The organism is Amycolatopsis sp. NPDC003676 (genome assembly GCF_053587275.1).
In genome coordinates, this window is the sequence record NZ_JBSFNS010000014.1 from 108,727 (window position 1) to 151,325 (window position 42,599).

27 protein-coding genes (1 of these 27 running past the window's edge) are annotated in these 42,599 nt (G+C 68.5%); 9 read left to right on the forward strand and 18 right to left on the reverse strand.

Annotated elements, in window-relative coordinates:
* On the forward strand, nucleotides 1-350 hold the final stretch of the coding sequence (locus ACWDNU_RS12260; RefSeq protein WP_370937780.1) for a twin-arginine translocation signal domain-containing protein. Its footprint begins 382 nt before the window's first position; only the last 350 of its 732 coding nucleotides appear in the window; the start codon falls outside the window, past its left edge; it ends in the stop codon at nucleotides 348-350.
* A 553-nt stretch (nucleotides 351-903) separates the two neighbouring features.
* Here the strand turns inward: ACWDNU_RS12260 and ACWDNU_RS12265 are convergent.
* The 14 genes from ACWDNU_RS12265 to ACWDNU_RS12330 all read right to left on the reverse strand — a co-directional run bounded on the left by ACWDNU_RS12265 (nucleotide 904) and on the right by ACWDNU_RS12330 (nucleotide 25,395).
* Nucleotides 904-1,584 carry a winged helix-turn-helix transcriptional regulator gene (locus ACWDNU_RS12265; RefSeq protein ID WP_370937781.1) on the reverse strand — a complete coding sequence of 227 codons (681 nt, stop codon included), beginning with the start codon at nucleotides 1,582-1,584 and terminating at the stop codon, nucleotides 904-906.
* Between the two features lie 12 nt (nucleotides 1,585-1,596).
* On the reverse strand, nucleotides 1,597-2,028 hold the full coding sequence (locus ACWDNU_RS12270) for an acyl-CoA thioesterase (RefSeq protein ID WP_449668851.1): 432 nt from the start codon (nucleotides 2,026-2,028) through the stop codon (nucleotides 1,597-1,599).
* Nucleotides 2,025-7,232, reverse strand: coding sequence for an SDR family NAD(P)-dependent oxidoreductase (locus tag ACWDNU_RS12275; RefSeq protein ID WP_449668852.1), 5,208 nt, complete (start codon nucleotides 7,230-7,232; stop codon nucleotides 2,025-2,027). The genes ACWDNU_RS12270 and ACWDNU_RS12275 overlap by 4 nt, the downstream gene beginning before the upstream one ends.
* On the reverse strand, nucleotides 7,229-8,161 hold the full coding sequence (locus tag ACWDNU_RS12280) for an enediyne biosynthesis protein UnbU (protein ID WP_449668853.1): 933 nt from the start codon (nucleotides 8,159-8,161) through the stop codon (nucleotides 7,229-7,231). Before ACWDNU_RS12280 ends, ACWDNU_RS12275 begins: the two co-directional genes overlap by 4 nt.
* The gene (locus ACWDNU_RS12285) at nucleotides 8,158-10,077 is read right to left on the reverse strand and encodes a CRTAC1 family protein (protein ID WP_449668854.1); all 1,920 of its coding nucleotides are present in this window, start codon (nucleotides 10,075-10,077) and stop codon (nucleotides 8,158-8,160) included. The genes ACWDNU_RS12280 and ACWDNU_RS12285 overlap by 4 nt, the downstream gene beginning before the upstream one ends.
* Entirely contained in the window at nucleotides 10,074-11,012 is a 939-nt protein-coding gene (locus ACWDNU_RS12290; RefSeq protein ID WP_449668855.1) for a DUF1702 family protein, read from the reverse strand. The genes ACWDNU_RS12285 and ACWDNU_RS12290 overlap by 4 nt, the downstream gene beginning before the upstream one ends.
* Nucleotides 11,009-12,271: an ABC1 kinase family protein gene (locus ACWDNU_RS12295; protein ID WP_449668856.1), complete on the reverse strand. Its 1,263-nt coding sequence runs from the start codon at nucleotides 12,269-12,271 to the stop codon at nucleotides 11,009-11,011. Before ACWDNU_RS12295 ends, ACWDNU_RS12290 begins: the two co-directional genes overlap by 4 nt.
* 293 nt (nucleotides 12,272-12,564) lie before the next feature.
* The gene (locus tag ACWDNU_RS12300; RefSeq protein ID WP_449668857.1) at nucleotides 12,565-13,683 is read right to left on the reverse strand and encodes a cobalamin-independent methionine synthase II family protein; all 1,119 of its coding nucleotides are present in this window, start codon (nucleotides 13,681-13,683) and stop codon (nucleotides 12,565-12,567) included.
* A 234-nt stretch (nucleotides 13,684-13,917) separates the two neighbouring features.
* Nucleotides 13,918-16,026 (reverse strand): acyltransferase family protein, encoded by a 2,109-nt coding sequence (locus ACWDNU_RS12305; protein ID WP_449668858.1) that lies wholly within the window; start codon nucleotides 16,024-16,026, stop codon nucleotides 13,918-13,920.
* 145 nt (nucleotides 16,027-16,171) lie between these two features.
* On the reverse strand, nucleotides 16,172-17,194 hold the full coding sequence (locus tag ACWDNU_RS12310) for an LLM class flavin-dependent oxidoreductase (protein ID WP_370937790.1): 1,023 nt from the start codon (nucleotides 17,192-17,194) through the stop codon (nucleotides 16,172-16,174).
* 44 nt (nucleotides 17,195-17,238) lie between these two features.
* Nucleotides 17,239-17,517, reverse strand: a complete 279-nt coding sequence (locus ACWDNU_RS12315) for a DUF1905 domain-containing protein (protein ID WP_370937791.1) — start codon at nucleotides 17,515-17,517, stop codon at nucleotides 17,239-17,241.
* A gap of 212 nt (nucleotides 17,518-17,729) precedes the next feature.
* Complete coding sequence (locus ACWDNU_RS12320) at nucleotides 17,730-21,392, reverse strand: CARDB domain-containing protein (RefSeq protein ID WP_449668859.1); 3,663 nt, start codon at nucleotides 21,390-21,392, stop codon at nucleotides 17,730-17,732.
* A 78-nt stretch (nucleotides 21,393-21,470) separates the two neighbouring features.
* Nucleotides 21,471-25,046, reverse strand: coding sequence for a CARDB domain-containing protein (locus ACWDNU_RS12325; protein ID WP_449668860.1), 3,576 nt, complete (start codon nucleotides 25,044-25,046; stop codon nucleotides 21,471-21,473).
* A 184-nt stretch (nucleotides 25,047-25,230) separates the two neighbouring features.
* Nucleotides 25,231-25,395: a hypothetical protein gene (locus tag ACWDNU_RS12330; RefSeq protein ID WP_449668861.1), complete on the reverse strand. Its 165-nt coding sequence runs from the start codon at nucleotides 25,393-25,395 to the stop codon at nucleotides 25,231-25,233.
* Here ACWDNU_RS12330 and ACWDNU_RS12335 point away from each other — a divergent pair.
* The 5 genes from ACWDNU_RS12335 to ACWDNU_RS12355 all read left to right on the forward strand — a co-directional run bounded on the left by ACWDNU_RS12335 (nucleotide 25,394) and on the right by ACWDNU_RS12355 (nucleotide 31,344).
* Nucleotides 25,394-26,401 carry a LacI family DNA-binding transcriptional regulator gene (locus tag ACWDNU_RS12335; RefSeq protein WP_449668862.1) on the forward strand — a complete coding sequence of 336 codons (1,008 nt, stop codon included), beginning with the start codon at nucleotides 25,394-25,396 and terminating at the stop codon, nucleotides 26,399-26,401. The genes ACWDNU_RS12330 and ACWDNU_RS12335 overlap by 2 nt on opposite strands.
* A gap of 118 nt (nucleotides 26,402-26,519) precedes the next feature.
* The gene (locus tag ACWDNU_RS12340) at nucleotides 26,520-27,899 is read left to right on the forward strand and encodes an ABC transporter substrate-binding protein (protein ID WP_449668863.1); all 1,380 of its coding nucleotides are present in this window, start codon (nucleotides 26,520-26,522) and stop codon (nucleotides 27,897-27,899) included.
* Nucleotides 27,877-28,851 carry a carbohydrate ABC transporter permease gene (locus tag ACWDNU_RS12345; RefSeq protein ID WP_449668864.1) on the forward strand — a complete coding sequence of 325 codons (975 nt, stop codon included), beginning with the start codon at nucleotides 27,877-27,879 and terminating at the stop codon, nucleotides 28,849-28,851. The genes ACWDNU_RS12340 and ACWDNU_RS12345 overlap by 23 nt, the downstream gene beginning before the upstream one ends.
* The gene (locus ACWDNU_RS12350) at nucleotides 28,848-29,717 is read left to right on the forward strand and encodes a carbohydrate ABC transporter permease (protein WP_449668865.1); all 870 of its coding nucleotides are present in this window, start codon (nucleotides 28,848-28,850) and stop codon (nucleotides 29,715-29,717) included. Before ACWDNU_RS12345 ends, ACWDNU_RS12350 begins: the two co-directional genes overlap by 4 nt.
* Before the next feature lie 46 nt (nucleotides 29,718-29,763).
* On the forward strand, nucleotides 29,764-31,344 hold the full coding sequence (locus tag ACWDNU_RS12355; protein ID WP_449668867.1) for a glycoside hydrolase family 13 protein: 1,581 nt from the start codon (nucleotides 29,764-29,766) through the stop codon (nucleotides 31,342-31,344).
* Between the two features lie 382 nt (nucleotides 31,345-31,726).
* Here the strand turns inward: ACWDNU_RS12355 and ACWDNU_RS12360 are convergent, their stop codons facing one another.
* A complete protein-coding gene (locus ACWDNU_RS12360) occupies nucleotides 31,727-33,475 on the reverse strand; it encodes a hypothetical protein (RefSeq protein ID WP_449668868.1) in 1,749 nt (582 codons plus the stop codon).
* Nucleotides 33,476-33,552: 77 nt separating this feature from the next.
* On the opposite strand from ACWDNU_RS12360, the gene ACWDNU_RS12365 reads away from it, so the two are divergent.
* Both ACWDNU_RS12365 and ACWDNU_RS12370 read left to right on the forward strand, forming a co-directional pair.
* Nucleotides 33,553-35,904, forward strand: coding sequence for an SEL1-like repeat protein (locus tag ACWDNU_RS12365; protein WP_449668869.1), 2,352 nt, complete (start codon nucleotides 33,553-33,555; stop codon nucleotides 35,902-35,904).
* Between the two features lie 276 nt (nucleotides 35,905-36,180).
* Nucleotides 36,181-38,532, forward strand: a complete 2,352-nt coding sequence (locus ACWDNU_RS12370; RefSeq protein WP_449668870.1) for an alpha-L-fucosidase — start codon at nucleotides 36,181-36,183, stop codon at nucleotides 38,530-38,532.
* Here the strand turns inward: ACWDNU_RS12370 and ACWDNU_RS12375 are convergent.
* Genes ACWDNU_RS12375 through ACWDNU_RS12385 form a run of 3 tightly spaced genes read right to left on the reverse strand, consistent with a single transcriptional unit; the run spans nucleotide 38,513 to nucleotide 40,379 of the window.
* A complete protein-coding gene (locus tag ACWDNU_RS12375) occupies nucleotides 38,513-38,995 on the reverse strand; it encodes a CBS domain-containing protein (protein ID WP_449668871.1) in 483 nt (160 codons plus the stop codon). The two genes, ACWDNU_RS12370 and ACWDNU_RS12375, sit on opposite strands and share 20 nt — an antisense overlap.
* Entirely contained in the window at nucleotides 38,977-39,159 is a 183-nt protein-coding gene (locus ACWDNU_RS12380; protein WP_449668872.1) for a hypothetical protein, read from the reverse strand. The genes ACWDNU_RS12375 and ACWDNU_RS12380 overlap by 19 nt, the downstream gene beginning before the upstream one ends.
* Nucleotides 39,160-39,161: 2 nt before the next feature.
* Nucleotides 39,162-40,379: a PucR family transcriptional regulator gene (locus tag ACWDNU_RS12385; protein WP_449668873.1), complete on the reverse strand. Its 1,218-nt coding sequence runs from the start codon at nucleotides 40,377-40,379 to the stop codon at nucleotides 39,162-39,164.
* A 214-nt stretch (nucleotides 40,380-40,593) separates the two neighbouring features.
* Here ACWDNU_RS12385 and ACWDNU_RS12390 point away from each other — a divergent pair.
* Nucleotides 40,594-42,599, forward strand: a 2,006-nt coding sequence (locus ACWDNU_RS12390) for an FdhF/YdeP family oxidoreductase (RefSeq protein ID WP_449668874.1), incomplete at its 3' end; no start/stop codon positions are given.

Sequence of the window (42,599 nt, forward strand, 5' to 3'; positions counted from 1 at the left end):
GCACGATCACGATCGAGCAGAACGACGTCGACGTCGATGCCAAGAGCCTGCTCAAGCTGACCCAGCGGTTCCCGCCGCGCTACGAGCAGATCATGGTGCTGAGCTTCACCATGACGATCGACCAGCCCGAAGACCTGCTGCGCCGGGCGGGCATCCAGTCCAGGAAGGCCTACGAGCCGCTGGTGCTGACCACGAAGGACCCGGCGATGCTGGTCGGGAAGCTGACCCAGTTCCCGCCCCGGGGCGACCTCTACCAATTGCAGAACCCGGTGGACTTGGTGCTGCCCGACGACCCGGACACGACGATCGCGACGATCCAGAAATTCCCGGTGAAGGTGGGCGGACTCTGAGCTCCGGCCTCGCTGAGCGGCCCGGTCCCACTCGTGCGCGGGGGGCCGGGTCACTTCTTCGGCGTGGTGCCGTCGGCGAGCTTCCCGGCCTCGAGAGCACAGAGTCGCCCGCGCGCAGACGAGGATGGCCGCGGCTTCGGACCAGCGCCGCCGAGCACCACGCCACGCGCCTCGAATGATCGGCGGGACTGAACTCCTGGCTTCCACGTTCGCAGAGCGGTCCGCCTCGGCCCCGCCCGCATCCGGACCGGACCGCTTCATCAGGCCCTAGCACCGCCGAACTCCACACCACGAAACTCAAGCCGAACTCACCGCCACCACGTTCGCAGAGCAGCCCGCCTGCCACCCGACCCGCCGCTTCATCAGGCCCTAGCACCGCCGAACTCCACACCACGAAACTCAAGCCGAACTCACCGCCACCACGTTCGCAGAACGGCCCGCCTGCCACCCGACCGCCCGCTTCATCAGGGGCCAGCCGTCGGGCCCCCGCGCCACAAGGCTCGGATGACCGGCGAGACCGAAACCCCCGTTGGCGAGTCCCGCCCAGCCACCCTCACTCGCCTGCCGCAGGACCGGGCCGTTCCATCAATCCCAGCACCGTCGAGCATCGGACCACTGCTTCCGCGTCTCCGGAAAACGTCAGCTTCCCCGTGGCCAGCGCCTCGAACGGGCCGAGCGCACCGGCGCCGATACGGACGAATGTCGTCGCGTCGGTGCGGATGCTCAGCACCGGCGAATCGGCGGGTCCGCGGGCCGTGGTCAGTGTGCCGTGGTCGATCCTCAGATGGAAGGTCTCCTCGTCCACCCGGAATTCGTACGTCTCCGCCGCCTCGGGCAACCGGCTCGCGTCTGCCATTGACTGGACGGCCAGCAGCGCCCAGTGCGGCCGCGTGACCATGTCGGCACCGGGTTCGCCCAGCAGTCCGATGCCCCACTTCGACAGCGCCAGCACCGGTTCCCGCAGCTGTTCGCCCAGCGGGCCGAGCCGGTACGCGTGTCCCGCACCGGTTTCGGAGCGCTCGACGACTCCGGCGGCGCTCAGCTTCTTGAGGCGATCCGCCAGGAGGTTGGTGCCGATGCCGGGCAGGTCCGCGAGCAACTCGGTGTAGCGGCGCGGGCCGAGCAGCAGCTCGCGCACGATGAGCAGCGTCCAGCGTTCGCCGACGGTGTCGAGAGCGGCGGCGAGCCCGCAGTACTGGCGGTACTGCCGCTCCCCTCTTGCGGTGGTCGTCACCACCCCAGCGTACTACTGGATTTTCAAGTACGGCGTGAGGGCCGTCCGGAGTTGCTCGGGGACCGGCACCGGCTCGAGTCCGGCGGGGCCGCGGGTCATGCAGGCGACCGACTGATGTCCGCGGGCGACGAGTTGCGGCACCGCGACCTCGGTCCGGTAGTAGTCGAACGCCATCGCGACGCGGTGACCGTCGAGCTCAGTCAGGGTCATGCGCAGTTCGACGATATCCCCGGCGGTCAGTTCGCCGAAGTATTCGCAGCCGCAGCCGGTGGTGACCACGGCGAACCCGTCGGTGAGCGAGGCGAGAACGTCCGGAGCGTGCTCGGCGAGGAAACGTTCCCGGCAATGTCCTTGCCAGCGAACGTAATGCGCGAAGTAGACGTTGCCGACCAGGTTGGTCTCCTCCAGGGTCACGGGATGGCGGTACCGGTAAGCAGGGGTCATGCGGCACCGCCGACCGTGAGCAGGGCGATCGCGACGGGCAACCGGTATCCGTCCACAGTGAACACGGCGGAGGCGATGCGCGCGCTCCCGGCGGTGAGGACTAGCCATCCACCGTCGTATGCTCCGGAAAGCCTTGCCTCCGAGGGGTTTGCGCTCACCTGGGTCAGGCATCGGGCGACCGTCGAGGCTCGTGCGGCGAGAAGTTCGGACGACTCGTCGCAGGGGCCCGAAATGATCCGGAGCAGTCCGGGGTCTGGCGGCTCGTGCGGTTCGACGAATTCCCAGGCGCAAGCGACCGGGCAGGAGCTGTCGGCCTCCACAGCGAACGGTTCGCCGATCGACACTCGCACGGACGGATCGAGTCCGAGTGCGACGGCCGTTCGGGTGAGCGCCACGGACAGCAAAGCCGGCGGCCAGTCGGCGGGCAGGGGTCCGGTGTCGGCCAGGCGCAGGCCGGTCCATCGGACGGCGGGCCGGCCTTCCGCGTCGGTGGCCAGGACGTTCCAGGTGTAGCGGCCGTCGGCGGCGTGTTGTTCGGTGCCGCGGAGTTCCCATCGACCACTCGCGCGCGGGTTGAAGTCGACGCGGTCGCAGGCGACGGGCAGGAGCCGACGTGTGGGCACGCAGGACTGCAGGACGTGCACGGTGGCGTCGTGGGCGGCTGGGTCGCCGAGCACCGAGGTGTACCAAGGGGCATCGTTCGGGGTGATCGTGGCCCGGCAGGACCACGGGTCTGGGACCGCGACCGCGGCGACCCGGCGGAACTGTCCAGTGTGGAACAGCAGCGGGTCGTAGATGTCGGTCGGTTCGATCCGGCCGCGATCGGGAACTTCCGGCGGCGCAGCTGCGTTTTCCGAGGGGGACAAAGGGAAAGTGGCGCTGAAGTGGTCGGTTAAGAAGCCTGATTCGGCGCAGCGCAGCACGGCGGTGACGGCGTCGCCCTCCCGCAACGCGCACACCCGGACAACGTGCTCGCCGGTGTCCGGGATGACGACCGGCCGGTCGAACCTGACGTCGCAGGCGGTTGTCAGGGCCCGGCCCGCGACTGTCGAAGCGGCCTGCGCCATGGCTTCCAGCCCGACGACGGCGGGCAGCAGGGTCGCCCCGTCGACGCGATGGCCGTCGAGCCACGGGTCTGTGCGCAGGGAAAGCGTCGAGTCGGCGACGAGTTCGACCCCGGGATGGCCTGCCCGGATCCGCTGCAGGAACCGGCTCGTTCCCGCCGGGAGTTCCTCGCCGAAGCGTCCGTGCACCGACACGTCGGCGGACGTCGACGGCGTGCGCAACAAGCGCAAGAACAGCTCCGTACCCTCTTCGACCGCGATCGGTGTAGCTCCGGAGCGGGCGAGAGCCTGCGCCGCGCCCATGCGTTCGGCCATACCGGCGCCTGACCACGCGGACCAGGCGATGTCGAGCACCCGGCAGTCCGGCAGTTCTCGCGCGAGCCGCCGGGCTTCGGCGCGCAGGAGGCCGTTGGCCAGCGCGTAGTGGCACTCCCCCGCCATCCCGGCCGACCCGATCACTGACCCGAACGTGACCAGCAGTTTCAGCGATTCAGGCGGGACGGCCGCGAGCAACGCGCGCAGCCCGGTGACCTTCGGGCGCAGGTGCGCGCGGATCCGGTCGGGTGTCAGGTCGGCGAACCGGGCCGGTTCGTTGATGCCGCTCGCGTGCAGCAGTGCGGTCACCGGCCCGGTCTCGGCAGTGAGCTTTTCGACGGCGAGCGCGACAGCATCGGGGTCGCCGACGTCTGCGGCCTCGTAGGCGACGCGGATGCCGTCCGCCCGGAGCCGGTCCAGATTGGACTGCAGGAGTTCGTCGGTCTCCGGATGGGAGCGGCCGAGGACGGCGAGGGCAAGGCCGGTCGCGCTGGCCAGTGCGTGCGCGCATTCGTAGCCGATGCCTTTGCCGCCGCCGCTGACCAGGAGCACGTCTTGATCGCCGAGTGGGGTTTCAGCTGGCACCGCGGCTACAAGCTGCTCGCGGGGTTCGTACCAGGCGCCGTCCTCGCCCAGGACCAGTTCGCGGAATCGGCCGGGTTCGGCATGGAGCGCGGAGAAGTCTGTGGCGTGCGCGGGGATCTGGGCGAGGGTGATGCCGAGGTCGGGATGTTCGCGGTGCAGCGAGCGGAAGAAGCCGGTGATCGCGCAGCCGTGCGTCACCACTACGAGTGCTTTGTGGTGCAACGCTTTCTGCCCGGCTTCGAGCAGTGCCTCGACGTCTTCGGGATCGGCCAGGTGCACGGTTTCCGTCGGCCGCCAAGGATCCGGCTGAGCCGGGACCAGTGTCTCGGTGAAACAGGCGAGCCACGGCCGCACGCCCGGTGCCTCCAGGCCGGGTTCCGCGGTCTCCGGGAGGCGTTCGATTTCCGCGATCACCTCGCCGACCGAACTGTCGGCGAACGCCATCGACACCGACGGCAGCGTCCGGCCGAGCGCCGAGGCCGCCTCGACGACGAGCTGGGTCGCCCGCAGCGAACTCAGGTTGAGATCGGCGAGCAGGCGGGCGTCGGAGCCGATCAGTGCCGCGTCGAGTTCGGTGGCCTCGGCGAGCAGGCCGGTGACCGTCGCGGCGGTGTCGCGGGCCGGAGCGGCGTCCATGGCCTCCCGCGGGGCGGGGATCTCCGACGGTGCCACCGAACACGGGTTCGTCAGGAACTCCGGTTCGCGGTCGAGGTCGATGGCGCGCGCGGCCCGTCCGGCGAACCAGGGGACGAGGTTCGCCGCGGCACCGGCGGCGAACAGCGCGGCGGCGGAATCGGCGGCTGCGCGGTCGCCGGATTCGCCGATGTCCAGGCTGACTGTCGGGATCGGCTGACCGGCCAGGGTGCTCAGAGCACGGCCGGAACCCGCTTCGCAGAACAAGTCCGCGTCGACGGCCTGCACCGCGGTCCGGAACTGCACTGGCGCGCAGAGCTGGGCGACGAGCAGTTCGACGAGGTCGTCGTCCTCGGTGAGGTGCCGACCGTACACAGTGGACATCACAGCGCGCCGAACTGGAGAAAGATCGATGCTGCCGAGGAATTCGCGCCACGGAGCGGCGCAGGCGGCCATGGCGGGGCTGTGGAAACCGTGTGACACCGGAAGCCAGGTGACGCGGAAGCCGCGCCGCTCGGCCTCGCGCGCCACCACCCGGAGTTCGGTCACCGGGCCGGAAAGCACCTGCGACTCGACGGAGTTATCAGCGGCGAGCACGACGTCCGTACCTGCGCAGAGCGCTTCGGCCTCGCTTGTCGCGACAGCGAGCATCCCGGTGCCGGACGTGCCGTATGCGCCCATGATCCGCCCGCGTTCGACGGCCAGTCGTTCGCCGTCCTCCGCGGACAGACAGCCCGCCCACACGAGCGCGGCAAGTTCGCCGAGGCTGTGCCCGATCGCGACGGTGGCGGTCACGCCCAGTTCCTCGAGCCGCGACAGCGCTGTCCGGGACGCGCGGTAGACCGCGGGCTGGGCCAGAGCGGTGTCGGCCGGTTCCGCGCCGCTCGCGCCCTGCCCGGGGAACAGCAGCGCGACCCGGCCCGGGACGGCGTTTCCGAGCCAGAAGCCCGGTGAGGTCGAGAGCTGTCCGCTTGTCAACGAAGGCATCTCAGCCGCTGCGCGGGTGGCGAGGGAAGCGAGTTCGGCCGGGGTTCGGGCGACAAGCGCGGCCCGGACCGGCCCGGATGGGGTCCGGCGTCCGTACTCGCAGGCGAGGTCATGCAGCTCAGCTCGCGACAGACGTGGCGCTGCCTCGGCGATCCGGGCCAGTTCAGCGGCGACGCGAGCAAGGTCCGGCCCGCTGACGGCGATGACGTCGTACTCCGGCGTCGACCGGGCTGTCACCGGCGACCGGACCGATCGGGGCCGCACTGGGGCGCCCAGCACGACGTGGGTGTTGATGCCGCCGAAGCCCATCGCGCTCACCCCGGCGAACCGGCGACCGTCCGGCCAGGGTTCCGGAGCACGCAGCACCCGCAGGGTCTCCCCGAGAGCCGGATGCGGCGACGCGCAGCCGGTGGTCGGCGGCAGAAGCCCGGACGACACGCTCAGCGCGGCCTTGACCACCCCGGCGACTCCGGCCGCCGCCTTCGTGTGCCCGATGTTCGCCTTGACCGAGCCGAGCGCGGCGGCCGAAGCGGCCTCGGAGCGCGCTCGGTTCAACGCGGTCAGCTCCACGACATCGCCGACCGCTGTCCCGGTGCCGTGTCCCTCGTACAGGCCGATCTCCGCGTGCTCGATCCCGGCCATCTCGCCTGCCCGGCGCAGCGCGAGCAGCTGGCCGTCCGCCTCGGGCCGGGTGATGCCGCCGCGGCCGTCCGAGGAGACGCCCCAGCCGAGGATTTCCGCGTACACCGGCAACCCCGCCGCGCGGGCGTCTTCGGCGCGGGCGAGCGCGAGCATCCCGCAGCCCTCGCCTGGCCAGAATCCCGCCGAACGCTCGTCGTAGATCCGCATCTCCTCGGCGGCGAGCGCGCCGGTCTTGGCGAATCCGACCAGTTCGAACGGGTCGAGCGACAGGTCCACTCCCCCGGCCAGCGCGAAGTCGGCTCCACCGTCTCGCAGGGCGCGGCAGGCGGTGATCACGGCGAGCATCGACGAAGCACACGCGCCGTCCACTGTGTACCCGCCGCCGTGGAAGCCGAAGTGATTGCAGATGCGGCCCGCGATCGTGTTGGCGAGACTCCCGGCCAGCGTCTCGTCCCCGACCTCGGGAAACGCTGCCAGGTAACGCTTTTCGACCGCCGCGAGGTCCACGTCGTTGAGCGTCGCGCGCAGGACGTCGCGGACGTAGGGCCAGCGCAGCCGCAGCGCCCGGGCGCGGGTCACTTCGCCGGTCAAGCTGTTGCCGACGACGACGGCTACCCGGTCGGCCTCCAGACCGATGCCGGCAGGATGGCCTGCGTCGGCCAGCGCGCGGTCCGCGGTTTCCAGCGCCAGCCAGTGCGCGGGGTCGGCGGCGCGGAAGGTCGAGCCGGGGATCCGGAACGCTTCCCGGTCGAACTCCCAGTCGGCCAGCACCGCGGCCTGGGTGCTGTACGTCCGGTCCGGGACGCTCGCGTCGGCACTCCAGTAGTCCGCGAGGTCCAGCCGCCCTGGCGGCAGCTGCCGGAACGCACGGCGTTGGTGGACCACGGTTTCCCACAGCTGCGCGGGGTCGTCCGCGTCCGGGTAACGGCAGGCCATCCCGACGATCGCGATCGGCTCGCCGGATTCGCGGCGGGTCATGCGGGCTCCCGGGCCGGCACCGGCTCGGCGGCGGTGCGCTGCGCCGGGACCAGGACGGTCCACTGAGGACTCTTCCGGGGGGCGACCGCGAGCACCACGGCCCGCAGCGCGCAGGTGATGGTCAGCGCGAAGAACAGGCCGAACACGACGTGGAATTGCACGAGCACGCCGTAGACCGCGGCCGTGGCGAGCCCGAAGCAGACCTGGTTCCGCCGGGAGGACGGCGTCGTGCCGGGGTCGGTGATCATGTAGTTGGTGAACAGGACGAACGCCGTCCCGGTGATCGGCAGCACCGCGCTGACCAGCGAGATGTCGGTGAACAGCGCGCGCAGCACGGCTTGGGCGAGGAAGCCGCCGACCCAGCCGAGGATCAGCGGCGCCTTGCCGGTGAGCTTCGCGTTCAGCATGGTCCCGGCGATCAGCAGCAGCGCGGGCACGACCGCGCCCCACCAGCCGGTGACCCATTCGGTGAACTCGTACGGCGGCGCGATGCCGACCCAGCCGAACAGCAGCAGGACCGCCACGATCCCGACGTTGCTCGGGTTGAGCACGTGCCTGCTCTTGCCGCCGATCCGCACCCGGACGAGGTACTTCGAAGCGACGCCGACGACGGACGCCAGCACCGTCGGCATGAACCGGTCGTTGGCGTACAGGAGCATCGCGCACGCCATACCGGTGATGTAGGCGGGAAGCAGGAAGTCGACCACCGCACCCGGCTTGCCGAGGTACCTCGGACGGCGTCCGGCGGTCGCGGCCTCCACCGACTCCAGCACGATCTCCGCGGTCAGCGCGGCGAACACGGCGACCACCGGGGTGAGATACGCCTGTTCGAAGCCGAGCACCGTGTGGCCGAGCACGGTCAGCACGGTGATCGACGCGCCGAACCGGCGCAGGGCAGCGGAACGGCGTTCGCTCGGAGACTTGGTCACCGGTCCTCCTCGATGGTGCCGTCGGGGTTGAGCCGCAGCTGGTGCCAGCCGGGGGCGAGCGAAACCGAACCGTCGTGACGATGTCCGCAGCCGTCCCGCCATGCCAGGCGGACCGGTACGGCGGACGGCGGTTCGCTGCCCAGGCCGAAGTGCAGGTCGGGGGCGTTGACGCCGTTGTGCCCGTTGGCCGGGTAGACCTGCTGCAGCCGCTTCCCACCGCCCGGCGCGGCGACCTCCGCTTCGGCGCCGATCGCGGGTGACGTCGGCCCCGGTGCGCCTGCGCGGCACGCGTTTTCACCGACAGGTTTTCGCAGGCGCAAGCCCAGGAAAGCACCGGCCGGCGAGGTGTTCCGGTACAAAGTGGACGGTGCCCACTGGTTGGCCACGACGAAATCGAGCCGTCCGTCTCCGTCGACGTCGCCGACCGCGAACGAGCGGCTGACCGCGTCGGTGCCGACGCCGACCCGGTCCGCGACGTTCACGTAGCGGCCGTCCGCGTTGCGGGCGAAGAACGTGTTGCGGTCGTGTCCGGACAGGTCGGTTCCCTCGGTGAACCGCGGCCACAGCGCGGGATGGCTCAGCACGAGGTCGTTCGACATCGCGGTCTCCTGCAGTTGCGCCCACCGGTTCACCTCGCCGGCGACGAAACCGGTCGCGTGCATGACTTCCTCGGAACCGGAGTTGCCGAAGTCGGCGGCTTTGACGTCCCACGACCATCCTGTGCGGGACAGGCCGAGGTCCTCGCTGTGGTCGTCGTAAGGTGCCACGCCGTCGCGCAATCGGGCAGCTGTTTCGGCGCGGCCCACAGTGGACTGGTAGGCGAAGTTGCTCTCCTGCAACGCGTACGGCTCGGTGATGTTGCTGACCAGGATGTCCGGGACGCCCTTCGCGTCGAGGTCGGCGAAGGCCACGCCCATGCCCTTGAACGAGTCGTTGCCGAGCACCTTCGACTTGGGCGTCGTCGCGTGCCGCGTCCCGGTCGCCGTCCGGAACGCTATCCGGCCTGGAGCGGACTCGTTGACCAGCAGATGATCGGGGCCGAAATCGTTGGCGACGTAGAGATCCGGCAGGCCCCGGCCGCCGATGTCCTGGGAGGCGAGCGCGAGCGCCCATCCGGCCCGGGTCTCCGGCGGGAAAGCGTCGGGTGCCTCGGCGAACCGGCCAGCGCCAGCGGAGCGGAACAGCCGGAGGGTGCCCCCGTTCGCGGCGTGGGACAGCGAATCGTTCATCGTCAGTTCGGGCTGGTGCGCGGTCGGGTCGAGCACGCGCGCGCCGTCCGGGAAGTAGTTGCCGAACACGAGATCGGTGTGCCCGTCGCCGTCGAAGTCGCCGATCGTGGCGGCGTTGGTGTTCCAGACCTGCCACGGGCTGACCAGCTCGCGCGGCCGAAACGCCGCCGCCGACGGCGTATTCCCCGGCAGGCGCTCGAAAATGACCGGGGAACGGCCCCAGTAGTAGACCACGACGTCCTGGCGGCCGTTCTCGTCCACGTCGGCGGGCAGGCAGCCCATCGGTGCCGCGTAAGACGGCATCTCCAGCCCGGACGGGGCCAGCGTGAACGGCTGGTATCGCGCGCCGGTGCCGGGCGCGGGTTCGACGGTGACCGTGTCCGTGCGGGGATCCACCAGGCAGACGTCGTGCGCGACCGGACCGCCGTCCGCGGCGAACAGCGCCGTCGCCGCGCCCACCGACGAGATCCACGACCGGATCCGGTCGTAGGCCGGAGCGACGGTCCGCAGGTGCCGTCCGCCGGGCGCGTTGTCCGGGCTGACCTGGGCGGCGGCGAACGAAAACTGGTTCGCCAGCTCGGTTTCCTCAGCCGAGGACGACTGCGGAACGACCGTGAACGCGAAGACCGCCGCGCAGCCGAACAACGCGACTACACGGGCCAGATGCCGGCGTAGAAAGGGTCTCATCGGCTCTTCCTCTCCCACAGATACCGGATTTCCGCGCGCCAGCGCTGGTAGTGCGCGAGCGTGGACGGATGGGGCGCGAGCTGTCCGAGCGCCCGGTCGGTCCAGTCCGCGGCGACGTCGGTACTGGCTCCGGCCAGCACTTCGGCCGCTTTGTCGGTGTGCGCGGGCACGATTCCGCTGACCCGCCGAGCGGCGCAGGCGAACGCGCAACCCTGTGCGAGGTGCGCGCGCAATGGCCCGGACAGGTCGGCGAGCCGGGCGAGTTCGGCGGCGTCGGCACCGCCCGCGTAGGTCGCGGCGAGGCCGATCCCGCTCCACAGATCTGCTCGCCGCTCGGCCGGGAACTCCGCGATCCGCAGGGCGACGCCGTCGGGGTCGGCGCACTCGCAGAACCACAGCGCCCGGCCCAGCCCCTGGTCGCGGATCTGGCGCGGCCCGCGGCCGAGCCCGGGTTCGACACGATGGCGTCCGATGACCCGGTCGGCGTGGAAAAAGCCTTGGTGGAAGCCGTATCCGTCCCAGGCCAGCCAGCGCAGCAGCGGGTCCGTCGCCGTGCTTCGGAAGGGGCGCAGCCGCAGCCGGGCGTAGGCCCAGCCGACGCCGACGTGCACGAGGTGCGGGTGGTCCGCGGCCGGTCCATGCAGCAGCGCCGCGACCCGGGCGCGCCGGAGCGGGAGGAGCACGTCCAGCAGGGCGCAGCCCATTCCCGCGCCCTCGAACGCGAACCCGCGCAACTCCGGTTCGAGCGCGGAGACCTGCTGGCCGAGCACCTCACCGGCTGGCTCGATGGAGGCGTTCAATCCGGTCAGGAACGCGCGGGCAGCCGATTCCAGGACGCCGCGAGCCGGACCGGATCGCAGCCGGAACCGGCGCAGTCCGAAGTCGACCTGGCTCATGTCCTGGCGCAGCGCCTTGGCCAGGATCCCGGGGCTCACCGCGCTTCCCCCGGCGCGGCCACGACGTGTTCCATCAGGGCGGTGACCAGCAGCGGCCGGGCCTCCCGCTGGAAGTCGACGCCGGGATGGAACTCCCGCACGGTGCCCTCCAGCACCAGCAGGGACAGGATCGGAAACACGAACTGCGGATCGGCGTGCAGGCCGCGGCGGCGCTGGATGTCGAAGAGCTTGGCGGCGAAGGAAACCAAGTCGAAGTCGGCCGCGTTGCGTCCGGTGTGCTCTTCCACCAGCGCGGCCAGCTCCGCGCGGAATCCCGCAGTGTCAGAGCCTGGGTGCGTCTCCGCGGTCGACAACACGATGTCGGCGCAGGCCTCGCCGTCGCCCTGGCTCATGCAGTAGAAGAAGGCGGCGAACTTCTCCCGCGCGGACTCCGAGAGCCGGACGGTGAAACCCGCGTCCACTATGACGATCGAGCCGTCCTCGCGGAAGTAGAGGTTGCCGGGGTGGAGGTCGCAGTGCACCACTCCGTCCAGGAAAAGCATCCGGTACACCGCGCGCAACGCCCGCACGACCGCGTTCTCGCGTTCCTCATCGCCGAGGTCCTCCGGACGGCGGCGCACCAGCCCGTCCAGGAAGTCCATCACCAGAATGTCCTCAGTGGACAGTTCATGGCGGACCCCGGGAACGGTCACTCCGTCCGCGACGCTGAGCGCCTCCCGGAATCCGTCGAGCAGCTCCGCTTCCCTCGCGAAATCCAGTTGCGCGCGAATGCTTTCGACGAGCTGCGCGGCGACGGCGTCGACCGGCACGCCGCGCAGAATCGGCAGCCTCGCCGCCAACCCGGCAGCCCGTCGCAGCATCGCGAGATCAGCCGTGAGCGACCGTTCGATGCCTGGCCTGCGCACCTTCGCCGCGACCGTCCGGCCGTCCGGGAGCACCACCCGGTACACGCAGGCGATGCTGCCCGCTCCGACCAATTGCGGCTCGCCTGCCGCGATCCTCAGCGCGGGCGGCATCGTGCGCAGCGGTACCGGCCGAACTTGGTCGTGCAGCCGGGAAAGCGCGCGACACACGCGCGGGGGCAGGATGTCCGCCCGCGTGCTCAACAGCTGGGCGGCCTTCACGAATGCCGGGCCCAGTGCCACGACCGTGTCCGCCAGCCAGACGTCGCGCTCGAACCGTTCGCCGCGCAGCCACGCCGCCGCCGTCGCCGGTCCCAGCAGCAGCGACCGTCCGGCGAGAACCGCGAACGCGCGTGCGGTCCGCAGCGCCACCGTGCCACCCCTCGAAAACGTCATCTCTCCCCTTCGCCGCCCGGGCTGGATGCCCGACGACCGACGTTACAACCAGTAGCGCACGATGTGCTCCGCGTGACCGCAAGACCATCCGGTTCAGCGAAACCGGAGCGGAAGCACTCGGCCGGGCAAGGTGTTTCCCTATCGGGGCAAGGAAATCGGCCGAGCTGACTACCGCCCCTAGGCCGCGGGTCACGACCGCCGCCTCGGTCGTGCCCGCGACTGGCACGATCCAGGCACGGTGCACCACCCTGCGTAGCCGTCGCCCAGCCGCTTTCCCTTACGCCGCGCAATACTCAGTCGACAGCGGCGGTCTGGTGCGCTTCCTGGCTGTTACGGGCCGCGGGAAAACCGACCCCGAGCTGCTCCGCCGCGAGCGCAGTGCCTTCCAGCCGCGCGCGGATCTTGGCGAACGCGGTCTGGCGCGACGTCGACTGGTCGTCGGCGAACGGGGAAAACCCGCAGTCGTCACAGGTTCCCAGCTGCTCCACCGGGATGTACTGTGCCGCGCGCAGAACGCGGTCACGCACCTCCTCGGCGGTCTCCACCCGGGGATCGATCGGGTCGATCACCCCGACGAACACGCGGATTCCCGGCCTGAGCTGATCCGCGACGACGCGCAGCACCCGGTCCGGATCGGACTCGCTGGCCAGCTGAAGGTAGAAGTTGCCGGAGTTGTGCTGGAACAGCACGGGAAGCAGTTCCGCGTAGTCGACGTCGAGGCTGTGCGTGGAGTCGAGGTCGCCGCCGGGGCAGGTGTGGACGCCGATGCGCGCGCGTTCGGATGCGCTGAACCTCTCCAGGACCCGGTTGTTCAGCTCGACGAAATCGCGCAGGATCTGGCCGCTGGGGTCGAGCTTCAGCGACAAGCGTCCTTCGGTGAAATCGAGCTGGACAACGTGTGCTCCCGCGTCCAGGCACCCGCGGATATCGGCCTCCGCCCCGTCGACCAGATCGTCGAGGAAATTCTCGCGCGAATAGCCGTCGATCCCGGATGCCGGATACAACAGAGACAGCGCGGAAGGCGCGATCACCGCCTGTTTCACCGGAAGGTTCGTGCACTCCCGCGCGGCGCGCAAATAGCGTTCGGCGTGCTCCTGGTAGCGGAACGGCCCGGAAGTCAGGCAGGGCAGTTGCCGCTGGTGCCCGTCGGCGAACGGGATGACGACGCCGTCCGCGGAAAGGTTCGCCGAGCCCGCGATCGGGTAGGTGACGAAACTGGGTTTGCGCTGCTCGCCGTCGGTGACCACGGTCGCGCCCATCGCCGCTTGCGCCTCGATGGTCTCGCGAACGGCCCGGTCGAGAACGGAGGCGAAAGCCGCGTCGCCGAGCTGCCCGCTTCGCCGCGCGGCGAGAGCGCCGAGCAATTCGGGCGAACGGGGGATGCTGCCGATGGGCTCGGAAGGAATGGTCATGCGGCGAGCCTAGAAGCGGCGGCGCGGGAAAGAACACGGGCGAACGCTATTCTCCTTCTTTCGTGCCATTACCGGCTTGAGGGTGTTGACACGATGTCGCGGTGGTCCGAGTTCGCTTTATTGGCGAAGTGCAAAGAAGGCGTTTTTTACCCGGTGGCGTCGCCCTTCCCCAGTATCGCGCGGACAAGAATGCCGAGCCGGTCCGCGAGAATTATTCGATTTCCTTGCCGTCCCCTAAGCCGGGATGCCCGCGGCCGCGGCGATGCCCTGGTCGAGGCTCAGGCTGTAGTCCAGATTCAAATGGTCGGCGTCGTAGTACACGCTGACCTTCCCGATCACCGCGTAGCAGCGTTGCCGGTCGCAGAAGTAGTCGGTCAGGTCGAGCAGCCGGACCTTCGGATCGGTGCTCGCCTTGGCCGCGGTCGTCAGCGGGTCCGCCGGTTGCGCGACCGACCGGGCGACCGCGCACTGCTGCGGGTCGTCCGGATTCAGCACTACGCAGTCGGTGGCGCGGACGAGTCCGTTGAGCGGCGGGTCGGCCATCACGAACACCGTCGCACCGACGCCGGTCCACTGTGCCCAGTACGAATTCAGCCCGTCCTGGTACTGCTCGGCTTGCGACCGTCCACTGTGGTCGTCGGCTCGCTCGTGCCTGCTGTAGAACGACGTGAACACGTACGTGGGCCGCGTTTTCGCGATTTCGCCGGCCATCTGCTTGGTCCAGGCCATGCACCGCCGGTCGAGGGCGGTGCCGTGGTAGTTCAGGGCTTGGATCCCGGCGAACGGGCAGCCGCCGAGGTAGCTCGTGTACATCAGCCAGTGGTTCTTGCGGGCGAGGCTCAGCAGCGGGCCCTGCCATTGCTGGGCGTGCGAGTCGCCGACCAGCCACACCACCGCGGGGTTGGCCGCGCCCTGGCTGAAATCGCATTTGGTGGTCGTCTTCGTGCCGTCGCTCGCCGAGTACTGCGACAGCGGCGGCGGGCAGTCCGCGGGCGGCGTGTAGTACCGGTTGGCCGGGCCCATCTCGACGCTCCTGGCCGGGCCGAACGGGTCAGCGCACGCGTTGCCCGCCATCAGCGCCCTGGCGCCGTGGCAGGGGCCGGTCATCTCGGCGGTCAGATCACGGGCCGCTTGGTCGACGTGCCGTTCGTATGTCCAGGTCAGACCGCCGGCCGCGGCGCACACCACGAGCATTCCGGCCGCCATGGCGGCGAAGGTCACCCCGGAGGTGCGGCTCAACGGCCGCCAGGTCCGGAGCGGGTCCTCGACGAGCCGCTTCGACGCGTACGCCGCGGCCAGGGACGCGGCCACGATGCCGGCCTTGACCTGCCAGGTCAGCGTGCCGGCGACCAGCGCGCCCGGGAAGGCGAACGGGGCCAGCATGATCAGCGGCCAATGCCACAGGTACAGCGAATAGCTGACATTCCCGAGCCACTGCACCGGAGGCGACGAGGACAGCGGGGTGTGCCATTGCCGTCCCTCGCGGCTGCCGCCGAAGATGACCAGCGCGGTGCCGACCGCAGGCAGCAACGCGGTCGCGCCAGGGAATGCGGTTTGGTCGTCGAAGAGGATCGCGGCGACGGCGATCGCGGCGAAACCGGCCAGTGAGGCCACGTTCGCGGCGATCTTCGGCAGAACGTACTTCGCGCCGCCGAAAGCCAGCAACGCGCCGAGGGCGAACTCCCACACTCGCACCGGAGTCACGAAGTACGCCTGGTTCTTGGACGCGTCGGTGAACCAGATGCTGAACCCCAGCGAGACGGCCCCGACGACCGCGACACCAGCGATGCGCGCCCACGGCCCCCGGATCTTGAACAGCAGCAGGAGAAGCAGCGGCCAGAACAGGTAGAACTGCTCCTCGACCGAGAGCGACCAGTAGTGCTGGGACAGGCTCGCCGACTCGGTGAAGTGCGAGTAGTCGACGGAATGCGCGGCGAGCAGCCAGTTTTCCCAGTAGAGCGCGCTCGCGATGACTTCCTGTGCGTTGGACTCCCAGCGGGGATAGGGCATCAGGAAGTACGCGGCGACAACGATGAAGGCCAGGACGAGAAACGCCGCGGGCAGCAGGCGGCGCACGCGGCGGGCGTAGAACTTCGCGAGCCGGATCCGCCCGGTGCTCGCGACCTCGCGGACCAGATGCGAGGTGATCAGGAAGCCGGAAATGACGAAGAAGACGTCGACGCCGACGTAACCGCCGGTCAATCGCAGGGGCCAGAGATGGTTCAGCACGACCAGTCCGACAGCCACGGCGCGCAACGCCTGGATGTCCGGCCGGAACGCCGGTCTTCGCTCCCCCGACGATTGCGAGGGCCGCACCGGCCCGCTCAATGTCCCCGTGCCCATTTTCCGCCCCTTTGTCCCGCCCCGCTGAAAACTCAGTGATGCTAGCGGGAGCGGCCGACAGGCTCGGCACGGGCTGGCCGAAACGCCGACGCGACGTGCGGAAAGAGGGGACGGCAGCCGCGCCGTCCCCTCTTTCGGTCCGCGGTCAGCGCCAGCCCAGTTCCGGGGCGACGTGGGTCAGGATGCTTTCCAGCACATGGGCGTTGTAGTCCACACCCAACTGGTTCGGCACAGTCAGCAGCAAAGTGTCCGCGGCCTGCACCGCCTCGTCTTCCTTCAGCTCCCGGACCAGTTCGTCCGGCTCGGCCGCGTACGAACGGCCGAAGATGGCGCGGGTGTTTTCGTCGATCATGCCGATCTGGTCGCGCGAGTTGCGGTCGCGGCCGAAGTACGCGCGGTCCAGGTCGTTGGTCAGCGCGAAGATGCTGCGGCTCACCGAAACCCTCGGCTCGCGCTCGTGGCCCGCTTCCTTCCACGCTTCGCGGTAGGCCTCGATCTGCTTACGCTGCTGAACGTGCAGCGGTTCGCCCGTTTCGTCGTCTTTCAGCGTGGAGCTTTGCAGGTTCATGCCCAGTTTCGCCGCCCACACGGCCGTCGCGTTCGAGCCCGAGCCCCACCAGATGCGGTCGCGCAGGCCTTCGGAGTGCGGTTCAAGGCGGAGCAGCCCGGGCGGGTTGGCGAACATCGGGCGCGGATTCGGCTGGGCGAAGCCTTCGCCTTCGAGCAGCTTCAGGAAGACTTCGACGCGGTCGCGGGCCATGTCGGCCTCGGTCTCGCCCTCCGCGGGGGCGTAGCCGAAGTACCGCCAGCCGTCGATGACCTGCTCGGGGGATCCCCGGCTCACGCCGAGCTGGAGCCTGCCCCGCGAGATGAGGTCGGCGGCGCCCGCGTCCTCGACCATGTACAGCGGGTTCTCGTAGCGCATGTCGATCACGCCGGTGCCGATTTCGATCTTCGACGTCCGCGCGCCGATCGCCGCGAGCAGCGGGAACGGGCTGCCCGCCTGGCGCGCGAAGTGGTGCACGCGGAAGTACGCGCCGTCGACGCCCAGCTCCTCCGCCGCGACCGCGAGGTCGATCGACTGGTGCAGGAAGTCGGAGGCCGACCGGGTCTCGGAGTGCGCGCTCGCCGACCAGTGGCCGAACGAAAGGAAGCCAATCTTCTTCACAGATGCTCAAACGTTCAACTACCCGGCGGCATTCCCGGGAGGCTTCATCGGGCGAGGCGTTCCAGCAGGACGACGGTCACCGTGTCCCCGGCCTCCTTGCCGATCACTTTCCGGAGTCCGGCGTTGACCGGGAGTTTGTGGGTGCCGTCGCCCAGCGCCATGAACGAGCTGCGGAACGGTTCGCCGTCGACGGTCCCGCGGACTTTCACCAGGCCGCGGGTGCCGAAGAACTCCGCCGAGCCGGGCCAGACCAGGTAGGTGTGGCCGCCCTTGGCCGGGCTCTTGCGCAGGGTCGCGGTGAATTCCTCGTTGAGTTCGGTCATGATCGGGCACTCCTTCGCCTCGGATGGCTGGTCACCCCGAGGTACGAACCTGGTCTCCGGATTTCGACACCCGTCCGGGGTTCGGATCGTAGAACTTCAGCCGCGGGTGCGATGGCCTGCGAGGGACCGGCACCCGAAAGGGGGAATACTCACTGCCGGTACCGGTCCGGTGCCGGACAGACAGCCCTCTCCCGGCACCGGACCGATTCCCCCTAGTTCGTCCCGCGGCGGCCCCGCGCGGCCGTTGCCGGGACTGGTCCGCCGGTGATCGTGAACTGCGATCCCGGCTCGCGGACCACGTCACCGGTCGCCGAATTCGTGATCGTCACGTTCGTCAGCGTCGCGCTGCCGCGAGCGCCGCTCATCGCGAGGATGCCCGCGCCGTTGTTCGACCGGTCGATCTTCACGTTGCTGATCGTCACGTCCGGCATCGCGCCGCCGCCGGTTTTGAACTGGATTCCGTCGTAGGTCGAATCGTGGATTTCGGTGTCCCGGAGCGTGATTCCCGGGATGTCCTTGCCCTGGGCGAAGAACGTGATCGCGCCGAATTTCTGCTGTTCGCCCCAGAAGACGCCGCCGCAGCGGTACAGCGCGTTGTCCGCGATCAGGGTCTGCCCGGAGAACGGCAGCGGGTCGTGGTCGGTCGCCAGCATGATCCCGGGGTAGTTCATCGTGTCGGAGACCAGGTTGTTCTCGATCTTGTTCCCGTACCCGCCGTAGACCGCGATTCCGTTGGCGCGCCACGGCAGCTGGACCGTGTTGTTGCGGAAAACGTTGTCGTGCGCGACGTCCACTGCCGGATCCTTCACGTACTGGTTCGCCCACACCGCCAGCGAATCGTCGCCGGTCGTCCGGAACGACGAGTTGACCACTCGCGAGTCGCGGGTGCCGTTGGTGAAATTGATGCCGTCGGCGTAGGTGTCGCGGATCCGCATGCCGCTGAACTCCAGGCCGTCGGCCGGGCCCCACAGCGCCGGGATGTTGCTGTAGTCCCGGCCGACCCACACGCCGACGTTCGCGTGCTCGATCCACACGTTCGAGATCTTCGTTCCGGTGCCGAACCGGCCGTTGAGACCGACGCCGCCTTCCGCGCCGCCGTCGCCGCCGCGGATCCGGCCGGAGCCGAAGATCGCGAGGTCGGAGATCTGCACGTTCTTGTCGATGTCGAAGCCGAAGTTGCCCTCGTGCGGATGGTTGATGCCGCCCGCGTCCTGCGGCTGGATCAGCGAGTACAGCTGCGAGTACCACATCCCGGCGCCGCGGATCGCGGCGTTCGAGATGCCGATCTGGTTGTACTGCCCGCCGCCGTTGGGCACGTTCGGGTCGTCGGTGAGGATCTTGCGTTCCTGCCGCCACTGGCCCGGCGGGATCCAGACGCAGCTGATCACGCCGTTCTGGTCGTCGGTGACCGCGCGCTGGATCGCCGCGGAGTCGTCGATGCCGTCGTCGGGCACGGCGCCGTAGTCGGTGATCGACGTGCATTCCGGCGGCTTCGGCAGGGCCGGCGCGACTTGTTCGAGGTCGATCAGGTCGATGACGTAGAACGCCGCGTTGTCGCCGTTGTCGCGCTGCAGCTTGAACTTCGTGCCCGGCGGGTACGACTGCGCCAGCAGCGCGTGCGATTCGTCGAACAGCCGCCGCGCGTCGGCGCCTGGCTTGTTCGTGAGTCCTTCGGGGTCGTCCGTGTTGCCGTAGAGCCAGCTGTGCGTAGACGACAGGTTCAGCTTCTGCGCGAAGGTTCCGTTGACGTACAGGCTGATCGTCGCGTCCTGTCCCCCGCCGCCGGGTGCGTCCGGGATCGAATTGCGGACCACGATCGAGTTCGCCTGGTTCGTGGACGTGAATTCCACGTACTGGCCCTGGTTCGCCAGCCGCACGGACTTCCGGCCGGAGGATTCGGTGGCGAAGTTCGTGTGCCCGAACGTGCGCAGCGGGTCGGTTTCCAGCAGTTGGCCTTGGTACTGCGCGGCTTCCGCCTCGTACTCGACGTAAGGCACCGCTGCGCCGCGGCCGACCACCATTGCCCGCGACAGGGTGTTGTTGGCTTCGTTGGTTTCCTCAATACTGCCGGTCGCGTCGGCCGTCGCGGTGAGGGTCGCGTTCGCGGCGGTCCAGGTGCCCCGCACCGCGACGTTTGCCGTGGCTCCGGCGGCGATCGCGGGTGTGTCGGCGTCGAAAGTACTGCTGCCAGCGGACAGTCGGGTCACCGAGGCTCCCGCACCGCTGGTGCCGCGGTTGTGCACCGCGACGGTGAACGACACCGGCGCGCCGACGGCCGGGTTCGGCGGGTTCGACGTGATGCCGGTGACCTCGAGGTCCGGTCCCGGCGCCTGCGCGATCACCAGCGGCGTCGGCGAGGTGAAGGTGTTGTTGGTGTCGTCCTGTTCGACGACGGTGTTGTCCGGGTCGACGGTGGCGGTCACGGGGTAGCTGCCCTGCGGCCGTTTGCCCGCCTGCACAGTCACCGTGGTGGACGCTCCGGCGGCGAGTGCGCCGATCGGTGCGGATCCGACGACGGTGCCGCCGAGGCTGACGTTGACTTTCGTCGCTCCGGCAGCGGCGGTGCCCGCGTTCCGCACAGTTGCCGATACCGCGAGGTCGCTGGTCTCGGTCGGGTTCGACGGGGTCCACGCGGTGCCGGTGACGACCAGGTCCGGGTTCGGCGCGGGTGTGCCGAAGACCTGGAACTCCGCAGTTTGCCCGCCGGGCGCACCCGAGTTGGCGAAGAACCGCAGCTGGACGTCCGCGGCGCGGCCGGTGAGCGGGATCGTCACGGTGTTCTGGTTCGTAGCCGGGTCAAAGCGGTAATCGGCCCGCGCGGCGAGCGTCGTGAATTCGCTGGCGCCCTGCGCGCGGCCGAGGATCTCGAAGTTCTGTGTCCGCGCGCCCCAGATCGGATCGGGGTTGAGTTTCACCACGGCCGAGGCGAGGTCGGCGTCGGCACCGAGCTTTGCTGTCAGGGTGTTCGGGTAGCCTGCGGAAGACTCCCAATAAGTACCAGTGTTGTTGTCGTTCGCGTTGGCCGCCGCGAACGCGCCGACCGTCGAGGACGCTTCGATCGGCTTGCCCGCGGCGAGGTTCTTGCCGGTCTGCGTCCCGGCCCGGACGACGTGGTTGCTGTCGGCGGACTCGTTCCCGGCCGCGTCCTTGGCGCGCACGAAGTACTCGATCCGCGTGCCCGCGGGCCGGTTCTCGGTGAACGTCGTGCCGGTGACCGTGGTGACGGGCGTGCCGTCGCGGTAGACGGTGTAGCCGGTCACGCCGACGTCGTCGGTCGACGGCGACCACGTCAGCCGGATTTGCCCGGACGCGGGTTCGGTCAGCGCGACGTTCGCGGGCGCGGTCGGCGCCTGCGTGTCCCCGGTGTCCGGGCCGTACAGCTCGAATTCCGAGAGTTGCGCGGCGGGCCACTGCGTGTTCGCGGTCACGTCGAGCCGCACGTAGCGCGCGGACGCGGTCACCGGGATGGTCACCGTGCCGGAGGCGAACGGGTACCCGGTCGACGCGACCAGATCGGTGAACGACGTGCCGTCGGCGCTGCCGCGCACGGTGAGCGTCTGGGTGCGGGATTCCCAGGTGGCAGGCAGTTTCAGCACGATCCGCGAAAGCGGCTTCGTGGAGCCGAGGTCGGCTTGGATCCATTGCGGGAAGGCGTTGTTGGCCGACTCCCAGTAGGTGTCCTGATTGCCGTCGAATGCGTTGGCGACGGGGTAGCCGGGCTGCACGCTGCTCGCCGACACCGTGCGCGTCAACGGCACATCAGCGGCGTTCGGAGCCGGACCCGGCGAAGGACCGCCGGCCGCGGCGGCGTGGGTGAGGCCTGCCGCGAACAGCCCTGCGGCGAGGAAACCGGCGAAGAGACGGGACAACCGCATCCGTATCATGGCATCTTCCGTTCTTGGGCAGGAGAAGGACGGGTGCCCGCCGGAGACACCGGGCGGGCACCCGCGCGCTCAATTGCGGGTGATCGTGAACGTGCTCGTCGTGTTCCGGATGTCCTGGTCGTTGTCGCTCAACGCGAGCCCGGTGAACGTCGCCGACCCGACCGCCGGTCCCTGACCGGGTTCCGGCAGCTCGTTGGCCCAGATCCCGATCCCGGACTTGGCGTCGAACTCGTCGCCGCTGCGATGCGCCCCGGAGATCGACACGTTCGTCAGCACCGTGTCCTGGACCGTGTTCTCCGGCTGGCCGCCGGTGTACTTGGTCTGGAACATGATGCCGCTGTACGTCGGGCTCTGGATGTCCACATCGGACACCCGGATGCCGCGGAACTCCTTGGAAGCGGAGAACATCCAGATCGCCGGGAACGTCTGCTTGCCCCAGAAATGGCCGCCGGTGCGGACCAGCGAGACATTCTGCACCGTCGTCGGCTGCGGCCCGAACCCGAGGAACGGATAGCCGAAGTCGAGCGAGCTGAGCGTGATCCCGGAATACGTCAGCGTGTCCGCGACGTAGAGGTTCCGGAAGGTGTTGTCGTACCCGCCGTACACCGCGATGCCCGCCGCGCGCCACGGGAGCAGCACGGTCAGGTTCTCGAACACGTTGTCGTACTGGTTGCCCTGGTTGATGTCCGTCGCGGCGAACAGCGCGAAGCTGTCGTCGCCGGTGGACCGGGCCTCGTTGTTCGTGACGTGGTTGCCGGTGCTGCCGTTGGTGAAGTTGACGCCGTCGGCGAACGTGTCGCGGATGCGAGAGTTCTTCACCGCGGAGTTGTCCACATTGGTCGCCCAGAGCAGGCACACCTGGTGCTCCACCCAGATGTTGTCGATGGTCATGTTCGTGACGCCGGTGAAGTTGAAGACCTTGCCCGGGCCGTCGATGCGGGACGTGTAGTTCCCGAACACGGCGAACCCGCTGAAGGTCGACCCGCTCGCGCTGGCCTGCGCGTCGAACCCGATGTCGGTGTTCTCCTGCCCGGCCGGCGCGGTGAACTTCGTGAACCACGGCCCGGCGCCGAGCACCGTCACCGGTTTGCCGTACACGGTGACCTTGCTGGTCATCGGGTACTGTCCGGCGGGGAGGTAGACGCCGGTGAGGTTCGGGTCCTGGCGGACCTTGTCCAGCGCGGCCTGCACGTCCTGCTGGCTGAACCCGGCCGGGACCGCGTAGTGCGCCGGGTCCGGATTCGCCGCCGCGGTGGCCAGTTCGAAGTTCACGAAGTCGATCGCGTAGTTCGAACTGTTCGCCGCGTCCTTCTGCAGCTTGATCTTGTGCCCGGCGGGCACGGTCGTGCCGAGCAGCATGCTGGCCTCGTCGTAGATGTGCCGCGCCGGTCCGGCTCCCGGCGAGTTGCCCGGCGAGGCTTCGGCACCGTAGAGCCACGCGTAGTGCGAGGTCAGGTCGATGGCTTTGAGGAAAGTGCCGTCGACGTACACGTTCAGCGTCGAGTTCTGCCCGCCGCCGCCCGCGGCGTCCGGCATTGAGAACCGTGTGACGAGCGTATTCGTCGCCGCGCGGGTGGTGAACTCCACCGAGGCACCGGTCGAGTTCAGCGTCACGGCTTTCCGGCCCGACGCCTCGCCCGCGAGATCGCCGATCGTCCGGTTAGGACCGATCACGGCCGCGCCGCCCGCGACGACGCCGTCCTCGGCCTCGTACATGTCGTACGGCATGTTGGCACCGCGCCCGACGAACAGTGATTGGGTGCTGGTGTTGTTGCCCTGCTTGGCAGGCAGCTCGTTGGCGTCGTTCGCGACGACCGTCTTCACCGTGTATCGGCCATTCGCTGCTGTCCAACTGCCAACCGTCACTGGTGTGGTCGCTCCAGGCGCGAGAATACCGGTGAAGGAACCGCTCAGTGTCTTGACGACCGTGCCGTTCTGATCAGCGATCGTGACCGTGACGCCGTGGGCGCCGTCCGCCGAAGCGACCGTGCCCTGGTTGCGCAGGGTCGCGGTGAAGGTCACTGGGTTGCCTGCCGACGGGTTGTTCGGCGACCACGCCGTAGCCGAGACGAGGTCGGAGCTCTGCACCGGGCTGACGATCAGCGGCGTCGAGCTGGTGTAGGAGTTGTTGTCCTCGTTCTGTTCGATGACGGTGTTCGCCTCGTCGACTTTGGCGGTCACGTCGTAGCTGCCCGCGTCCCGGGTGCCGATGTTCGCCGACACCGTCGTGGACGCTCCGGCCGCGAGCGGGCCGACTGCCGCCGTGCCGACCTTGGTCTTGCCCAGATAGAGGTTCACGTCGGTCGCGCCCGAGGCCGCCGTCCCGATGTTGCGGATCGTCGCCGACGCGGTGATCGCGTCCGTTTCCACCGGTTTCTGCGGCGACCAGGACACGTCGGAGACCGTCAGATCCGGATTCGGCGCGGGGACGCCGAAGACCTGGAACTCCGCGGCCTGACCGCCGCCCGCGCCGGAGTTGGCGGTGAAGCGCAGGCGGACGTCGGCGGCCCGGCCGCTGACCGGGATGGTCACGGTGTTGCCGCTGGCCGGGTCGAAGCTGTAGGTCTGCGCGGGGGCCAGCGTGGTGAACTCCGTCGCGCCCTGGTCGCGGCCCTCGACGGCGATCGTCTGCGTCCGTGTGCTCCACGCCGGGTCCGGGTTGAGCTTCACGACGACCCGGTCGAGGTCTGCGTGCGAACCCAGAGCCACGGTCAGCAGGTTCGGGTATGCCCCGCTGCCCTCCCAGTACGTGGTCACAGAGTCGTCGTTGGCGTTCGCCGCGACGTAGGTCTGCTGGGTCGACGACGCCGTGATCGGCTTGTGCAGCGCGAGATTCGCGCCGCTTTGGGTGCCGTTGCGAGTCACGGTGTTGCTGTTCGCCGACTGGTTGCCCGCCGCGTCCCGAGCACGCACGAAGTAAGCGACGCTCGCGCTGGCTGGCTGATTGTCGGTGTAGGACAGCACATCCCCGGCGACACTGCCACGGAGCTGGCCGTTCGCGTAAACGTCGTAACCGGTGACGCCGGTGTTGTCCGTGGACGCCGACCAGGTCAGCCGGATCTGGCCGCTCGCGGGTTCGGTATAGGCGAGGTTGCCGGGCGCGGACGGCGGCTGCGTGTCGCCGCCCGCCGGGCCGTGCACCTCGAACTCCGACAGCTGCGCGGCGGGCCAGCCGGTGTTGGCGGTGATGTTCAGCCGGACGTAGCGGGTGCTGCCGGTGAGGTTCACGGTGACGGTATTGCCGGTCGCCGGGTCGAACCGGTAGCCCGCTGACGGCACGAGGTCGCTGAAGCTCGCGCCGTTCGCACTGCCCTGCACCGAGAAGGTTTCGGTGCGGGCCTCCCAGTTCGTGGGCAGCTTCAGCACTAGCTGCGCGACGTTGGTCGTGGTGCCGAGATCGGCCTGAATCCATTGGGGGAACTGGTTGTTCGTGCTCTCCCAGTAGGTGGCCTGGTTGCCGTCTCCGACGTTGGCGACCGGATAGCCGGGGAGCTGGCTGCTGGCGGTGTAGGTCGCGGTGGCGGCTTGGGCGGCGGGCTGAACAGCTGGCGGAGCCGACGCACCGGCTGCCCAGGCGGGTGGGGCGACCAGCAGGGACAGGGCGGCGCAGAGCGCGGCGCGCAGGAAATGTCGCTTCGTTCTCATGGGTTTCCTCTGATCCAAGGAGGAGGGAGACGAGAGCGCCCCGCGTGGCGCGGGACGGCGGGGACCAGGGAGCGGACAGGCGGGAATCCCGTCCGGGGGCGCACGAGAACAGCACGGAGCAGTCGACATAGCACCTCTTCGTTGAGGCTGGGCAGGACGCTTACCGCGGTTGCCCGGGATCTAGTCAGATATTTTCACTGATTCGTTCAAGAATTACAGCCTCCCCGGAGCGGGAAGTCAACAGTGCGGTCCGCAGATCATGGCTTCCCACCAGCACTTTCACCGCGAGAGCAAGCGAGGCGCGCATCCAGTCGGAAACTTGCAGCGGTTTGCGGTAACTTTCACTCATGACACGACGTCTCGCCGAAGTCGCCCGCCAGGTCGGGGTCAGCGAAGCCACCGTCAGCCGGGTGCTCAACGGCAAGGCCGGGGTGTCCGCGAGCACCCGGGCCGCCGTGCTCACCGCGCTGGACGTGATGGGCTACGAGCGGCCGACGCAGTTGCGCGGCGAACGGGCCCGGCTCGTCGGGCTGGTGCTGCCGGAGCTGCAGAACCCGATTTTCCCGGCGTTGGCCGAGGTCATGGGCAACGCACTGGCCCAGCAGGGCTTCACGCCGGTGCTGTGCACGCGGACCGCGGGCGGGGTGTCGGAGGCGGAGTACGTCGAGATGCTGCTGCAGCAGCAGGTGTCCGGCGTGGTGTTCGCCGGCGGGATGTACGCGCAGGCCGACGCCGTGCACACGCACTACCACCACCTCGCGGAACGCCGGTTGCCGACGGTGCTGATCAACGCGGCGGTCGACCACCTCGGCCTGCCGCAGGTCTCGTGCGACGACGCGGTGGCCGTCGAGCAGGCGGTCGGGCACCTGAGCTCCCTTGGCCACGAGAAGATCGGCCTGGTGCTCGGACCGAACGACCACGTGCCGTCGCAGCGCAAGCTCGAGGCGTTCCGGGAGCACGCTGCGAAACTCGGACTCCCCGTGCTGGACGAACTGGTGGAGCACGGGATGTTCTCCATCGAAGGCGGGCACGCGGCCGCGGCGCGGCTGTACCCGCGCGGCGCGACGGCCGTCCTGTGCGCGAGCGATCCGCTGGCACTGGGCGCGATCCGCGCGGCGCGGCGGCAAGGTCTGTCCGTGCCGGGCGACATTTCGGTGGTCGGCTACGACGACTCCGCGCTGATGAACTGCACCGACCCGCCGCTGACCACGACGCGCCAGCCGATCGAGGCGATGGGCCGGGCCGTGGTCGAGCTGCTGGTGAAACGCATCAACGGCGGCGAGGTCGCGGTGGAAGAGCTGTTGTTCGCGCCGGAGCTGGTGGTGCGCGGGTCCACCGCGCGTCGGACAAACTGACGCCGGAGCCGACTGTTCACAAGTTGCAGATTCTCGTCGAGTTCTTGCGCAGACGCCGTTCGCGGCTTTAGGGTGACCGCCATCACCTGCTGTGCTCCCCTGCGAGATGAGGCTTGAGATGAGCAGACCCTGGTCCCCCGCCGCTCCCCGCCGGATGTTCGCCTTGCTCGCCGCAGCGGGGCTGGCGCTGGGAACAACCGCCTGCGGGAGCGGCGGCGATCCGGGAAGCTCCGCCGGGGGCAAGGTCACGATCACCGTCACCGGCCAGCCGCCGACGAGCCAGCCGTTCGAACGCGGTGTTTTCGACGCCGACGTCAAGGAATTCGAGGCGACGCACCCGAACGTCAAGATCGAACCGCACGAAGGGTTCATGGACCCGAAGACGTTCGGCGCGAAACTGGCGGGCGGGCAGCTCGAAGACGTCTACTACGTCTATTTCACCGATCCCGCCCAGATCATCGCCCGGCATCAGGCCGCGGACATCACCGAGGCGGTCAAGAAAGTCCCGCACGTCAACGACCTCAAACCGGAATTGCTCGACAACTTCCGCGGCGCGAACGGCAAGCTTTACGGCCTGCCGACGATGAATTACACGATGGGCCTGGTCTACAGCCGCCCGCTGTTCCAGAAAGCCGGGCTCGACCCGAACAAGCCGCCGCGGACCTGGGACGAGGTGCGCGCGGCGGCGAAGAAGATTTCCGCGCTGGGCAACGGAATCGTCGGGTACGCCGACTACAGCAAGAACAACCAGGGCGGCTGGCATCTCACCGGCTGGCTCGCGTCGATGGGCGGTTCCGTCGCGCGCAAGGACGGCAGCAAATGGGTCGCCGATTTCGACAATGAAAAAGGCAAAGCCGCGCTCGACCTCCTCCATGATCTGCGCTGGACCGACGATTCCATGGGCAGCAAGCAATTGCTGGAGGCCCAGGACGTGCAGCGGATGATGGGCGCGGGCCAGCTCGGCATGTACATGGCCGCCCCGGACAACGTGCCCGTGCTCGTCAAGCAGTTCAACGGGAAATACGAGGACTACGGCATCGCCGGGATGCCGGACGGCAAGGGCACGCTGCTCGGCGGCGAGGGCTACATGATCAACCCGAAGGCGTCGCCGGAGAAGATCAAGGCGGGCCTCGAATGGATCCAGTGGAAATATCTCAACCCGGACCGCTTCGAGAAGCACATCAAGCAGTACGTGGACGGCAAGCAGCCGGTCGGCCTGCCCGCCGAGCCGACCCCCGACGTCTGGCAGGGCGCGGTGCGCGATCAGCAGCTGGCACTGAAAGCCAAGTACGCGAACGTACCCGCGCAGAACTACCAGTCCTATGTGGACTCCACCGGCAAGATCAAGGGCAGCGTCGAACCGCCGAACGCACAGCAGGTGTACGCGATCCTGGACAGCGTGATGCAGGCGGTGCTCACCGACCGGAACGCGAATATCGATCAGCAGCTGTCGACGGCCGCGGCGAAGGTCACCAGTGTCCTCGCCCAGGTCAAGTAGCCTCCTCGCCTGGCCCGCGACGTCCTCGTCGCCGGCCAGGCGGCCGGCCGCCTCCCCCGCCGGGCAGCGCCGGGCCCGGCTGCGCCGCAAGCTCAAGGAGAACCTCACCGCGTACGGCCTGCTCTGCGCCGCGCTCGTGGTGTTCGCGATGTTCTCCTGGTACCCGATCGTGCGCGGGGTGCTGCTGAGCTTCCAGCAGGTCGACTTCGTCAACCCGCCGACGTGGGTCGGCCTCGACAACTTCGCCCGGCTGTTCGCGGATCCGCTGTTCGGCGTCGCCTGGCGGAACACGTTGCTGTTCACCGGTCTCGCGCTGGTTTTCGGCTTCGCCGTGCCGTTCCTGACCGCGGTGCTGCTCAACGAGATGCGCCACGCTCGCGCGTTCTTCCGGCTCGCGGTGTACCTGCCGGTGATGCTGCCGCCGGTGGTGACCGCGCTGATGTGGAAGTGGTTCTACGACCCGGGTTCCGGCCTGTTCAACTCCGCGCTCGGCGCGGTCGGCTTGTCCGGGCCGCAGTGGCTGGATTCGAGCGGCACCGCGATGCTGTCGCTGGTGTTCGTCTCGACCTGGGCGAACATGGGCAGCACCACGCTGATCTATCTCGCCGCGCTCGGCACCATCCCCGGCGAGCTGTACGAGGCCGCGGAACTCGACGGGGCCGGGATGTGGAAACGGCTGCGGCACGTGACATTCCCGCAGACCCGGTTCGTCCTGCTGATGCTCCTGCTGCTGCAGATCGTCGCGACCATGCAGGTGTTCACCGAACCATACGTGATGACCGGCGGCGGCCCGGACGATTCCACAGTGACCGTGCTCCTGCTGCTCTACCGGTATGCCTTCGTCTACAACGACTTCGGCTCGGCGAGCGCGATGAGCCTGCTGCTGTTCCTGGCGCTTGGCGTGTTCTCCGCGCTGTACGTCCGGCTGACCAGGAAGGCAGACCAGGCATGAGGACCCTCGTCTCGCCCGGCGCGCTGCGCAGCCGCCGCGGCAAGGTGGTCTACGGCGTCGTTTTCGCCGGCACGCTCGTGGTTTTCGTGCTCGCCTTCCTGTTCCCGCTGTACTGGGCGGTGACCGGGGCGATGAAGACGCCTCAGGAACTGGCGCAGACCCCGGCCACGCTCGTCCCGCACGAGTGGCATCCGGAGACCTTCGGCGAGGCCTGGGACCAGCTGAACCTCGGCAAGTACTTCCTCAACACCCTGGTCGTCGCGGGCGGGGCGTGGCTGGCGCAGATGGCCATCGACGTCCCCGCCGCCTTCGCGCTGTCGAAGCTGCGGCCGAAGTTCGGCAACGCCGTCCTCGGGCTGATGCTCGCCACCCTGATGCTGCCCGCCGCCGCGCTGCTGGTGCCGACCTACGTCACCATCACCGATCTGCCGCTGCTGCACCTGAACCTGATCGACTCCCCCGCCGCGGTCTGGCTGCCCGCCGCCGCGAACGCGTTCAACGTCTATGTGCTGAAACGGTTCTTCGACCGGATCCCGGACGAGCTGATCGAAGCCGCGCGGCTCGACGGCGCCGGGCCGGTGCGCACGCTGTGGCGGATCGTGCTGCCCATCTCGCGGCCGATCCTGGCCGTCGTGTCGATTCTCGCGGTGGTGACCGCGTGGAAGGACTTCATCTGGCCGCTGCTGGTGTTCCCGGACAGCGGCAAGCAGACGCTTTCGGTGATGCTGCAGCGGGTTGCCATCGATATGCCGCTCAACGTGCTGACCGCCGGGATGGTGCTGGCCAGCCTGCCGATGGTGGCGCTGTTCCTGGTGTTCCAGCGGCAGATCCTCGCCGGGCTCGCCGCGGGCGGGCTCAAGGGCTGAACCGGTCGTACTTCTGGCTTTCCCCCACCACGAGGAGGGTTTTTCCGTGACCGCATCGCGAAGACAAGACAGCTGGTGGCGCACCGCGGCGATCTACCAGATCTACGTCCGCAGTTTCGCCGACGGCAACGGCGACGGCATCGGCGACCTCGCCGGCGTCCGCGCGCGGCTCGACCACCTGGCCGCACTCGGCATCGACACGCTCTGGTTCACCCCGTGGTACCCGTCGCCGATGGACGACGGCGGCTACGACGTCGCCGATTTTCGCGACATCGAACCGCTTTTCGGCACGCTCGCCGAGGCGGAGGCGCTGATCGCCGAGGCACACGGACGCGGCCTGCGGGTGATCATCGACATCGTGCCGAACCACTGTTCCGACGAGCATCGCTGGTTCCGGGAAGCGCTCGCGGCGGGTCCGGGATCGGTTGCGCGTCAACGGTTCTGGTTCCGTCCGGGACGCGGGCGCGACGGTGCCGAACCGCCGAACAACTGGAAGTCGCGCTTCGGCGGATCCGCGTGGACCCGGGTGCCGGACGGCGAGTGGTACCTGCACCTCTACAGCTCGCGGCAGCCGGATTTCAACTGGGACAACCAGGACGTGCGCGCCGAATTCGAGGACATCCTGCGGTTCTGGTTCGACCGCGGGGCGGACGGCTTCCGCATCGACGTCGCCGACGGGCTGGTGAAGGACGCGCGGCTGCCGGACGTCGAGCCGGGCGATGAGACGCCGTTCTCCGATCAGGAGGGGCTGCACGAGATCTACCGGTCGTGGCGCAAGATCGCCGACAGCTACCCGGGCGAGCGCGTGCTGGTCGGCGAGATGTGGCTGCCGGACATGTCCCGCACCGCGCGGTACCTGCGCCGCGACGAGCTGCACTCGGCGTTCAACTTCGATTTCCTGGTCTGTCCGTGGGACGCGGCGCGCTTCCGGGAGGTCATCGAGCGGACGCTGGACGCGCACGGCGCCGTCGGCGCGCCGCCCGCCTGGGTGTTGTCGAACCACGACGTCACCCGGCACGTCACGCGCTACGGCCGGGCGGGCGACACCGGGTTCTCCTTCGCCGACCGGCTGCACGGCAGCTCGGTGGACCTGGTGCTGGGCACCCGGCGGGCTCGCGCGGCGGCGTTGCTGACCATGGCGCTGCCCGGCGGAATGTACGTCTACCAGGGCGAAGAGCTGGGGCTGTGGGAGGTCGAGGACATTCCCGCCGAGCTGCGGCAGGACCCGGTGTGGGCGCGCACGAACGGCGCCGACCCCGGTCGCGACGGCTGCCGGGTGCCGCTGCCGTGGTCCGGCGACGAGCCGCCGTTCGGCTTCGGTCCCGGCGGCGCGTGGCTGCCGCAGCCCGCGCAATGGCAGGCGTACACGGCGGAAGCGCAGGCGGCGGACCCGGCGTCGATGCTCAGCCTCTACCGCGCCGGGTTGCGGCTGCGCACGGAACTCACTGGCGAGCTGGAGTGGCTGTCGCTCGGCGACGACGTGCTCGCTTTCCGCCGGGGGCCAGGGTTCACTTTCGTCCTGAACTTCTCCGGTGCTCCGATCCCGCTGCATTCCGAGGTCCTGCTGGCCAGCGACCCGGTGACCACCGAACTGCCGACCGACACGGCGGTCTGGCTGCGTTCCTGACCCTCGCTCGCGCGGAGCCGATCACCTCGGGTGGTCGGCTTTTCGCGCTGCTCCGCTGAGCGGGATCTCGTTGACAGCACCCCAGTGCACGCCGACGATGATTCATCAGATGTATCGGCTGCTTACCCGCCCCGATTTCCTTGATGATCCAAATACCCATTGGCCTCGTAGACCACGTTGGCCCTTTCCCGATGGCGAAGCCACGAAACGCGCTCGCCGCACACCGGGGCTGCCGGTAGGGTGGGAAATGAAGCGGCCGGGGCCGGTCGCGGGCGAAGTACGACTAGACACTTGAGCCCTTGCACTATCCATGCGGCGCGGAACGTCCGCCGCGGACCATGACCCGCGACACAGAGCCTGATTTCGCGCATCATCGATTCGATTAACGGCTTGCATCAGCCACTGCGATCGCCAACAGTACCGCAGGTTCGATCAGCCAGCCGTCTTCCGGATCTGAGCCGATACAGGTTCGGAGCCGCTCCGCCAAGGACGCACCGCCGTGCAGGCGGGCCCACTCCAGCGCCTTCTCTTCAATATCCGGCTTCTCGTTGACGACGGTGACAAGATGCTCCGCGTAACCCGCAAGAAATTCTGCCACCACTTCGATCTCATCGAAGTCTTCGGCAGCGGAACTGTCCAGCAACGCGATCAACTGTGGAGCGAAACGATCGTCTGCTATCGCCATTTTCACCGTCATCACCGCACTGATGCTACGCAACTTGGACAGCTCGGAGTCATGATCAGGGGGAGCCTCGCACGGATGTGCGATCATGTATTTTTCTACCGACTTCAGAAAATCCTGATGGTCTTTTTTCGTGCGAAATCTTCCGTCAAGCCGCGGAAATGGCGCGTTGTCGCGCAGATATGCGTTCGACCAAGCCGGATGAACTTTTGCCAGCTCGAGTGTTTTCGCCATCTCAGCATCTAGTTCGCGGACGTCATCAGCAGAGAAAACTCTGTCACCTGGCTCTAGGGGACGACCGTGTTCAGTCTCGAACTCGCGTTCAAGATTATTCAGCGAGATGCTTGTAATCGGCCCCAGTGACATGACTTCGCGGTCGCGGCTCCTGACCGCGGCGTGCCCGAACTCGAGCGCCAGGACCACGAAATCGGTGCCCGAATCGCTGTGCCAGCGCTGGTCCTCACTGCTCACGGAACGCAGGAAGGCCGGAAACGTGAACAAGCGGCTGATCGTCGATTCGAGATCTAGGTCGCGCACTGCGGCTATCATGATCGTGTCGACAACAGGAATCAGGGAGGATGCTTCGTCAAGTCCGTACGACCAGGCGAGTGCACGCGCTGACAACTGCTCGACCGGCTCGTCGTTGGACGCGACGAGTGCAGCATACAAAGCGATTAACAGCTTAAATGCGCCATTCGATGTGCTGTAGCCGACATGTTCAAGTAGGCGCAGTCCATCGCGTAGCCGTTCGACGCAACTGTCGCGGCACTCAACTCTGGTATCCGGCTCCGCGCGGAACAGCTTGGCGCTCTCGATGGCCTCGGCGGACGGAACGGGGAGCACGAGATCTTCCGGCGGGCCACTGCGGAATCGGCCGTCAGAAAGCAAGGCGGCAGGCCGAAGCTCTGCGGCTAGCGTTCGCTGGCGGGGTTTCGTGTGCTCAAGGCGAGTATTCAATAGCAAGAGTGCGATCGGAGCGTCGATCGGCAGATCGTGCCCCTCGCTCAGCTTCACCGCCTCCGCCACAAGACACTCGACGCCTCCCCAGTGCGGCGTCTCCCGAAGCTTCCGGAACCAGGCGGTCCGCGCATTGCCGAACTCAGCCGCATCGCGAAATCTCCCGGGTGACGCGGCACCCAGGAAGACCAAGTCGAGCGGGTCCACCGCCCCGTACCATTCGGGCCCGTCGCCTTCGGCGTGAGCGAGCGCTACCATCGAGCAGCCCAGGGCATAGGCGGAGGCCAAGGTAAGTCGTCCGGACATGCCGGCGTCAACCAGCCTGCACATGGCGTTCTTGGCTGCTTCGTTTTCCGTCGAAGCCCCGGCCGAGCCGACTTCAGAGGCGCCAGGACGCGGTCCCTTGCCCGGCCGCCCAGCTCGTTTGCGTTTCGCGCGGCTCGCCTTGCCCACGGGTGACGCCCCCTCCGGATGCAACTGGTGCTCGATCACTGTCGCACCGGCTATGGTACTGACAGGCGGCAGCGAAACGCTGGGACAGACAACGGAGGGGAATGTCTGAAGGAAACGTGGGCGACGACCCAGCGCGAAACGAGGTCTCTGGCGGCGTTTTTCACGGACCGGTAGTTCAGGCTCGCGATATTGCCGGTTCGGTCGTCGTGAGTGGGAAACCTGCTGCCTCCGACCTTTGGGCACGCCCGGAAAAATGGCCGCTGGCACGGGACTGGAACCCCATATCAGCGGGCACGCACCGGGCGCGGTCACTCCCCGGCGGCGACAACGTTCCGCCCTACATCGAACGCGACATCGACGTGACGTTGCGGGCGGCGGTGGCGGCAGCGGCAGATACCGGCGACCTGGTTCTGCTGGTCGGCAACTCCGCAGCAGGCAAAACCAGAGCGGCGTTCGCAGCGATGCAGGCGGTGCTGCCAGACCACAGGGTCGCGACCCCCGTGACCGCCGCCGATGTGCTCGCGACGACAGAGACGATCGAGAGAGCTGGCGTCCGATGCCTCCTGTGGCTGGACAACGTGGATCTGCATCTGAAATCTGGCGCGGTCGACCAGAATACGCTCGAGGCTTGCCGACGGTTGCGAGTCCCTGTCATCGCGACGATTCGAGTGAGTCCGTACGAATCGTTCAGCGACGCCGCAGGCAACTCGCTGGCCGATGGGGTCGATCCGGCGTTGGCCCAAACCGCCCGAATCGGTGCACGCGTGCTCGAGACGACCGAGCCGATTGTGCTGTCCCGCATCTGGAGCCCTGTGGAGCTTGAGCGGGCAAGCGCCAGCACCGACGAACGGATCAGAGACGCGGTGGCGCATCACGGTCCCCATGGGGTCGCCGAGTACCTCGCGGCAGGTCCGGCAATCTGGTCGGAGTGGCGGCGTTCTGTCGACGTCGAGGGCAAGCCGCGGGGTGCTGCTTTGATCGGGGCGGCGATCGACCTCGCCCGCGCGGGCTTGCCCGGCCCGTATCCGCGGGAATTGCTCGCCGAATTGCACGAACATCATCTGGAGGCCATGGGCGGCATCTTGCTTCGTCCGGAACCGCTCGACGAGGCCTTCGTCTGGGCGAGCGAAATCCGGCTCGGTGTCACCAGCCCTCTCCTTCCCGCAGCCGGAGGGATGTGGCGCGTCTTCGACTACCTCGTCGACCGCATGGAAAGCCTCGAGCCCTGCCCTCCGGTTCCCGACGTCGTGTGGCCGCATGCCGCGCGAGCCGCTGGCCCTGCCGACCTGATGGGCGTCGCGACCGCCGCGGCCGAAGCAGCGACACGTGTCTCCTTTAGGATTGCGGAGGAGATCTGGCGTCCGATCGCCGCAGCCGACGCTGGGCCAATCTCTGCTCTGGCGCTGTTCAATCTCGGAGTCCTGTGCAGCGAGACTGATCGTCCGGAGGAATCGCTCGAACTCTTCAAACAGGCCGCAGACCTGGGAGAGCCCCGGTCCGCCTTCAATCTGAGCGTGCTCGCTGATCGGGCAGGAGACAAGGCTGCGGGGCGATCGTGGAACATTCGAGCTGCGGAACTCGGATACGGGCCCGCTTTGTTCCGGCTTGGCTTCGCAGCAGAAGAACAGGGCCTTCTGCCGGAGGCCGAGGACTGGTACCGACAGGGTGCGGCGCTAGGAGACCATCAGTCAGCGACAAATCTCGGGAAGATCCTGAGCCTTGGGGGCCGCGAAGAAGAAGCACAGCAATGGTTTCTTCGCGCGGCGGAGGAAGGTGACAAGATCGCTACCTTCAACATCGGCCTGTTCCACCACGAAGCCGGACGGCTCGACGAGGCCGAACGATGGTACTTGCTGGGCATCGAACGCGGATCTGACGAAGCCGCCAACAACCTGAGCAATATTCACAAAAATGCGGGCGACCAACCCGGTGCGGAAAGATGGTTGCGCCATGCTGCCGACGCCGGATACCCGGGTGCAGCTTTCAACCTCGGCCTCCTGTACGAGGAGTCCGGCCAGCCCCAAGAAGCAGAAACATGGTTTCGGCGCGCCGCAGGCAACGGACACCTCCGGGCGATCCATGCGCTCGGCAGGATCCGCTTGAACGAGGGTCGGCTCGACGAGACGGTTTCCTGGCTTCAACGAGCCGTTGACCTGGGTGACCGCGAGGCGGACGGGGTCATCGGCGGTCTTCTCCTCGATCTCGGGCGGACCGAAGAAGCGATCCCTCATCTGACTGTCGCAGCCGAAGCGGGCCATCACGATTCGGCGTTCAATCTCGGCACGATCTACGCGAACAACGGCGAAGTGAACGAGAGCGCACACTGGTATCGCCAAGCAGCGGAAGGCGGAGACGCCGATGCTGCAGCGAATCTGGCTGATGTGCTGTTCCGCGCCGGTCGCGTCGCCTCAGCCGTGTGGTGGATCGGCCGCGCCGGCGATCTGCGCGCAGCAGCTGCTGAGAGCTGATCCGCGCCCATCGCTGCCGACTTCCCCGGGACACTTCCGTCCAACGCCCGGCCCCGGCCCGCTGACACGCCTGATTCCGCCTCCTGCATGGAGCCGATCCGCGCCCCGCTGAGCGGAACCTCCCACCTCCGTCCGGCCCAGTCTCCTTGACGCCAGCTTAGCGCACACCGATGATGATTCATCAGATGTATCGGCCACTAGCTTGCCCCGGTTCCCCTGATGATCGAGAAATTCCCCGCCAGGCATCGGACCACTGGACTTCACTGTGGAGGTTCCATGACGACCTTTCCTCGTCGGCACGCACTCGGCATGGCACTCGGCGGCGCGGTGCTGCTCGGGACAGCGGGCACCGCGGCGGCCGCGAGCGGGCCAGCGCAACCGGAGGTCACGGACGGCGCGGGCACCCCGGTCGTCCCGCCGCCTCCGCCGGTGCCGGTTCCCCTCGACGCGTGGTTCGACAACGACGGCATCGACTCCGCGAGCGCGCACGACGGGAACTTCGACGGCTCCGGCTACACCTTCCCGGCGGAGCAGATCCCGGCCGGCAGCACGGTCACCGCGGGCGGCGTGCCCTATCTGCTCGGCTCGGCCGCCGCCGGGGCGAAGAACAACGTCATCGCGCTCGGCCAGCGCATCGACCTGCCCAAGGGCCGGTACTACGGGGCCGCGTTCCTCGTCGCGTGCAGCTACGGCAGCACCGGAGGCGCCGCGACCGTCCACTACGCCGACGGCAGCACCAGCACCGCGACCCTGTCCGGGTCCGACTGGTGGGGTTCTGGCGGCGCCGTCGTCTCGGCCTTCCGCTACGGCCCGGGCGGGGTCACTGACCAGAACCCGGTGTCGATCAGCACCGCGCAGGTGTGGATCGACCCGGCGCGCGAGGCGGTCGCGCTGACCCTGCCCAAAACCGCCCCGCCCGCCGCGAATGTGCCTAGCCTGCACGTGTTCGCGCTGACGATGCAGCCGATCGCGCAAGGCCGTTCGGCCACCGTCCTCGACGCCCGCGCCACCGCTAACCTGCTGCAAGACGGCGGGCCGCAAGCTGTCGAAGCGACGATCGTCAACACCGGCACCGTCTGGCTCGAAACGCGCGACCGGATCACCGTCACGCTCGACGTCCCCGGCGGCCGCGTCCGCACGCCCGCGCCGATCCCGCGCCTCGCACCGGGCGAGCAGACCACCGTGCGGCTCGGCCTGACCTCCGACCGCGGCCTGCCCGCCGGAACTCCCGCGACCGGCCGGATCCGCGTGCTCGCCGACCGGTCGACGATCGCCACCCGGTCGCTGCCGGTGCCGCTCGGCATCCCGGACTTCCGGCCGACCGACGAGTCGCTGTCCACGCATCGTGCGCCGTATTGGTTCTGCGACGCCAAATTCGGGATCTTCATCCACTGGGGCGTGTACTCGGTGCCCGCGTGGGCTCCGGTCGGGCAGCAGTACGCCGAGTGGTACTGGAACAACCAGCAAGATCCCAACGGTCCCACCTACGCCTATCACGCGAAGACTTACGGCGAATCGTTCGTATATGACGACTTCATCCCGAAGTTCACCGCCGCACGGTTCGATCCGCGTTCGTGGGTGCAGCTCATCGAGGACGCTGGCGCGCAGTACTACGTGCTGACGTCCAAGCACCACGACGGTTTTGCCTTGTGGGACACCAAAGTCAGCGGCCGCAACGCGAAGAAGCTCGGCCCGCGCCGGGATCTCGTCGCCGATCTGTTCGCCGCCTCGCGCAAGTACACGCCGGGTCTGCGCAACGGTCTGTACTTCTCGCTGCCGGAGTGGTTCAACCCGGACAACCCGTGGATGGGCCACGCGCCGCGCAATCCGTACACCGGCGCGCCGGTGTCGTACACCGGTTACACCGCTGGCCGCGATTTCGTGAAGGACCTTCAGGCACCGCAGGTGCTGGAGCTGATCTCCGACTTCGATCCGGACGTGCTGTGGTTCGACATCGGCGGTATGAACGACAGCCGCGACGTACTGACGGAGTATTTCAACCGGGCCAAGAACCGCCGTCGCCCCAAGGACGTCACGTACAACGACCGCGGCGGCATCCCGGACCACGACTTCACCACGCCCGAGTACGCGACATATCCGAACACTGTCGTCGCGAAATGGGAATCGAGCCGGGGACTGGATCCGTTCTCCTACGGCTACAACCGAGCGACGCCGGACGACAAGTACATGACCACCGATGACGTGGTGCACACGCTGGTCGATGTGGTGTCGAAGAACGGCAACTTCCTGCTGGACATCGGCCCCGACTTCGACGGCACCATCCCGGCCGTGATGCAGCAGCGGCTGCGCGAGACCGGGGCTTGGCTGCGCACCAACGGGGAAGCGATCTACGGCACGACTTACTGGTCACGGATGGCCCAGCTCGGCGACCTGCGGTTCACGGTGCGGCCTGGTTCGGCCTTCTACCTCATGTCGCTCGTCGCGCCCGGGTCGCAGCTCGTGGTCGACGCCCCGGTCCCGATCCGGGTTGGGGACCGCGTGTCGATGCTCGGCTACGGCGGTCCGTTGCACTGGAGTCAGAGTGGGGGCCGCCTGGTGATCGATGTTCCCGCAGCCGCGCGTGCGGCCGGGAAGCACGCGTGGGTGTTCAAAGTGGACTGGCGCTGACGCTCGCCGGGGCGGTCCGTGATGGGCCGCCCCGGCAACCGCTTTCCAAGTCCCGCGCCCGAGCCGCGACATCGGCGTCTGAACAGAAACCGCGTCCGCTGCGCTTCAAACACAACAGGCCGAGCAACCGACCGCTCGAGTCCACCACAGCCAACCGGCGACGAGACATCCCCCGCCAGGTCTCATACAGATCCGCCTCCGCGCCGACCACCCGTCCGGTCAACCGGCCAGCCCGATACGCCGGAAGCGCCTCCGCCAGCCCGTCGAGATCCGGCCGTTCCACGACGCTCAGCAAAGTCTCCCCAGAAACCACCAGCGCGGCATGCACATGATCGTCCTCGAAGAGCCCCCGCACCTCGCCGACGGTCGCCGACGCGTCGAGCACCTTCGGCGCCCGGAGCATCGCCTCACCGACCGTCGACGCGCCGCGGAAATCCGGGGACGTCACTGCGGGTTGTTCCACGCCGCGTCGGACCGGTCCTCCGCCGCCGTGCGTTCCCGCGCCAGTTCCAGCGCTCGCCGGGCGGTCGCCTCGTCCGAGTACGGGCCGAGCCGGTCGACGCCGCGCGCTTGGCGGCCGCGTTCGACCTCGTTCGTGCGCGTGTTGTAGTACCACTCTTCAGACATCGTCAGCTCCCCAAAGAATCGATCGAGCGGGCCGAATCGACCCGCAGCGCCTGCATCGCGGTGACCAGTTCGGCCAGGTCCCGCGGATCGGTCAGCGTCCGGTCGGTGAGTTCCCGGATCCGGCGCAGCCGGTACCGGACGGTGTTGGCGTGGCAGTGCAGCACCTGCCCCGCGCGTTCGGACGAACCGCCGTGCGCGAAGTACGCGTCCAGGGTCTCCAGCAGCACGTCGCGTTCCTCGGCGGGCAGCTCCAGCACCGCGCCGAAAACCTGCTCCCCCAGCCTGCGGCCCTCGTCCGGGTCGTAGGCGACGAACGCCGCCAGCGGGCTCGGGTCGAACGCGCGGACCTCGCCGCGTTCCGGCGGGATGCCGGACAGCGCAGTGCGTGCCAGGTGGACCGCGCGCGGCGTTTCGGTCAGGGAACGGAACAGCGGGCTGACGCCGGTGCGAGCCAGCGCCAGTTCCCGCAGCAGGCCGAGCATCGCGTCGTACTGCTCCTCGCGCAGCGACACCACGCCGGCCTGCAGCGTCGGCGAGAGATGCCACGCCGACACGATCCCTAGCTGCCCGAGCCGCCGTTCGACGCCGACCAGGCTCTCCTCGGCCAGCCCGCGCGTTTCGGCGGCGACCACGGTCAGCTTCCCGTCCAGCGACAGGCCGAGCAGCCGTCCCGCCTCCCACGGCCCGGAGTCGGATCCGCGCGCGCCGGTCAGCAGCGCCTCGGCCAGCGCGGACCGCCGTCGTTGCTGCGCGACCAGCAGTTCCGCGCTCGCCGCCCGGTACGCCTCGGTCACCCGGACCGCGTGCTCGTCGGTGACCTGCCACAGCAGGCTCGCGACGTCGATCAGGACATCGGTGCTTCCGGTTTCGCGGGCGCGGCCCACCAGCAGGTCCCACAGCATCGAGCAGGCGATCCGGTACACCTGCAGCACCTCGGGCAGCGGCGCGCCCTGGTGCGCCCGGCGGCGGCCGGTCTCCTTCGGGGCGCGCTGGTCCGGAGCCTCGGCACCGCCCAGCGCGTCGACCATGAACCGGAGGTTCACCGCGATCGAGCGGTGCAGGTCGGCGCGCGGGACGATCTTCTCGTCCCGGTACATCCCGATCCGCTCGCAGCTCGCCGCGCAGACGTCGTCGATCAGCCGGGGCAGCCGTGCGTCGGCCCAGGCGACGAGTTCGGTCAGGGCGGCGGTCCGCACAGCGTTTTCCTCCCGGTCGGCCACGTCCGGGATCGTACCCCGCGCCCGGCGGCGGCCGCTCAGGCGGATTTCGCCCGCCCGGAAACGAGCTGCGTTTTCCCGCGCATTTTGTGGAGCGGCACAGAAATGTTTGTTGTCGTCCACAATTAAGCCGGTCGCATTCCCCTCCCGGATGCCCGGCGCGGTCCGTCGTGCTTGAATCGGCAGGGAAGCACAGTTTCGGGCCGAGAGGGTTACGGTGGACGACCAGCAGCGCGAAGACCAGCCGGAGTTCAAGCCTTACCACCATCCGGCCGCGGGCTGGGGCGCGGCGAAAAGCGTGACGCAGTTCCTCGTCCGGGAACGGGAACTCGTCGCCGGACCGCGCGCGATCGTGAAGATGAACCACGAGAACGGCGGGTTCGACTGCCCGGGCTGCGCGTGGCCGGACGACACCAAGGGCCTGCATCTCGACATTTGCGAAAACGGGATCAAGCACGTCACCTGGGAGATGACGCGGAAACGCGTCGGCGCGGAATTCTTCGCCGCGCACACCGTGTCCGAACTGGACGGCTGGAGCGACACCGCGCTGGAGGCGCAGGGCAGGCTCACCGAACCGCTGCGCTACGACGAGAAGACCGACCGGTATGTCCCGATTTCGTGGGACAAGGCTTTCCGGCTGGTCGGCGACACGCTGCGCGGCCTCGACTCCCCCGACCAAGCCGCGTTCTACACCTCCGGCCGGCTGGGCAACGAGGCGACGTTCCTGTACCAGCTGTGGGCGCGCGAGTTCGGCACGAACAACCTGCCGGACTGCTCGAACATGTGCCACGAGGCGAGCGGCCGCGCGCTGCAGGCCGCCATCGGCACCGGCAAGGGCACCGCGGACATCCACGACTGGGAAGCCGCCGACGCGCTGTTCATCATGGGTGTCAACGCCGCGTCGAACGCGCCCCGAATGCTCACCGCACTCGCCGAGGCACACCGGCGCGGCGCGCAGATCGTGCACATCAACCCGCTGGTCGAGGCGGGTGCGACGCGCACGATCATCCCGCACGACTTCGTCCGGATGGCCACCTTCCGCGCGACCCCGACGTCCACGCTCAACCTGCAGCCGCGCATCGGCGGCGACCTCGCGTTCCTCCGCGGCATGGCAAAAGCCCTGCTTGAGATGGCAGAGACCGATCCTGAAGCGATCAACTCGGACTTCCTCGAGACCTATACCACCGGCGTCGAAAAGTACCGCGTCGTCTGCGAAACCACGTCGTGGGCCGAGCTGGAACGGCAGTCCGGGCTGACGGAGGCCGAAATCCGGGCGGCGGCCAAGATCTACCGCGACGCCGACCGGTCGATCATCAGCTGGTGCCTCGGCGTGACGCAGCACGAGCACGGCGTCGACACCGTCCGCGAGATCGTGAACCTGTTGCTGCTGCGCGGAAACATCGGCCGCCCCGGGACCGGGCCGTCGCCGGTGCGCGGGCACAGCAACGTGCAGGGCAACCGCACCTGCGGCATCGACCATCGCCCGGCGCCGGAGTTCCTCGACAAGCTCGCCGAGGTCTGCGGCATCGACCCGCCGCGCCACCACGGGCTCGACACTGTCGGCACCATCGAGGCGATGCACCGCGGCGACGTGCGCGTGTTCGTCGGAATGGGCGGCAACTTCGCCCTCGCCGCGCCCGACACGCCGTACACCGCGGCCGGGCTGCGCAAATGCGAGCTCACCGTGCAGGTCAGCACGAAACTCAACCGCAGCCACCTCGAGCACGGCAAGCAGGCGCTGATCCTGCCCTGCCTCGGCCGGACCGAAAAGGACTTCCAGACCGCCGGTCCGCAGTCGACGTCGGTCGAGGACGCGATGAGCATGGTCCATCTGTCGACCGGCATGAAGAAGCCCGCCTCGCCGCACCTGCTGTCCGAACCCGCGATCATCGCCGGGATGGCGAGCGCGACGCTGCCGGAAAGCGCGACGCCGTGGACGGACTACGTCGGCGACTACGACCGGATCCGCGACACGATGGCGCGGGTGCTGGACGGTTTCGAGGACTTCAACATCCGCGTCCGCGAGCCGCTGGGCTTCCGCATCCACCAGGCCGCGCGGCAGCGGGTCTTCCACACGCCGTCCGAGCGTGCCGAGTTCTCGACCGCGGACCTGCCGGACGTCGTCCCCGCCGCCGGCACGCTCGCGCTGGGCACGATGCGCTCGCACGACCAGTGGAACACGACGATCTATTCGGACGACGACCGGTATCGCGGCATCAAGAA

Excerpts from the sequence above, each read along its gene's own strand:
- ACWDNU_RS12305 (WP_449668858.1), bottom strand. The coding sequence starts at position 16,026 with ATGGGCACGGGGACATTGAGCGGGCCGGTGCGGCCCTCGCAATCGTCG.
- ACWDNU_RS12370 (WP_449668870.1), top strand. The coding sequence starts at position 36,181 with ATGACGACCTTTCCTCGTCGGCACGCACTCGGCATGGCACTCGGCGGC.
- ACWDNU_RS12270 (WP_449668851.1), bottom strand. The coding sequence starts at position 2,028 with ATGACCCCTGCTTACCGGTACCGCCATCCCGTGACCCTGGAGGAGACC.
- ACWDNU_RS12330 (WP_449668861.1), bottom strand. The coding sequence starts at position 25,395 with ATGAGTGAAAGTTACCGCAAACCGCTGCAAGTTTCCGACTGGATGCGC.
- ACWDNU_RS12285 (WP_449668854.1), bottom strand. The coding sequence starts at position 10,077 with ATGAGACCCTTTCTACGCCGGCATCTGGCCCGTGTAGTCGCGTTGTTC.
- ACWDNU_RS12335 (WP_449668862.1), top strand. The coding sequence starts at position 25,394 with ATGACACGACGTCTCGCCGAAGTCGCCCGCCAGGTCGGGGTCAGCGAA.
- ACWDNU_RS12315 (WP_370937791.1), bottom strand. The coding sequence starts at position 17,517 with ATGACCGAACTCAACGAGGAATTCACCGCGACCCTGCGCAAGAGCCCG.
- ACWDNU_RS12300 (WP_449668857.1), bottom strand. The coding sequence starts at position 13,683 with ATGACCATTCCTTCCGAGCCCATCGGCAGCATCCCCCGTTCGCCCGAA.
- ACWDNU_RS12320 (WP_449668859.1), bottom strand. The coding sequence starts at position 21,392 with ATGCGGTTGTCCCGTCTCTTCGCCGGTTTCCTCGCCGCAGGGCTGTTC.
- ACWDNU_RS12295 (WP_449668856.1), bottom strand. The coding sequence starts at position 12,271 with ATGACGTTTTCGAGGGGTGGCACGGTGGCGCTGCGGACCGCACGCGCG.
- ACWDNU_RS12325 (WP_449668860.1), bottom strand. The coding sequence starts at position 25,046 with ATGAGAACGAAGCGACATTTCCTGCGCGCCGCGCTCTGCGCCGCCCTG.
- ACWDNU_RS12380 (WP_449668872.1), bottom strand. The coding sequence starts at position 39,159 with ATGTCTGAAGAGTGGTACTACAACACGCGCACGAACGAGGTCGAACGC.
- ACWDNU_RS12350 (WP_449668865.1), top strand. The coding sequence starts at position 28,848 with ATGAGGACCCTCGTCTCGCCCGGCGCGCTGCGCAGCCGCCGCGGCAAG.
- ACWDNU_RS12340 (WP_449668863.1), top strand. The coding sequence starts at position 26,520 with ATGAGCAGACCCTGGTCCCCCGCCGCTCCCCGCCGGATGTTCGCCTTG.
- ACWDNU_RS12275 (WP_449668852.1), bottom strand. The coding sequence starts at position 7,232 with ATGACCCGCCGCGAATCCGGCGAGCCGATCGCGATCGTCGGGATGGCC.